We start from the raw sequence: 57671 nt of genomic DNA on the forward strand, positions 1-57671 counted from the left end.
TTGAGATCACGAAAAGCTGTTAAACAAGTGACCGAAGTATAACAGATTTCCCGCAAAACGGGGTCTTTTCTTTACTTTACGTCACCTAAGCGATCTGACGACACGGATTGTTTCGCTTTTGACCCATCAGGTCGCAAACAGAACAGATTGCGACGTTTCGGATTGAAAGACTGAACGTCACGAAGCGAGGATCCGCATGCAAAGCGACGTTTGGAAAATCCGGTTGATCAGCCGTACAATCGGGGCGGATCGCGGTCGCGCGGCGCGGGGGCGTCCATTCGGGCGCTAATTGACGCCACCCTGTACGCTTTTCATCTATCGGATCCTGAAATGAACGACCAATCCCGTACATCCTCGCGCAGCGGCGGACGCGCCGCGCGCCGTGCTGCCCGCGCCACGGCCCTACCCGATCACCTGCGCCCAGTGCGCCCCGGCCTTGAGGGCGGTACGTATAAACCTCTGACCGCTCAACAGGTTGAGCAAATACACCAAGCCGCGCTGACAGCGCTGGAAACCATCGGACTTGCCGATGCACCGCAAAGCGGAATCGACTATCTGGTGGGCGCTGGCTGTACCTTGGGCGAGGACGGACGCATCCGGTTTCCGCGCGCACTGGTCGAGGATACGATCGCCAAGGCGAACCGCTCGGTAACCCTGCACAGCCGCGATGGGCAAACTGATCTGGAGCTGTCTGGTACCCGCGTCCACTATGGCACCGCAGGCGCCGCTGTCAGCATGGTCGATGTGGAGGGGCGAGAGTACCGCGATTCGACCGTGCAAGACCTGCACGACGCCGCACGCATCTGCCAGCAACTGGACAATATCCATTTTGTTCAACGCCCTATGGTGTGTCGTGACATCACCGACAATCTGGAAATGGATCTGAACACGGTCTATGCCGCTTGCTCCGGCACCTTCAAACATATCGGCACCTCGTTCACCGAACCTAGCCATGTAGCCCCCGCAGTGGAAATGCTGCACATGATTGCTGGCGGCGAGGACAAATGGCGTGAGCGGCCTTTCGTGTCGAATTCGAACTGTTTCGTAGTGCCTCCGATGAAATTCGCCACCGAAAGCTGCGAAGTGATGGAGGAATGTATCAAAGCTGGAATGCCGGTTCTGCTGCTCTCGGCCGGAATGGCGGGGGCGACCGCTCCGTCGTCCATCGCGGGTGCAATCACGCAGGCGACGGCGGAATGTCTTGCAGGGTTGGTTTACGTAAATGCCGTAAGCCCCGGGGCCCCTGCGATTTTTGGAACATGGCCATTTGGCTTGGACTTGCGCACAGGCGCGATGTCCATCGGGTCGGGCGAACAAGCGCTGCTGACCGCAGGCTGCGCCCAGATGCATCATTTCTACGATCTGCCGGGCGGTGCCGCCGCTGGTGCGTCAGATTCAAAATTGCCCGACATGCAGGCCGGATGGGAGCAGATGTGCTCGAACGTTATGGCCGGTCTGTCCGGGGTGAACATGGTCTATGAGGCCGCTGGCATGCACGCCTCTCTTCTTGGATTTTGCTTTGAAAGCCTGATCTTGGGGGACGATCTTATCGGTCAAGCGCAGCGCTGCGTGCGGGGGATCGAGGTTACGGACGAGACCCTTGCCCTTGATCAGATGGCCGAGGTCTGCATGGGCGGCCCCGGTCACTATCTGGGCACCGAAGCAACGCTCAGCCGGATGCAAGCCGATTACGTGTATCCGACCTATGGCGACCGAACGTCACCCAAAGAATGGGCCGAATTGGACAAGCCTGACCTGATCGCCAAGGCCACGGCCCGGAAAGAGGAAATCCTGTCCGCACCGTCACCCGCACGGTTCGATCCCATGCTGGAAGCGGCGCTTCGCGAGAAATTTAACATTCATTTGCCAACGTAAGTGCCTGAAAAAAAGGGGGCCGAGGCCCCCTTTAAGTTTCGCCATCCAGGCTCATCTCGTTGACCGCCCGGTGTTTTTTTGCCTGCGGCCTGGACTGCGCATGGGACGAGCGCACCCGTCCCGTGAGAGAGTGGGAAAGAGCAATATTCCGCCCCACCCTGTTCCCGGCCGACACGGGCATGTCGGCCGAGTGGAAAAAGGCATCGTAGGTAAGTCTCGGCGCCTTCTTCCGTTTTCGTCGGGACCGGGCATTCGGGGGAAAGCCCAGGTCCCTACACCCCGCCTGACGGGGCGTTTGCCTTAGCTACACCCGCTGGTCGCACCGCAGGTGTTGCATTTCATGCAGGTGCCGTTGCGCACCAGCGTGTAATTTCCACATTCACCACAGGGATCGCCCTCGTACCCTTGCATCTTGGCTTTTGTGCGGGCGTCCATACCGGTCGCCACTGCGGTTTCAGCAGGGGCTTCGAACACGGCGGCAGGTTCCGCCATTCCGGTTGCATCCGCTTGCGGCGTGAACATGGCCAAATCCTGCGGCAACCGCTTGCGCAGATACCCGGTCGAGCTGATTTGCTTCAATACTTCCAATGACTTGGAGGCCGCGGTTTCACTGATTTCCGAGACGTTCGAGACACCTTCTTCCTCGCCCCGACCGATATCGTCGAAGGTCGCGCCTTCGGGCTTCACATGGGCCAGATCGGTGCGGTCCAGATAGCTGACAGCAAGCTCGCGGAAGATGTAGTCCAAGATCGACGTCGCGTTCTTGATCGAGTCGTTGCCCTGCACCATCCCCGCCGGTTCGAACTTGGTGAAGGTGAAGGCGTCCACGAACTCTTCCAGCGGCACGCCGTATTGCAGGCCGACCGAGACCGCGATGGCAAAGTTGTTCATCATCGCGCGGAAGCCAGCGCCTTCCTTGTGCATGTCGATGAAGATCTCACCCAACGAGCCATCCGAATACTCACCCGTCCGCAGATAGACCTTATGGCCGCCAACGATGGCTTTCTGAGTATAACCCTTCCGACGCTCGGGCATCTTTTCGCGGTGAGACCGGACGATTTCCTTGACGACGACCTTCTCGATGACCTTCTCGGCCAGCACGGCAGCTTTTTCGGCCGGTGTGCCGCTTTCCAGAACCTCGGCGGCCTCATCATCATCCTCAACCAATGCAGCGGCCAGAGGCTGAGACAGTTTCGAGCCGTCGCGGTACAGCGCGTTCGCCTTCACACCCAGCGACCACGACAACTCATATGCCTTCTGGCAGTCTTCGATGGTCGCGTCGTTCGGCATGTTGATCGTCTTGGAAATCGCGCCCGAGATGAAGCTCTGCGCCGCCGCCATCATGGTGATGTGGCTGTCAACCCCAAGGAAACGCTTACCTTTCTTGCCGCACGGGTTGGCGCAATCGAAGATGGAATAGTGTTCCTCTTTCAGGTGCGGCGCGCCTTCCAGTGTCATGGTTCCGCAGACGTGATCATTCGCCGCTTCGATATCCGCGCGGGTGAAACCCAAGTGACGCAGAAGGTCGAAAGTCGGGTCATTCAGCTTGGTGGCCGGGATGCCCAGAACGCCGGTGCAGAAATCCTCGCCCAATGTCCACTGGTTGAAGACGAACCGGATGTCGAACGCGCTTTCCAGTGCCGCATCCACCTTGGCCAGTTCATTCGGGCCGAACCCATGACCGGTAAGCGAGGTGTGGTTGATCCCCGGCGCGTTCCCGATGGTGCCGTGGCCGACCGCGTAGCCCACGATCTCTTCGATCTGAGACGAGGAATAGCCCAGCTTCTCCAGCGCCGAAGGCACCGAACGGTTGATGATCTTGAAGTAACCACCACCGGCCAGCTTCTTGAACTTGACCAGCGCAAAGTCCGGCTCAATCCCGGTGGTGTCGCAATCCATCACCAGACCGATGGTGCCGGTGGGGGCGATCACAGTGGCCTGCGCGTTGCGATAACCGTTCTTTTCACCCAGACTCAGCGCCTCATCCCAAGCGGACATGGCCAGATCGATCAAACGCTTGTCCGGGCAGTTGCCGTGGTCCAGAGGCACCGGCTTTACCGCCAGCTTCTCATAGCCCTCGGTCACACCTTGCGCAGCACGGCGGTGGTTGCGGATGACACGCAGCATATGATCGGCGTTCCGCTCATAGCCTTTGAACGCACCCAGCTTACCGGCAATTTCGGCAGAGGTCGCATAGGCCACACCTGTCATGATCGCGGTCAACGCGCCACAGATTGCCCGCCCCTCATCCGAGTCGTAGCTGTAGCCCATGTTCATCAGCAGACCGCCGATATTTGCATAGCCCAGACCCAAGGTGCGGAAGTCATAAGACAGTTGCGCGATTTCCTTCGACGGGAACTGCGCCATGGTCACCGAGATTTCCAGCGTCAGCGTCCACAGGCGTGAGGCGTGCATGTAATCCGCCGCCTGGAACTCACCATCCTTGAGGAAGGTCAGCAGGTTCATCGACGCCAGGTTACAGGCCGTGTCATCGAGGAACATGTATTCCGAGCACGGGTTCGAGCCGCGGATCTCACCATCTTCTGGGCATGTGTGCCATTCATTGACCGTGTCGTGGAACTGAATGCCCGGATCGGCGCAGGCCCATGCCGCATGTCCAACCTTTTCCCAAAGATCGCGGGCCTTAACGGTCTTTGCGACCTTACCATCGGTCCGGTTGATCAGCTCCCAATCGGCGTCTTTCTCAACGGCGGTCAGGAACGCGTTGGTCACGCGGATCGAGTTGTTCGAGTTCTGGCCCGAGACGGAGCTGTAGGCTTCTGAATCCCAGTCCGTGTCGTAGGTCGGGAATTCGATGCTGTCATGACCCTGCTTGGCATAATCCAGCACGCGCTTGATGTAAGTCTCGGGGATCGCGACCTTTTTGGCCTCGCGCACAGCCGTTTTCAGGCCGTCATTCTTGTTCGGATCATAAGCATCATCAGCGGCACCGTCCCAGCTGCGGATGGCCTCGAAAATGCCGTTCAGCATCTTCTCGTGCATCTTCGATCCGGCAACGATCGAGGCCACCTTCTGCTCTTCGATCACCTTCCATTCGATGAATTGCTCGATATCGGGATGATCTGCATCGACGATTACCATCTTTGCTGCTCGACGGGTTGTTCCGCCTGATTTGATCGCGCCAGCGGCGCGGTCGCCGATCTTGAGAAAGCCCATCAGGCCCGAAGACTTGCCGCCACCCGACAACGCTTCGCCCTCAGCACGCAGATGGCTGAAGTTTGTCCCGGTGCCCGAGCCATATTTGAACAGGCGCGCCTCGCGCACCCACAGATCCATGATGCCGCCTTCGTTCACCAAATCATCATCGACGGACTGGATGAAGCACGCATGCGGCTGCGGATGCTCATAGGCAGATTTCGACTTGGTCAGCTTGCCGGTTTTATAGTCGACATAGTGATGCCCCTGCGCCGGGCCATCGATTCCGTAGGCCCAATGCAAGCCAGTGTTGAACCACTGCGGCGAGTTCGGCGCGGCGCGCTGAGTTGCCAGCATGTAGCGCATCTCGTCAAAATAGGCGCGCGCGTCTTCCTCGGTCGAGAAATAGCCGCCCTTCCACCCCCAATAGGCCCATGCACCCGCCAGTCGGTCGAACACCTGTTTGGACGAAGTCTCACCTTCGAATTCCGCGCCATCCGCAGGGACCGAACGCCACAGGAATTCAGGTACATCCTTTTCTTTGACCTTCTTCAGCTTGGACGGAACACCAGCCTTGCGGAAATACTTCTGGGCGATGACATCACTTGCCACCTGGCTCCAGCTGGAGGGCACTTCGATATCATCCAGACGGAAAACAATCGTACCATCAGGGTTACGGATTTCTGACGTTGCCGAAACAAAGTCCAGCTCCGCATAAGCGTCTTGTCCTGATTTGGTGAATTTTCTGTCAATCTTCATGTCCGCCGCCCTAGATTCAATCACTTGTCCTTGTCGCCTCAAGTTCGAGAAAGCGAACCTTTGGCCGTGCCAGAAAATTGGGCGCAAGGAACCGGTCGCTGCCAATGGCAACGAAATTCCGTTTCAACGGTTGCACGTCTCTATGTTGTGCTTTCCGACCCTCGCCCCATGCCGCGCTCCGGATTTCCTACCAGATTTAGTGGCATCATATTCGGCCTATACAATCTGGCGTATTCGGCCATAGATCGTCAACGTCATTTTTCCGTCATTTTTGGAATCTTTTATATTGACCCAAGATCTCTCAAATGGCGCTGAACGGGGTGGGCCGATTCCTCCACAGGTTCATCCACGGGTTCAAATGGACCGGCGCAAAATTCTGCAGAACAATTAACCGTGATTTCCGGCACAGTTATCGGCATTTGATAAACCGAAGTTAAGATATCTAAACTCGAATAGAATCATCCCTGCGTTTGTTCGGCGCGAAAACAGCTTCGCCGACCAACGCAGCACGAAGTAAAGGTACGAGCAGAGATGTCGAAGATTGGAATCCTTCCCCTGATGGGACTGATCGTGGCCTGCACACCACAAGATGTGCCCCCTCCATCCCGCAGCGCGCAGTTTGAAACCTATCCCACGCGGCTGTTCGATACGTTCGAAGTCGGCTGTGATGGCCCTGGAGAAGATTTCAGGCGTGTCGGGAATCGCCTGTTCGAATGCACCGAGTTGCTGCCCCCCGAAACGACGGCCTTTCTGATTCTCAACTATGACGGTTACCCGCAGGATCTGCCCAAAAGCGTGATGCGCCTAACCTCGACCAAAAACTCCGGAGGATACCGCGTCGACGCTGAACTCTATTTCAACGTACCGCGCCAGAATGCGCCCGACATTCAGGTGCCCGTCGAAAGCGAACAATTGGACAAGGCCCTTACCGCGCTTTATCGCGCGATGGGCGGTGCTCCAGCTTGAAAGGAAGTGGTCGGGGCGGCAGGATTCGAACCTACGACCCCCTGTACCCAAAACAGGTGCGCTACCAGACTGCGCCACGCCCCGGACCGTGCGCCTTCCTAACGGGGCCGTTCTGATTTGAAAAGCCCTAACAGGGCCAAATTGCAGGACCTTGCGAAAAAACTTCGTGCTGCATCTGCGTGCCCGGTTCAATCAGGTAACGCCGCGCCAGCCCTGCGTTGATCTCCAGCACGGCATAGACCGAATCACCGCCCTCAATCAGCGATAAATCACCGGGGATGGCATCACTATGCACATTCACGACCTCACCTGCGCGATTCACAAAAATCATATCCAGGGGAATCAGTGTGTTCTTCATCCAGAACGCGACCCGCTGCGGCGGATCGAAGATAAACAGCATCCCTGCCCGTTGCGGCATGGATTCCCGAAACATCAGACCGCGCGCACGTTCCTGCGGTGTCACGGCAAGTTCGATATCGAAGCTGATCTGAGACTTTTCATTTTTCAGGTTCACGCGATCCGCGCTACAGGCCGCAAAGGCCGTTCCCGTCCATACCGATAGTATCGTCGCAGCAACCGAAAGAACCCTGATCATCATGCTCTAGCTATCAAGCGCGGATTCCCAGGCCAGAACCTGCGCGGCCATACGTCCACGTTTGCCATCGATCACCCGCATCGCCAAAGCCTCGCCCGGCTGCAAATCGGCCAAACCAGACCGGCGCAAAACCTCAATATGAAGAAACACGTCTTCGTCCCGACCGAACACATTGGCGAATCCAAATCCCTTGCCCTTGTCGAACCATTTTACGCGCGCAGCTTCCAATGGGGCTTCGGCTATGGCCACAGGGTCCAGCTCGGCGAAATCGGCAAGCATCATTGAGTCGGCGCGCGCCGGAGGATCTACGCTGATCACCTCGACCGCTTGAACACCGCGATCGGTGCGGTGCGTCATGATCTCAATGCCGGCACCATCCGCGACCGAGCTTTGGCCAAAATTCCGCAAGACATTTACATGCAACAGAATATCCGGGCCACCCTCATCGGACACAACAAAGCCATACCCCTTGGCAGGGTCGAACCATTTCACGTGTCCACGTACGCGGTACATGTTGTTCAGGTCGTCTGGCACAGTGTTCCTATCGCGCGTTTTAATAATTCGTTAAGGTTTTGATGTGTATGGGATTGCCCCACGATTTCAAGCTGAAAAAACCCTTTAAACTCCGAGTGTTGCATTTCGCGGCACGTGAATGTCATGGATTCAGCCTCTGTATCTGCCACTCAGTCTCTGCGTTTTCACGCCGCCACTGGAACCGATCATGCAAACGGAAGGCTCCGTCAGCCCAGAATTCGATCTCTGTCGGCTCCAACCGGTATCCACCCCAAAACGGTGGACGCGGTGGATTCGGCCCCAGCTTTGCGGTCACCTTTGCAACCTCAGCCATCAGAGCCGTCCGGCTGCTGAGCGGCTGTGACTGTTTCGACGCCCATGCACCCAACCGGCTTTTTAGGGATCGGGACGCATAATATTCATCCGCTTGTGGTCCGTTTTCCCGAGTTATTGTACCACGAACTCGGATTTGACGCCGCAAAGATTTCCAATGCATCACAAAAGCAGCTTTCCCGGCACTGTCCAACTCGGCCGCCTTGGTACTTTCGTAATTTGTGTAGAACACAAAGGCCTGAGCCTCGATCTCTTTCAGCAAGACCATCCGCACGTTTGGCATACCTGTCGAATCCACGGTTGCCAGGGCAATCGCGTTCGGATCGTTCGGTTCACTGTCCCTGGCGTCGTCCAGCCACCGCGCCGCTATTTCAAACGGATCGGTACCGGCGAAAATGCCGTCTCGTTCGCTCATTTCCATCCCCTGGAAACTCTTAATGTTCACCCTAGGGCGAGAACCCGCCACGGGCAAGAGCACACGGCCTTGATGCAGGCCATCCAATGGCATAAACCATCCCAACATAATGCGAAGGACAGGCGGAGAACCGAACATGTCAAATCAGTTGATGGCCGGCAAGCGCGGCCTCATCATGGGACTGGCGAATGACAAATCAATCGCATGGGGGATTGCCCGCGCATTGTCTGACGCAGGGGCCGAACTTGCGTTCTCGTATCAAGGCGATGCGCTGAAAAAGCGGGTGGACCCGCTGGCCGCTCAATTGGGCAGTGAAATCGTCCTGCCCTGCGACGTCAGCGACGAAGAGTCGATTGACGAACTATTCAACTCGCTTTCGCAGAAATGGGGACATTTGGATTTTGTCGTCCACGCCATCGGCTTTTCCGACAAAAACGAGTTGCGCGGCCGCTACGTTGATACTTCGCGCGCCAATTTCAAACTGACCATGGATGTCTCGGTCTATTCCTTCACCGCAGTAATGCAGCGGGCCGAGAAGATGATGACCAATGGCGGCAGCGCGGTCACGCTGACCTACTACGGCGCAGAACAAGTCATGCCCCACTACAACGTCATGGGTGTGGCCAAGGCGGCGCTTGAGGCCTCGGTCAAATACCTGGCCGAAGATCTTGGCAAAGACGGCATTCGCGTGAACGCGATCTCGGCCGGCCCGATCAAGACGCTGGCAGCCAGCGGGATCGGTGATTTCCGCTATATCATGAAATGGAACGAATATAACTCGCCCCTGCGCCGCAACGTGACCATTGATGACGTCGGCAACTCAGCCCTCTATCTGCTGTCTGACCTCAGCGGAGGCGTAACCGGTGAGAATCTGCACGTGGATTCAGGTTATCACATCGTCGGCATGAAGGCCGTTGACGCACCAGACGTTGAAAAAGGTTAATATCCATGAGCGCCAAGGACCGCCTGCCCCACGAAAAAGGCTTTCACATCAGTTGGGATCAGATTCACCGCGACTCGCGCGCGCTGGCTTGGCGGCTGGACGGGCAAGGCCCCGAAGATGGCGCCTGGCGTGCCGTTGTCGCCATCACGCGCGGCGGCATGGCCCCGGCGATGATTGTCAGCCGTGAGTTGGACATCCGCACCGTCGACACGATCAGCGTCCGCTCTTACCACCATCAGGAACAAGGCGAAGCCGAAGTTCTGAAGGCCCCGGACGCCGGCCTGATGGGCGACGGCACCGGCGTACTGATCATCGATGACCTAGTCGACAGTGGCAAAACCCTGGAACTGGTCCGCGACATGTACCCCAAGGCGCATTTCGCCACTGTCTATGCCAAACCCAAAGGCCGCCCGATGGTTGATACTTTCATCACCGAAGTCAGCCAGGACACATGGATATTCTTCCCATGGGATATGGCCCTGCAATATGTCGAACCCTACCGGGGCACCGACTGATCTTTCTTCTGTTCAAAAATACCTCGGAGCGCGAGGCAGAGCCTCGCAAAAAATGATCCGCCATGTCCCAAACCCGTACCCGCGCCACCTTCCCCCCTCCGGTGATGGAGGCGCGCCGCTGGCTTGAAGGCGTGGACTTCACCCAAGACCGCCCTCTGATCAATGTCAGCCAAGCAGCTCCGGTCGATCCGCCGCCGCTTGCCTTGCGTCAGGCCATGGCCGAGTTTGCCGTCAGTGAAGACAGCGCGCATCTCTACGGCCCCGTGCTGGGAAACCCTGAACTCCGGGCCGAACTTGCCCAACAAATCGGCACCCATTACGGCGCGGACCTTTCGCAAGTTCAGGTCGCCATCACTTCGGGTTGCAATCAGGCTTTCGCCGCCACTATCTCGGCCGTCACCGATGAGGGGGATGAGGTCATTCTGCCAACCCCATGGTACTTCAACCATAAAATGTGGCTAGACATGGCAGGGGTACGCAGCATCGCGTTGCAAACCGGGGACGATTTGCTCCCCGACCCCGAGGCTGCGCGCGCGCTGATTACTGATAAAACACGTGCGATTGCTCTGGTGACGCCGAACAATCCGGGTGGCGTCGAATACCCGGCGGAACTGGTCCGCGCCTTTTACGATCTGGCGCAAGAGGCCGGAATTCGCCTGCTGGTCGATGAAACCTACCGTGATTTCGACAGCCGCAGCGGCCCGCCCCACGACTTGTTCCAACAACCCGGTTGGGACGAGACGCTGGTGCATCTCTATTCCTTTTCGAAATCCTACCGTCTGACCGGCCACAGGGTCGGCGCAATCGCGACCAGCCCAAACCTTCTGGCCGAGATCGAAAAATTCCTCGACACCGTCGCCATCTGCCCCGGTCAGATGGGTCAATTCGCGGCCCTTTGGGGAATGCAGAACCTGTCGCAATGGGTCGCCGGAGAACGGGATGAGATTCTCGACAGACGCGCCGCCATTCAGGACATGTTGCCCGATCTTGCGGAAAAGGGGTGGAAACTTCTGGGGCTAGGCGCTTATTTCGCCTATTTCGAACACCCGTTCGACTTGCCCTCGGACGAGTTGGCCAAACGCATGGTGGCCGAAACCGGCATCCTGCTTTTGCCCGGCACCATGTTCATGCCGCAGGACGATCCAGCCGGCAAGCGGCAGGTCCGCATCGCCTTTGCCAATCTAGACCGCAAAGGCTTGCGCCAATTGTTCGATCGGCTGACCGACGCTACCTTCTGAGCTTGCCCCCCGCCGGTCCGCGTCGTATTCAAGGCCGCAACCGACAGGGCAGCAATCTGCCACAAAACCACAAATGAGGGCACCATGGCCGCAGGCATGAAAAACCTTTCAAAGACCTTTGTCTGGATCCTGATGGGTCTTTTGATGCTGGGCCTTGCCGGGTTCGGGGCCACAAGCCTGACCGGAACCGCGCGCAGTGTCGCGCAGGTAGGCAACGAAGATATCTCGATCAACGATTATGTGCGTGAGCTTCAACGCGAAATCCGCGCCGTCGAAAGTCAGACCGGGCAACCGATGCAAATCTCGCAGGCGCATGAGTTCGGGCTGGACCAGCTTGCCCTCTCGCGCCTGACCGCGCTTGCCGCGCTGGATAATGAGGTCGGTCTGCTGGGCCTTTCGATCGGGGATGAGAACCTGCAGAAGGAAATTCTGGCCATCCCGGCCTTTCAGGGGGTGGATGGAAGTTTCGACCGCGACTCGTATGAGTTTCAGCTTGATCAGGTTGGCCTGACCGACAGCGAATTCGAATCCGATCTGCGCAAGGAATCTGCACGCACCATCGTGCAGGGCGCGATCATGGGCGGCGTCGAGATGCCCCAGACCCTGACAGATGTGATGACCAATTTCGTCGGCGCGCGACGCAGCTTTACTGTTGCGACCGTCAGCCCGGACGCCCTGTCTGAGCCAATCGGACAGCCCACCGATGCGCAGGTTCAAACTTTTTACGACGACAATGCCGACCTTTTCACCCTGCCCCGCACCAAGCGGCTGACCTATGCAATACTGTCACCCGACATGCTGCTGGACAGCGTTGAGGTGGATGAGGACGCGGTGCGCCGCCTCTATGATCAGCGCTCGGAGGAATTCCAACAGCCCGCGCGACGTTTGGTCGAACGTCTGCCATTTTCGGACGAGGCCGCTGCCGAGACCGCCATGGCGCAAATCGCTGTCGGCGGCACAACGTTCGAAACACTGGTGCGCGACCGCGATCTTGAACTCAGCGATGTCGATCTGGGTGACGTGACCCGGGACGATCTTGGCGACGCGGCCGACGGCGTATTTGCCGCCGAACTGGACGATGTTGTTGGCCCCCTTCCGTCGCCTCTGGGCCCGGCACTGTTCCGCATCAACGGCACGCTGGCGGAAAACATCATTGCGTTCGAAGACGCCGCTCCAATTTTGCGTGAAGAACTGGCCGCTGACCGTGCCCGCCGCCAGATCGAGGCGCAAGCCGAAGACATCAACGACCTGCTGGCGGGTGGTGCCACCTTGGAAGAGCTGGTGGGCGAGACTGAGATGGAACTGGGCCAGATCGACTGGACTCGGCAAAGCGAAGATGGCGTGGCCGCTTATGACGGGTTCCGCGTTGCCGCACAGGACGTGAACGAAGGCGATTTCCCCGAAGTTGCGTTCCTTGAGGACGGCTCAATCTTTGCCCTGCGACTGGACGAAGTTCTGCCCCGCCGCCCGGAACCCCTGGACAGCGCCCGGGAGCGCGTGATTGCCGCATGGGTGCAGGCAGAGACGGACAAGGCGCTGGAAGAGCAGGCCAAAACCGTTCTTGCACAGCTTGAGAGCAATGGCGATTTCACTGAAACCGGCCTGCCCTTCCGCGTGGAAAACGCCCTGACCCGGACCGCTTTTCTGGATGACGTTCCCGCAACCTTCATGTCGGACGTGTTTGACATGGAACTGGATGAGCTGCGCGTGATCCCTGGCACTGGTACTGCCTTTGTTGTGCGGCTCGAAGAGCTTTTGCCGCCTGATGAGACAGACGAGTTGCGTCAGGCACGCGAAGCCCTTGCGGCGCAGTTGAACCAAGCTCTGGCTCAGAATATTTTCGACGCCTATGTCCGTGACGCACAGGTTCGCGCCCGTCCCGTCGTGGATCAACAGGCCCTGAACGCTGTCCAAGCGAGCTACTAAGAGACCCCTATGGCCCTGACACCTGAATACGACAGCTTCGCCCGCGCCTATGAGGCAGGCGAGAACCAGGTCGTTTACACCCGATTGGCCGCTGATCTGGATACGCCGGTGTCGCTGATGCTCAAGCTGACGGGCGCGCAGAAAGACGCGTTCATGCTGGAATCAGTGACAGGAGGCGAGGTGCGCGGCCGGTACTCGATCATCGGAATGAAGCCCGATCTGATCTGGCGTTGCCGGGGGGAAGCGTCTGAACTGAACCGTTCCGCCCGCTTCGACCCCGAAGCTTTCGATCCGCAAACCGGCAATCCCATGGACAACCTGCGGGCATTGCTGGCCGAAAGCCGGATCGACCTGCCCGATGATCTGCCGCAGGCCGCTGCCGGGCTGTTTGGATATCTGGGCTATGACATGGTGCGGCTGGTGGAATACCTGCCCAATGTGAACCCTGATCCGCTTGGGCTGCCTGATGCGGTGATGCTGCGCCCGTCCGTCGTAGCTGTGCTGGACGGCGTCAAGGGTGAGGTTACGGTTGTTTCGCCCGCCTGGGTCAGCGAAGGGCAATCGGCCAAAGCGGCCTATGCACAGGCCGCCGAGCGTGTCATGGACGCCGTGCGGGATCTGGAACGCGCCATGCCTGCTGAATCGCGCGATCTTGGCGATGCATCGGAAGTCGCGACTCCGCAGTCGAACTTCACCAAGTCCGGCTACATGGAAGCGGTTGAAAAAGCCAAGGAATACATCCGCGCGGGCGATATCTTTCAGGTCGTCCCGGCGCAGCGCTGGACGCAGGATTTCCCCCAGCCGCCCTTTGCGCTCTACCGTTCGTTGCGTCGGACCAACCCGTCGCCCTTCATGTTTTATTTCAACTTCGGCGGATTTCAGGTCGTCGGCGCCAGCCCAGAAATTCTGGTGCGTGTCTTCGGCAATGAGGTCACGATCCGTCCCATTGCAGGCACCCGCCCTCGGGGTGCGACGCCCGAAGAGGACAAGGCGAATGAGGTCGACCTGCTGGCCGACAAGAAAGAACTGGCCGAGCATCTGATGCTGCTGGATCTGGGCCGCAACGATACGGGGCGCGTGTCCAAGATTGGCACTGTCCGCCCGACCGAAGAGTTCATCATCGAACGCTACAGCCACGTGATGCACATCGTCTCGAACGTGGTCGGAGAGCTGGCCGACGACAAAGACGCGCTGGACGCTTTCTTCGCCGGCATGCCCGCCGGGACCGTCTCAGGCGCACCGAAAGTGCGGGCGATGGAGATCATTGATGAGCTGGAACCCGAAAAGCGCGGTATCTATGGCGGCGGTGTCGGCTATTTCAGCGCGGGAGGCGACATGGATATGTGTATCGCCCTGCGCACAGCCATCGTGAAGGATCAAAAGCTTTACATCCAAGCCGGGGGCGGTGTGGTCTATGACAGCGACCCTGAGGCCGAGTTCATGGAAACAGTCCATAAATCCAACGCCATCCGCCGCGCTGCTGAGGATGCGGCGCGCTTCACCGGTTCGGGCAATAGCTGAAAATAGGCGCAGTTACCGCGCCTATTGAACCTGTCGCTTCATCACGGCCGAGATCGGTGCCATCGTCACGCGGCCGCCACGATCCTCCAATCCCCAAACCAACAATGCCGAGATCGTGTCGGGGCGCAAACGACCCAACATCACGACCGAACCTTCTTGCCCGGCGCGGAAGGCCGCCTGATCCAGAAAGCGACGCATCACTTTCGGTTCCTGCCGCGCACCGTCGATATCACGGAAGATTACGCTGGACGGAATGCCATTCCGCGCGGCCAGTTTCTGCACCGTGTTCAACCCATTGTCTTGAGTGATCAACCCGCGACCAGTGCCGCCTGCGATAGCCGCAACTTGATCAGCCAGCTTGCGGTTGCCCTGAATCCCCGTATCGACCCCTTCAAGGATGCCAACCGTTTCAGGTAGCATATCCAGCCATACAGACAGCGAGACCTCGGCATCCTGCGCGCTGGCTTCTTTGGGCAGGTCCGCCATCGCCAGAACCTCAAATCCTGCCGCGCGGTAACGGGCCATCTTTTCCGCAGCTTCGGGGTCGGACGGGCTGATGGCAAAGCTGATCGGATAAGGGAAGTCCTGCAACGCTTCGGCCCCATACGCGCCTTCGTCGTCGATCAGAATGATCGACATCAGTGGCACCGAGCCGGGTTGGTCGAATTCGGCGGCATAAGCCTCGATCGGCTTGTCAGAAACTGGGGCCGCGTCGGCGGTTTCATCAACGGGTTCACCGCCGTCCCGCTCGGTCAGGGGAACAACGCGCCGGCCGACGCCCTGAGTACCCTCGGTGGCCTGATCGGCACCGATCTGGGGCACAGCGGCAATACGCGGCAGGGTACGGGTCGGTTCTTCATCCTTCGGCTCAACCGCAACGGGGTCTTGCGTTTCCGGTTCCGGCTCAACGGCGGCCACCTCGGGCAACGGCTCGGAAACCGGAGTGTCTTCCGCTGGCGCAACCTCTTCCACAACCACCTCTTCGACAGGGGCCGGAGGTGTCGGAGCCTCCTCAATAACAGCAGGCACGTCTTCGGCCAGCGGAGCCTCGGCCAGTGCTTCAGGAACTTGAGGAGAGGTCGGAGCCTGTGGGGCAACAGGAGCTTCAGTTGCAATGGCCACGTCGGTGGTTTCAACCTGCTCGGCGCTGTCCACCTGAGCGGCGGTCTCATTCACTTCGGGGACAGTGTTCGGCGCGTTTTCAACTTCGGACAGCCCCGCCACAGTGTCGGGCGCATCCGCCGGGGCCGGATCAGGGGCAGGCAGCGTTAAAACATCGGCATCGGCGATCGTACCAACCTCGGCCTCGGTCACTTGCGGGGCTTCGATTTCGGCCGGTTCAGGGGCTTTTTCAACCACCTCCGGTTTTCGCGTCAGGGGGGTATTCAGCGACAACGCCGCGCCCAGCAGCAATACAACGACCGCACCTGCGATCATTCCACCCACAAATCCGCCCATAATAATTGCCTCTCGTCCAATTCCTGCGTCGACTGTCAATGTGCCGTCTTCTGCGACACTCACCTTGCAGGCGCGTCAGGTCGGATGTCCTCTTGACGCTGCCCCGCAAGCCTGAGCATGTATGTCCCGACATTATATCGCGGCTCGGGGCTGCATCGCCAGTCCGAAATGCCCAATCTAAGACAAGTGCTCACATGCTGCTGCTGATCGACAACTACGACTCGTTTACCTACAACCTCGTCCACTATTTAGGCGAACTTGGGGCCGAAACGGTGATCCGGCGCAACGACGCTTTGGATGTGCAAGAAGCGATGGCCATGAACCCCGCGGGCATCCTGCTCAGCCCTGGCCCCTGTGACCCTGATCAGGCCGGCATCTGCCTGGCCCTGACCCAAGCTGCGGCAGAAACCCAGACACCGCTGATGGGTGTGTGCCTTGGACATCAGACAATCGGTCAGGCTTTTGGTGGCGACGTCATCCGCTGTCACGAGATCGTCCACGGCAAGATGGGCACCATGCACCATACAAGCAAAGGTCTGTTCGCAGGGCTGCCATCGCCGTTTGAGGCGACGCGCTATCACTCGCTGGTTGTGGACCGTAACACCCTGCCCGACTGCCTTGAAATCACGGCAGAATTGGAGGACGGCACCATCATGGGTCTGCAACATAAAGAATTGCCCATTCATGGCGTTCAGTTCCACCCAGAATCCATCGCATCCGAGCACGGCCACGCCCTGCTCAAAAATTTCTTGTCCGAGATGAAAGTTCCCGCATGAGCGACGCTCTGAAACCGCTGATCGGGGCCGCCGCCGACCGGCCCCTGACCCGCGCCGAGGCTGAACAGGCCTTTGGCATTCTGTTTGACGGTGCTGCCACGCCCAGCCAGATCGGTGGGCTGCTGATGGCCATGCGCACCCGGGGCGAAACAGTCGAGGAATACGCCGCCGCCGCCGCTGTCATGCGCGCCAAATGCAACGCAGTCCAAGCGCCCGAGGGCGCGATGGACATCGTCGGCACTGGCGGAGACGGCAAAGGCACTCTGAACATCTCGACCGCAACCGCTTTTGTGGTTGCCGGCGCCGGGGTGACAGTAGCTAAGCACGGAAACCGCAACCTCAGCTCGAAATCCGGGGCCGCTGACGCGCTGGGGCAGCTGGGGATCAACGTTATGGTCGGCCCGGAAACCGTTGAAAAGGCGCTGCAAGAGGCCGGGATCGGGTTCATGATGGCCCCGATGCACCACCCGGCGATCGCCCATGTCATGCCGACACGGCAAGAGCTTGGGACTCGCACGATCTTCAATATTCTTGGCCCGCTGACCAACCCCGCAGGCGTCAAACGGCAACTGACCGGCGCGTTTAGCCGCGATCTGATCCGCCCGATGGCTGAGACTTTGGGTCTGCTGGGCGCCGACCGCGCCTGGTTGGTACATGGATCCGACGGAACGGATGAGTTGACCATCACCGGCGTAAGCTGGGTTGCCGCGCTAGAGGATGGACGCGTCAAAGAGGTCGAATTGCACCCCGAGGACGCTGGCCTGCCGGTTCACCCTTTCGAGGACATCTTGGGTGGCACCCCCGAAGAAAACGCGGTTGCGTTCCGGGCGTTGCTGGACGGCCAGCCCTCGGCCTATCGGGATGCGGTTTTGCTGAATGCCGCAGCCGCGCTGGTGGTTGCGGATGCAGCCTCGGACCTCAAGGAAGGGGTTGCCAAGGCAGCCGAGAGCATCGATAGCGGAAACGCGAAAGACAAAATTGCCATTGTGGCCCGTATTACTCAGGAGGCCGCATGACCGGGACGGTACTGGATAAAATCAAAGCCTACAAGCTTGAGGAAGTTGCATCAGATAAGACGTATAAATCGCTGGAAACGCTCGAAGAAGAAGCGCGAGAAGCCGGTGAGACACGCGGGTTTACTGCAGCCATTCAAACCGCTGCCCGCACAGGGTATGGCCTGATTGCAGAGATCAAGAAAGCCAGCCCATCCAAGGGCCTGATCCGTCCCGATTTTGACCCACCCGCCTTGGCCAAAGCCTATGCGGAGGGTGGGGCCACTTGTCTGTCCGTATTGACCGACACACCCAGCTTTCAGGGCAACAAACCGTTCCTAACAGCTGCGCGTGCCGCCTGTTCGCTGCCTGCACTGCGCAAGGATTTCATGTATGACCCCTATCAGGTGGTCGAAGCGCGTGCACTGGGGGCAGATTGTATCCTTATCATCATGGCCTCAGTCGAGGACGCTCAGGCCGCAGAGTTGGAACAGACCGCTTTCGACTGGGGCATGGACGTTCTGATCGAGGTGCATGACGAGGAAGAGCTTGAGCGTGCGACCGGCCTTAAAAGCCCTCTGATCGGGATAAACAACCGCAATCTCAAGACGTTCGAGACAACTCTTGATACCACCCGTCGCTTGTCAAAACTGGTGCCTGGCGATCGCACTATTGTCTGCGAAAGCGGTCTAAGCACCCCCGACGACCTTTCAGATATGGCCCGCTATGGAGCGCGCAGTTTCCTGATCGGCGAAAGCCTGATGCGTCAAGACGACGTCGCCTCGGCTACGCGCCACCTGCTGGCCAATCCTCTCATCCCCGGAGTGATGTGATGCCCCTAACTCATTTCGATGCACAGGGTCAGGCGCATATGGTCGACGTGTCCGAAAAGGCGGTTACAGACCGGGTCGCCGTTGCTGCCGGACACATTAAAATGGCGCAGGAAACCTTTGATTTGATATCAGAAGGCCGGGCAAAGAAGGGCGATGTTCTGGGCGTGGCCCGACTGGCCGGAATCATGGGCGCCAAGAAAACGCCGGACCTTATCCCACTATGTCACCCGCTGCCTGTCACCAAGGTCGCGGTTGAACTGACGTTGGACCCGGACTTGCCCGGTGTGCAGATTGAGGCGACCGTCAAGACCTCGGGCCAGACGGGCGTCGAGATGGAAGCGTTGACGGCCGCCTCGACCGCCGCCTTGACCGTCTATGACATGACCAAGGCTGTGGACAAAGCGATGGAGATCGGCGGCATTCGCGTATTGCTGAAAGATGGTGGTAAATCAGGGCGATACGAGGCGTCATGATCTCAGTCGAAGACGCCCGCGCGCTGCTGTTCAAGCTGGTTTCGCCCCTGCCCTCCAAAACCGTTTCCTTGGCCGACTCTGCAGGCCGGTGCCTCGCCGCTGACGTCGTTGCCACACGGGATCAACCACCCTTTGCGGCCTCGTCGATGGATGGTTACGCGGTCAAAGCCGCAGAGGTCGAACTGCACGCCATGTTCAAGGTCGTCGGCGAAGCAGCAGCTGGGCGGCGGTTTCAAGGCACAGTGGGTCCGGGACAAGCCGTGCGCATCTTTACCGGCGCACCCGTTCCTGACGGAGCCGATTTCGTCGTGATCCAAGAGGACACAGACCGACGCGACGATCTGTTAACCATCACCGACGAGCCGGGGGAAAAGACCAACATCCGCCCCGCCGGGGTCGACTTCAAAAGCGGCACAAAAATAAGCGCACCCAGACAGTTGCGACCCGAAGATGTTGCGCTGATGGCCGCAATGAACATCGCGGAAGTACCCGTTACGCGAAAACCAGTCGTCGCGCTGATCTCGACCGGAGACGAATTGGTCTTGCCGGGCGAGATCCCCGGACCAGATCAAATCATCGCGTCCAATACATTCGGCCTGAAGGCACTGCTAGAGAAGACCGGAGCACATGTGCGAGTCCTGCCGATAGCGTGCGACACGCAATCGTCTCTGGAAACCGCGTTTGGTTTGGCTGAAGGGGCCGATCTGGTCGTGACGATCGGTGGCGCATCGGTCGGTGATTACGACTTGGTCTCTGATGTCTCAAGCAATTTGGGGATGGACCGCGCCTTCTACAAAATCCGGATGCGTCCCGGGAAGCCTCTGATGGCCGGACGATTAGGGCAAAGCGCGATGATTGGGCTGCCGGGAAATCCTGTGAGTGCAATGGTTTGCGGCTATCTCTTCCTTGTTCCGATGATCCGCCGGATGTTGGGAATTGAAGAGGTTCTTCAACCCTTCCGCACTGCAAAACTGGCGGCCGACATCAGCCAGAACGGGCCACGTGAACACTACATGCGCGCCGTTTTGGACCATGAAGGCATCCGCGCCTGCGATGATCAGGACAGTTCGCTGCTAAGCGTTCTAGCACAAGCCAACGCCCTGTTAGTGCGCCCGCCCGATGACCCTGCGCGCTCGGCTGGGGACGAGGTTCAGTACCTGCCGATCTGATGCGCCAAAACCATTGACACAAAACGTGAACATGCGTAGAACAAAAGAAAACGCATGACCGACGAGGTGTGAGCAATGCTGACCAAGAAGCAGTTGGATTTGTTGGAATTCATCCACAAACGCGTTCAAGCGGATGGTGTTCCCCCCAGTTTTGACGAGATGAAGGCGGCGCTGGACCTGCGGTCCAAGTCCGGCATCCACAGATTGATCACCGCGCTCGAGGAACGCGGCTTTATTCGTCGCCTCGCCCACCGCGCCCGTGCGATTGAGATTGTGAAACTGCCCGAAAGCCTTGGGGGTGAGCCTACGGCCGCATTCAAGCCGCGTGTGATCGAAGGCGACAGGCCCGATGGCCCGCGCCCAGCCAATTTTGACCCCGTGACCGTTGACGCAATGGAATTGCCCGTCATGGGTCGCATCGCCGCCGGTGTCCCGATTGAGGCGATCAGCCATGTCTCGCACCGTGTTGCAGTGCCGGGCACAATGGTCTCTGGCAAGGGTGAGCATTACGCGCTTGAGGTGCGGGGTGATTCCATGATCGACGCCGGAATCAATGACGGGGACGTCGTGGTGATCCGAGAAACCTCGGTCGCGGATAATGGCGATATCGTCGTGGCGCTGGTCGAAGATCAGGAAGCCACGCTAAAGCGGTTTTTCCGGCGTGGGCATGCGATTGCGCTTGAGGCCGCGAACCCCGCCTACGAAACCCGAGTGCTGTCCGAGGACAAGGTCAAGGTACAAGGCCGGTTGGTCGGCCTGATCCGAAGCTACTGAGCCCGTTTGTCGCCGCGTGTTTTCGGAGACCACAGCCGGTCTCCGACAATCTTTCGGCTGGTCATGACCTTACTTCCAGACAGGGCAAGACTGCCGGTTTGTAACAGCCGCGCAGGATCATAGAGATCACAGTCCCCCTTCAGATCAACCTCCACGGCAGCAATCACGATCTGGTTCGACGTGCAGTCCCCAAAACCCGAGGCTGCTCGTTTTCCCGTCAGGTGAATCAGCTCTTTCCCGCGCCATGAATACCGCTGGATCGCACTCGGTTCAGGCCAACGCGCCGCGGCATTGGGCTGCCCCACCCCGTCCCCATCGTTTTCCAGCCAGACCGTCGCAATAAATCCGCTGCCTTTTTCCTTGCTCAGCGCGCGGCCTTGATCGGTCATGACGCCCACCAGCCCGCCTGAATCAGCAATCAGAACCTCGGGGCGTTGGCCTTGCCCCCACAGCAAAAAGGCAGCCGCCACGGCGCTGACCCCCAGCCATCTTGAACGCCCTTGCCAAAGGGCGATCCACAACGCTCCACATGCACAGAGAGGCAGCACGTAACCGGGCGGGCTTGCGACATGACCAACGGCGCCCTCCAACCCCGAGACCCGTTCGGACACCAGCAATATCCACTCCAGCCCCAGCCCCATCACCCCCAGCGCCAGTGAGTCCAGCCCGAAGGGGGCCAGCAAGGCCGCAACCACCGCGGCTGGCACCACAACCATGCCCATAACCGGCACGGACAGCATGTTTGCCACCAGCCCATAGTGCGACATCGTGTTGAAATGCGCAGCACCGATCGGCGCCGTCGCCAGCCCGGCAATGGCAGAGGACAGGAACAGCCCAGCTACTGGTTTCAACCATTTGGGTCCGGGTAGCTGGCCGACATCGCGCAATTGGCCGAAGACGGCCACCAAAGCGGTGGTGGCAGCAAAGGACATCTGAAAACCGGGGATCAACAGCGATTCCGGCCTCAGAATCAATACGATCAGCGCGGCAACGGCCACAGCGCGCAACGAGATGGCCCGACGGTCGATCAGTACCGCCCCCAGCATGACGCTGGCCATGACAAAGGCACGCTCGGTCGCAACGCTACCGCCTGACAGCATCAGATAGACCGTCGCCGCTATCAGCGCCCCGATCGCGGCCAGTTTGCGCACAGGCCATCTGAGCGCCAAGACGGGCACTGCTGACAGGCCGATACGGAGCGCAAGATACACAAAGCCCGTCAACAGCCCCATATGCAGGCCCGAAATGGCCAGAAGATGCGCCAGGTTGGATGCACGCAGGGACTCCAACGTGCTCTGACCCATACCGCTGCGATCTCCGGTGGTGACGGCTGCGGCGAAACCTCCGACCTCACCAGGCAGGATGGATCGGACATGCCCGGATATCGCCATACGCCACGCTGTGATCTGCACCCCTTCGGGATTTGCTGCGGCAATCGTCAGGACCGGTACGCGTGTATATCCCACCGCGCCGAGGCTTTGAAACCATGCATGGCGGCGAAAGTCGAAACCACCGGGCTCCACCGGACCTTGCGGTGGCGACAGATGCCCTGTGGTCATGATGCGCTGCCCCGGTTCGATCTGCGCCACTGGGCCATGTAGCGAGAGCCGGACGCGCTGCGGCCGACGATCCTTGGGCACATCCCCTATCCGCACCCGATCCAATGTCACCCGCAGCGCATCCGACGCAGAGCGGTCAATGGCGACGACCCGCCCCTCGACCGGGCCATAGTATCGCCACGACAAAACCGGCTCTGCCACCGTATGGGCGCGGATACCGGCCAGTATGAACCCGACCGCGATCAGCGCCCCCCCGATTGCCAACGAGGCCCAGCCGGATCGTGCCTTGCGGGCTAACCCCCAAGCCGCAAGAACGACCGCGCCGAGACAGACGTAGACTTGCCAAGCCGGTTCGAACCGGAGCGAGAAATACAGACCGATCCCCATCGCCAGACACACAGGAGACCATGGAAACAGGTACCCGGTCTGGTTCAGCAATGCGGCTTCGACCCGGGCCAGAACACGCATGGTTGCCCCCGTCCCTCAGCCTCGTTAGACAGGCGCCAAACTATGCCCGACACGGTTACCAAAAGGTTAATCCACACAATGTCCGATCAGGTCGTCACCCGTTTCGCCCCCTCGCCCACCGGTTTTCTACATATCGGCGGCGCGCGCACCGCGCTGTTTAATTGGCTTTATGCCCGTGGCCGCGGTGGCAAGTTCCTGCTGCGGATCGAGGACACCGACCGCGAGCGCTCGACCCCCGAGGCGACGGCAGCCATCCTGCAAGGTATGGCGTGGCTGGGTCTGGACCATGATGGCAATGTAATCAGCCAGTTCGAGGGCGCGGCGCGTCATGCCGAAGTGGCCAACCAGCTGCTGGCCGAGGGCAAGGCGTATAAATGCTTTGCCACCCAAGATGAAATCGCCGCCTTCCGCGAACAAGCGAAGGCCGAGGGCAAATCGACCCTGTACCGCAGCCCCTGGCGCGACGCCGACGCCGCGACCCATCCAGACGCACCTTTTGTGGTCCGCATCAAGGCCCCGCAGGACGGCGCGACCGTGATCCGCGATCAGGTTCAGGGGGACGTGACCATCCGCAATGATCAGTTGGATGACATGATCCTGCTGCGCTCGGACGGGACACCGGTTTATATGCTGGCCGTGGTGGTGGACGATCACGATATGGGTGTGACCCACGTGATCCGGGGCGACGACCACCTGAACAACGCAGCGCGTCAGATGATGATCTATCAGGCCATGGGCTGGGACGTTCCGGTCTGGGCCCATATCCCGCTTATCCATGGGCCCGACGGCAAGAAACTGTCGAAACGCCACGGCGCGTTGGGCGCTCAGGAGTATCAGGCCATGGGCTATCCTGCGGCCGGCATGCGCAACTATCTGGCGCGTCTGGGCTGGAGTCACGGCGATGACGAGTTTTTCACCGACGCACAGGCGAAGGAATGGTTCGATCTGGACGGGATCGGCAAAAGCCCGGCCCGGTTCGATCTGAAAAAGCTAGAAAATCTGTGCGGGCAACATATCGCTATCTCGGACGATGCTGCACTGCGGCAGGAAATCGAAACTTACCTTGATGCGGCCCAATTGCCAGCGCTAACCGATACACAATCGAGTGATCTAGAACGTGCGATGTATTGCCTCAAGGATCGGGCCCGCACCTTCCCGGAACTGCTTGAAAAGGCCCATTTTGCCCTGACTTCCCGCCCCATCCAACCAGATGAGAAAGCGGCCAAGGCGCTGGCATCAGTATCCGATGGTATACTGAATGAATTGACGCCGCAGTTGCAAAATGTTAGCTGGTCGCGGAGCGAACTGGAGGAAGCCTTGAATTCCTTTGCGGAAGCCAAGGGCGTCAAGTTCGGCAAGCTGGCGGGGCCGTTGCGCGCCGTCCTGGCGGGTCGGGCCGTAACTCCTTCGGTTTTTGACATGATGCTTGTGCTGGGCCAGGAGGAAACTCTGGCGCGGCTATCTGATGCAGCGAACTAAACCCGATCTTCACATTTGGGTAACGCTGCTCCGCTAACACCCGGACTGCGCGCGTGCGCGCATCCGTTGCCCGCAGGATCGGACAGCGTTCCGTTTTGCGCAAGATTGAGGAAGGGAAAATATGACCGACAGCAACAAATCAGCCACTCTTACCGTGCATGGCGAAACATATGAGCTGCCGATTCATTCGCCGACTGCCGGGCCTGATGTAATCGATATCCGCAAGCTGTACGGCACTGCGGGTGTGTTCACCTATGACCCCGGCTTCACCTCGACCGCCAGCTGTGACAGCACAATCACTTATATTGATGGCGAAAAAGGTGAACTGCTGCACCGTGGCTATCCGATTGACCAGCTGGCAGGCAAATCCCACTTCCTCGAGGTTTGCTACCTGCTGCTGTACGGAGAGCTGCCGACCGCGCCCGTTCTGGAAAAATTCGAATCCACCATCACGCGTCACACCATGCTGCACGAGCAGATGCAGTATTTCTACCGTGGATTCCGTCGCGATGCGCACCCGATGGCGATCATGGTTGGTGTCGTCGGCGCAATGTCGGCCTTCTATCACGATTCAACCGATATCTCGGACCCTCATCAGCGCGAGGTTGCCTCGCATCGCCTGATCGCCAAGATGCCGACCATCGCGGCCTGGGCATACAAATATCACACCGGTCAGCCTTTCGTATATCCGCGAAACGATCTGGACTATGCGTCGAACTTTCTGCGCATGTGCTTTAGCGTCCCGGCCGAGGAATATGAGGTGAACCCGATCCTCAGCCGCGCGATGGACCGCATCTTTACTCTCCACGCCGATCACGAGCAGAACGCCTCGACCTCGACCGTGCGTCTGGCCTCAAGCTCGGGTGCCAACCCGTTTGCCTGTATTGCGGCTGGCATCGCCTGCCTGTGGGGCCCTGCCCATGGTGGTGCGAACCAGGCATGTCTGGAGATGCTGGAAGAAATTGGCTCGGTCGAAAACATCCCCGAATACATCGCCCGCGCCAAGGACAAAAACGATCCGTTCCGTCTGATGGGCTTTGGCCACCGCGTCTACAAGAACTTTGACCCGCGCGCCAAGGTGATGAAACAGTCCGCCGACGAAGTGCTGGATCTGCTGGGTATCGAAGACAACCCGAAGCTGCAGGTTGCCAAGGCGTTGGAAAAGCAGGCTCTGGAAGATCCGTATTTTGCCGAGAAAAAGCTGTTCCCGAACGTGGACTTCTATTCGGGCATCATCCTCGAGGCGATGGGCTTCCCGACCTCGATGTTCACGCCGATCTTTGCCCTGTCGCGCACCGTGGGCTGGGTCAGCCAGTGGAAAGAGATGATCGCCGATCCGCAGAACAAGATCGGTCGTCCGCGTCAGCTGTATCTGGGCGAGACCACCCGCGACTACGTCGATATCGAAAACCGCTGATATACCCTATCGACAAAGTAAAACCCCGCTACCTGGCGGGGTTTTTCAATTTGACAGCACCCGCTCAGTGGGCGAAATCGGGACGTTTCCACCTATTTCGGCATGACCTTTCTCAGCGCTTTGATCGCGTCGTCCATTTTCTTTTTCGCATCACCGACCTTTTTGTGCAGCGCGCCGATTTTGGCCGCAACTTTGGACAGCTCTATCGTCGCCGGGCCCATCGCCGAGACATTGCCGCCCTTGATGATGTCATTGTATTTCGACAGGTCCTTGTTGGCCTTATCCAATTCTTGTTGTGATTTATGATAGACCGCCGTTGCGGCTTGCATCTTCTTCGCGGCTGCTTCGATTTCCTTGGGGGTACCCATATTTTCCTCCTCAATAGTAACCTCAGCCTCTGGAGATATAGGGGCAGCCACGAGATATCTAGGCGTGTTTCACCGTATGGCCAAAACTTAATATTCCCGTAAAAACAGGCGTCTAAAGGCCTATGTTTCGCCTCAGAAAAACCACGACCTTTTGGGTTCAAAACAGAGCGAGCTGATCGCCCGGCTGCGCTGGCCTGGCGAACAGGTCGCTCCGCAGAGGCGGCATGTATGTCGCAAGGCCAAGCCGTTTTACAGCCAAAGCAAATCGCTTTGCGATCAACCCGGCATACTCGCCCTCACCGCGCATCCGGTGGCCCCAGCGCGGGTCGTAGTCCCGACCGCCATGCATCTCGCGCAGTTTGGACATGACCTTTTCCGCGCGTGCGGGTTCGTGGTCGTGCAACCACTCTTGCCACAAGGTGGTCACCTCCCGCGGAAGACGCAGCATGATCCAGCTTGCCGCATCCGCACCTGCGTCCCGGCCAGCCTCCAGCAGCGCCTCCAATTCATGATCGGTCAGGCCCGGAACCAGGGGTGAGGTCATGACCCGCACTGGCACCCCTGCCCCGGTCAACCGGTGAATGGCCGCCAGACGGCGGTTCGGTGACGGCGCGCGTGGCTCCATCCGGCGGGACAGATCGGCGTCCAGAGTGGTCAGCGAAATTCCAACCCGCACCAATCCGTCCTGCGCCATCTCTGCCAGGATATCCAGATCGCGTTCGATCAGGGCCCCTTTGGTAACGATCCCAATAGGATGCCGGAAGTCCCGCAATACGGACAGACATTCCCGCGTGATCCTCAAATCCCGCTCAATCGGTTGATACGGGTCCGTATTTGTCCCCAGCGCAATGGTTGCCACCTTGTAACGCGGCGATGAAAGCTCTTTACGCAAGACAGCAGCCGCATTAGGCCGCGCGATCAGGCGGGTTTCAAAATCCAACCCCGGAGACAGCCCGAGATAGGCATGAGACGGGCGGGCAAAGCAGTAGACGCAGCCGTGCTCACACCCCCGATACGGGTTGATCGAGCGGTCAAACGGCAGATCGGGCGACCGGTTATAGGTGATAAGACTGCGCGCGACTTCTGTTCGCACTTCGGTGCGCAGGGGCAGCAGATCTTCCTCAAGCTCCCACCCATCCGTGCAGGTCACGGTCTCGAATTGTTCGAACCGGCCTGCTGCGTTGGTTGCGACACCGCGGGCTCGGACATGCGGTCGCGACATATTTTGTTTCCCTTTTGTTCTCACTCTCAAATTAGGCTCGAACCGCCGAAATCGCAAGGCCTGGTTACCATCCCGCAAGAGTTTTCAAACCTTTGCACCGCCCCTCGATTTGACTGAAACCTGAAACCAATTCAGGATGATCTTGCGGGAAATGACGTCGAGTTGATTGAGATTTTGCCGTATAGGTCGGTCTCGGAACCGCCAAGGTCGCAATCGTAACAGTCTGGATGCGACGTTTTGGCCAAAACGGAAAAAATGCCACCAACGGGCGCTATGCCCGCACAGCCCTAGGGAAACGCCCCATGTCCGATGAAGAAGACATCGTCCTGTCCGAACTGAACGACGACGAACTTGTCGAACAGATGTTCGACGACCTGTACGACGGTCTGAAAGAAGAGATTGAAGAAGGTGTGAACATCCTGCTGGAACGCGGATGGACCCCTTACGACATCCTGACCAAGGCGCTGGTTGGCGGTATGACCATCGTGGGCCACGACTTCCGCGACGGCATCCTGTTTGTTCCCGAAGTTCTGCTGGCCGCAAATGCGATGAAGGGCGGCATGGCCATCCTGAAGCCGCTGCTGGCCGAAACCGGCGCACCCCGCGTCGGCAAAATGGTGATCGGAACCGTGAAGGGCGACATCCACGACATCGGCAAGAACCTGGTGTCCATGATGATGGAAGGCGCCGGCTTCGAGGTGGTCGATATCGGCATCAACAACCCGGTCGAGAACTATCTGGAAGCGCTGGAAACCGAAAAGCCCGATATTCTGGGCATGTCGGCCCTGCTGACCACGACCATGCCCTACATGAAGGTTGTGATCGACACGATGGTTGAGCAAGGCCTGCGCGAAGAATACATCGTTCTGGTCGGCGGCGCGCCCCTCAACGAAGAGTTCGGCAAAGCGATCGGCGCCGACGGCTATTGCCGTGACGCAGCCGTCGCCGTGGAAATGGCAAAGGACTTCGTCTCGCGCAAGCATAACCAGCTGGCGGGTTGATCGGACCTACACTCCGAATTCAAGGCCGTCCGGCAACCGGGCGGCTTTTTTTATTCAACACCCAAGGCCCATGGGGGTGACATGACACAGGAACGGGTTCCCGATGACAGCAGCCTGACCACGGATGGCTATCAAAGCCACTCGGAACAAGGGCGTATCCTTTTGCTGGCTTGCGGCGCACTGGCCCGCGAGATTCTGGACCTCAAGAAGCGCAACGGCTGGGATCACATGGCCCTGACCTGCCTGCCCGCCATCCTGCACGTCCACCCCGAACGGATCACACAGGCCGTGCAAGAAGCGGTGGCCAAGCACCGCGACCAATATGACGCGGTCTATGTGGTCTATGCCGATTGCGGCACCGGTGGCCTGCTGCAAAAAGCATGCGCCGAGTTAGACGTCGAAATGATCAAAGGCCCGCATTGCTATTCCTTTTTCGAAGGCAATGACATCTTTGATGCACGGGGCGAGGATGAAACGACCGCCTTTTACCTGACCGATTTCCTGGCTCGGCAATTCGATGCCTTCGTCTGGAAACCTCTGGGCCTCGACCGCCACCCCGAGCTGCGGGATATGTATTTCGGCAATTACACCAAACTGGTCTATCAAGCCCAGACCGACGACCCTGCTTTGACCGCGCGCGCCAAGGACTGCGCCGACCGCATGGGGCTGACGTTCGAGCGGCGCTTTACCGGCTATGGAGATCTGGAGACGACACTGGCGGATTGGGCCAAGCGCGGCTAAGGCCCGTCAGGCGTTTTCCTGCGCCACCTCGCGGATGCGCTCGATCATAGCACGCAAACCGTTGGACCGTTGTGCTGACAGGTGATCGTTCAAGCCCAGTCGCGCCAGCTCTCCGCCTGCGTCTACCTTGGGCACATCAGCGACGGGCAGACCGTTGTACAAAGACCGCAACACCGCAATCAGGCCCCGCACGATCAGCGCATCGCTATCCCCATCGAAGTGAAAAACGCCACCTTCGATCACTGGGTGCAGCCAGACTTGGCTGGCGCAGCCATGCACCTTTGTGGCAGGCACTTTCAGGGCATCTTCCAGCGGCTCCATTGCCTTGCCCTGCTCAATCACATGGCGGTACCGGTCTTCCCAGTCCTCCAGAAACTCGAAATCCTCGACGATTTCTTCAAAGGCAGGCGTTGCCATAGTGCGACGGTCCTTTCATTGCATTCACATTCGTGACCTATGCCGCCGACCCCGGCCTGTCCAGACCCGGTTTGGGTTTTCAAAGCAAGGAATTTGCGCTAGGCCAGTGCGGGAAATACCGCTCAGAGCTTTGGATCCATGCAAAAAACACTGTCTGTTCTTCTGGTCGCTACACTTACCTTGTCGGCTTGCAGCGGGTGGCGCGACTCGCGCGCGAATCCAAGCAACTGGTTTGGGTCCAGCACATCGACGCCTGCACCGACCGAAACAGCGGCCTACGACCCAAATGCGCTGGTGCCCCAACAGCGCGAGCGCGTAAGGCTGTTTGGACGCCCGGAACCCGAGGACAACAGCGTACCCATCGCGCGCATTGACCAGTTGCGCATTGATCCCACACCCGGCGGCGCGATCATCTTCGTATCCGGAACGGCCGCGCGGCAAGGCGCGTTTGGAGCCCAGCTTGTCCCTGTTGAGAGCGAAGAAAACGCGAAGAACGGCGTTTTGGAGTACACGTTCCGCGTCAGCTACCCAAGCTATGCGACCAATCAGGGGACAGATCGTTCGCGCAAAGTGACGGACGCCACCAACGTGACACAGGATGATCTGGCTAATATCCGGCTAGTGCGGGTCATAGGTCAGCAAAACGCGCTGGAATCGCGGCGTCGATAAGCCTCTTACAAAGCCACGACTTTGACGGTCTGGCCTTGTGCAGCCAGGGCAATCTTACCCTCGCACAGCTTCAGGGCATCTTCACCGAACACTTCGAAACGCCAACCCGACATCGCTGGCAAATCTCGCTCGCCCGAGGCTATCTGATCCAGTTCTGAGCTGGTTGCGATCAGCTTGGCCGCCACGCCCGAGCTTTCGGTCTTGGATTTTAGCAACACGCGCAGCAGATCGGCGAGGGCTGGATTAACCTTTAGTTTGTCGCGGCTGTTATCCACACGCGGCATCTGTTCGGGAGGGCAGTTCACACCCTTTTTGACAGCCGCCAGAATACCTTCGGCAATCGCGCCCTTGCGCGCTTCGCGCAGCAGAAGGCGCGATCCGCCCAGATCAGAAGGCGACTTGGGCTTGGTCGAGGCCAGCTCGATCAGCGCGTCATCCTTGAACACCCGGCTGCGCGGGACATTGTTTTGCTGCGCATAGGCCTCGCGGAAATGCGCCAGTTCCCGGACGACTGCCAGAAACTTGGCCGAGTTCGTGCGGGTCTTGACCCGCTTCCACGCGTCTTCCGGGCGAATGTCATAGGTATCTGAATGGGTGAGCGTCCGCAGTTCTTCAGCCACCCAATGGCTGCGCTGGGTCTTTTTCAATTCTTTCGCGAGATGCTCATAGATCTGCCGCAGATGAGTCACATCAGCCAAAGCATAGGTCTTTTGCGCATCAGACAGCGGACGGCGCGACCAGTCGGTAAAGCGCGAGGTCTTGTCCACCCCCTGTTTGCAGATCTTGCGCACCAAGGTTTCATACCCGACCTGCTCACCAAACCCGCAGACCATCGCAGCAACCTGCGTGTCAAACAGAGGCGTGGGAAAGACATTTGCTTCGACCCAGAAAATCTCAAGGTCCTGACGAGCGGCGTGAAACACCTTGACCACGCCCTCGTTTCTGAACAGGTCGTATAGTGGTTCCAGCGACAGACCCTCGGCCAGAGGATCGACCAGCACCGCGCTGTCTTCACCCGAGGATGGGACGGCAAGCTGAACCAGACAGAGTTTCGAATAGTACGTGCGCTCGCGCAGGAATTCGGTGTCTATTGTCACATAGTCATGGCTTGCGGCGGCCTCGCAGAAATCGGCCAGCTCTTGCGTCGTTGTCAGGGTCTTCATGCGCGGTCGTGTTCTTGCTCTTGTTCTTCTTGGTGACTGCCCGTCGCTTTCATACCGATCCGAGCGCTTGTGCAGACCATAGGCCGAATAACACGGGCGTGTAAATCACCCTGCACAGATCATGGCAGCAACACTGGTGTCCGATCACCGCTCGCATAACGTCGAAGCACAGCGGGATAGAGCTTGTGTTCGCAAACCAGCACACGCGCGGCCAAAGCTTCGGGCGTATCGTTAGCGTCAATCTGCACACGGGCCTGACCCAGGATCGGGCCGTCATCCAGTGCCGCCGTCACCTCATGCACCGAGCATCCGTGTTCGGCATCGCCTGCCTCGATCGCGCGGGCATGGGTGTTCAGACCCTTGTATTTCGGCAACAGTGAAGGGTGGATGTTCAGCATCCGGCCCTGAAACCGCGATACGAAATCACCGGTCAGAACACGCATGAATCCCGCCAAACAGACAATATCGGGCCCCGCGGCCTCGAGCGGTTTCAGCAGCTCCGCCTCGAACGCAGCGCGGTCACCTTTGAACGGGCGATGATCTATTGCCGCAGTTGGAATGCCCCGCTCGGCGGCCTTTTTCAAACCGCCCGCTTCCGGATCGTTGGCCAGAACCAGGCAGGGTCGCGCGGGATGATCTCCGGCCATGGAATCAACCAGCGACACCATGTTGGACCCCCCGCCCGAGATCAGGATGGCGACGCGCTTGTGACTCACAGCAGTTTGCCAGAGTAAGCCACGCCGGGCGCGTCAGTGACAGTGCCAATACGCGAGACAGTTTCGCCGGCTTCGACCAGCAGAGCAGCCAGATCATCGGCGCGGTCTTCGGCACAGACGACGATCATGCCAATGCCACAGTTAAAGGTTTTGAGCATCTCGGCTTCGGCAATCCCGCCGGTCTCGGCCATCCAACGGAAGACGGGCGGCAAATCCCAAGCGTTCAAGTCGATCTGAGCGCCCAACCCCTCGGGCAGGACACGCGGCAAGTTTTCGGTCAGGCCTCCGCCGGTAATATGGGCCAGCGCGTGAACGCCCCCTGCCCGGATCGCTTGCAGCGCCTGTTTGACATAAAGACGCGTGGGCGTCAGCAGTGCCTCGCCCAGCGTACCGTCGCTAAACGGCGACTCGGCGTCCCATCCCAGCCCAGAAATCTCGACCAGTTTGCGCACCAGAGAGTAGCCGTTGGAATGCACCCCGTTCGAGGCCAGCCCCAGCAGCACATCCCCCTGCTGCACACCTGCGGGCAGATGCGCGCCACGCTCCATCGCGCCGACCGAGAACCCTGCCAGATCGAAATCACCATCAGGGTACATGCCGGGCATTTCTGCCGTCTCACCACCGATCAGGGCGCAGCCAGACTGCACGCAACCTTCAGCAATGCCTTCAATGATCCGAGCGGCCGTGTCGGTGTCCAGCTTGCCGGTGGCGAAATAGTCGAGGAAAAACAGCGGTTCAGCGCCTTGACAAATCAGGTCGTTGACGCACATGGCCACCAGATCAATGCCCACACCGTCAACCACGCCGGTATCAATGGCGATGCGAAGCTTGGTGCCCACGCCATCGGTCGCGCCGACTAGAATCGGGTCGGTGTAGCCTGCGTCCCTGAGATCGAACAGAGCACCAAATCCGCCCAACCCGCTCATCACACCGGAACGGTTGGTCCGCTTGGCCGCAGGCTTGATCCGGTCAACTAGAGCGTTGCCTGCATCAATATCAACACCCGCGTCCGCATAGGTGATTCCGTTCTTGCCCGCTGTCATGGCCAACCCCTCATGAATGGTTCCCGCGCGGGTTAGTCGATTGTGGAAGATGTTGCAACGGTCAGGCTTGACGCGGGCGTTCACCGTGATACTCAAAGCGCTCAGGCGGGCCTGTAGCTCAATTGGTTAGAGCAGAGCGCTCATAACGCTTTGGTTGCGGGTTCAAGTCCTGCCGGGCCTACCAAAATCTGCCATAACTGGATACGAAGCCGAGCGGTCATAGATACTTCCTGACCGCAAACACCAGGCCTTGCCTCTGGGTTTCAATAGTTCAGAGCGCGATAGTGTAAAAACTCACAGACTTCATAAAACGAGTCGCAGGGTTCAAACCAGCCCATGGCCACAGCGCCAATACCAACAACAAAAAACCAATTCACAGCAACCACCTCGCCTTGAAAAGCGACACCCGACACCCACAACCTCAAATATTAACTGAACTTTAATACACTCAGAGTCCCACCGTCTCTAACGGAATTCCCCATAGCGCGTTCATTTTGCGTTAATATATACACAATTTGACAGGTTTTGGCTACTTTGTTCTTGAATTCGAATAAGATGGCTTGATCTCTTAGTCTCTAGACAGGGCCATATGACCCGATTCCGTCGCGCCAAACGCTATTGGAACTTCTAGCGCGCGATGATGATATCCGCGCTCAGCCCGCCAAGCCTTTCACTCTTTCCCAGCCGCAATACACCACCATGCGCGCGGGCGATATCAGCGACGATCGCCAGCCCTAGACCCACGCCGCTGCCCTTGTTCTGGTTGCGTGCCGGATCAAGCCGCGAAAACGGCTTCACCGCTTCGGTCCGATCTTCAGGCGCGATGCCGGGGCCATCATCCTCGACCCGGATTCGCAAAGTTTTGGCGGTCAACGAGAGGCTCAATTCGGCCTTGTTGCCATAGCGCACAGCATTGCCAATCAGGTTTTCGACTGCCCGCCGGATCGCGGTCGGACGCAGCATGGCCTGCCCTTCCCCATCGGTTGCAACCAAACGCGCGTCGTAACCCGCGCGCTGTGCGTCATCAACAATCACTTGCAGCAAATGGCGCGGATCAACCTGTTCCGGAGCACCCTCGGCTGCTCCGCGCGAGAATTCGAGGAACGCATCCAGCAGCAACTGCATCTCGTCTACATCCTTTTGCAGAGGTGCGGCTTCATCTTCGGGCAGCATCGACAATCCCAGCTTGAGCCGGGTCAGAGGTGTACGCAGATCGTGGCTTACACCGGACAACATCAGGGTGCGCTGTTCGATTTGCCGCTCGATCCGGGCGCGCATGTCCAAAAACGCGCTTCCCGCGGCGCGTACCTCAATCGCGCCACCTGGCGAATACGGTACCACCCGCCCGCGCCCAAATGCTTGGGCCGCATCCGCCAGGCGGGTGATGGGCCGAAGTTGGTTGCGCATGTATAGAAACGAGATCGTCGTCATGACGACTGCGAAAAATACCATCGTCACGATCAACTGATGTGGTGCGGCCGGGGACAGGCGGCGGCGATCTAGCACCAGTTCGAACGGGCCCAGATCGGTTTGAAGATACAGGCGCGCCTCGTCACCGCTGGGCAAAGCCACCGCCGTCAGTTGTGGCAGCTTGGCGTGTAATTCCGCTGCAACTTGCGGCGCGATAAAATCATACCAGCGCCGCATTCCGACCGCAGGACGTTCATCAATACCCAGAAACCGCGCTTTCATATCCAGGGCAACAAGGTCCTGCCGCATGGCGGCAAGCGCCTGCAACTGCGTCTCAGCCCCCTCCATCGTTTCCAGAATCAGCGTGACTTCGCGCGCCGAGGAGGTGGTCATCTGTGCCGTCACATCCTCAAGGTGTTTTTGCAGAAAGGCGATACCGACCACCAGCAACAAAACTACAACCGGCAACACCAGGATGATGGCCGCCCGCGCGTACAGGCTGCGCGGCATATAGGATTTGAGCCAGGCACTCGACATGCGCTAAACCTAACGGGCTGATCGGACAAGAGAAAGAGCACAGAATGCAGGCCCCCGACGATTTCAATCCACCCGCTGGTCAGGCTTTCGAATTGCAGCCCGGCCTCAGGCGCATTCTGGCCCCGAATCCGTCGCCTATGACCTATCGAGGCACGAACACCTATCTGCTGGGCACGCGGGACTGTGCCGTTATCGACCCAGGCCCCCTCAGCGATGTGCATCTCGAGGCGATTCTGTCCGCCCTGACCCCCAGCCAGCGCATCAGCCATATCATCGTCACGCATACGCATCTGGATCACTCTCCGCTTGCCGCCCCTCTGGCCCTGCGGACCGGCGCGCCGGTTCTGGCCTTTGGCGGCCCCGAGGCCGGGCGCAGCGCTGTGATGCAAGAGCTCGCCCAAAAAGGGCTGACCGGCGGCGGAGAGGGCATCGACACGGCCTTCCGCCCTGATATCGAACTAACCGATGGGCAGGTCATCACGGGCGATGACTGGCAGCTAGAGGTCATTCACACACCAGGCCACCTTGGCAATCATATTGCGCTGGGTTGGGGGCAGACCTGTTTCACCGCAGATCACGTCATGGGGTGGGCGAGTTCCCTGGTTTCGCCACCGGATGGCGACCTGACGGATTTCATGCAAGCCTGTCACCGTCTGCGCGCCGGCGACTGGTCGGTGTTTCACGCCGGGCACGGCGCGCCGATCACCGACCCTGCCGCCCGGTTGGACTGGCTGATCCAACACCGCACAGCGCGTGAGGCCCAGATTCTGTCCGCATTAGAGGATCGTCCCGGCACAGCCCGCCAGCTGGCAGAGAGGATCTACACCGAAACCCCCGCCGCACTGCTTCCGGCCGCGACGCGCAACGTATTTGCTCATCTGGTCGATTTAACAGTCAGATCAATGGCTTCGCCCAAAGGTGTGCTGTCCGTCGAGGCCGAGTTCACCCGATTACCATAAGGCGTAAACTTTTTCGTCATTTGATGCCGATCCCCTCTGGACGGCAAATTTCGGTGTTGTTATACGGCCCTCAGTTCCGGCGTAGCTCAGCGGTAGAGCAGTTGACTGTTAATCAATTGGTCGTAGGTTCGATCCCTACCGCCGGAGCCAAATCCACCTTCAAAACACACAGATTTGGCGCGAAACATTTGCCTTCACGCGGGCCAAGTTTTTTCGTCGAAAAAACTTCACCATCCCCTCTGGACGACAGAGATTGTGATTGCTATACGGCGCGAACCGTTCCGGCGTAGCTCAGCGGTAGAGCAGTTGACTGTTAATCAATTGGTCGTAGGTTCGATCCCTACCGCCGGAGCCATTCTTCCCAAGCGCAGACCTCAACCCGTCAGGGCGTCTTCGAAATCCACGCGCAGGTTGCGTTTCAGAACCTTGCCCGTTGCGTTCAGTGGCAAAGCATCAACAAAGACAACCTTATCCGGCACTTGCCATTTGGCGATCTTGCCGTCGAAAAAGGCCAGCAGTTCTTCCTCGCTCGGCTCTGCGCCGTCGGCTTTCACCGCCACCAATAGGGGGCGTTCGTCCCATTTCGGATGCGGTACCCCGATGACGGCAGCCGTTGCCAGCTTGGGATGGGCAACGGCGATGTTTTCCAGCTCGACCGAGCTGATCCATTCACCGCCCGATTTGATGATGTCTTTGGACCGGTCCCGGATCGTCATATAACCATCCGCATCCAGCGTCGCCACATCGCCCGTGGCAAACCAACCATCCTGCAACAGATCCTGATCCTGCATCTGGAAATAGCTGTCCAACACCCACGGCCCGCGCACCATCAGATCGCCCTGCGTTTCGCCATCGCGCGGCAACTCATTGCCGTCATCGTCCACGATCTTCAACTCGACACCATAACAAGGGCGACCCTGGCTTTCGCGCAGTTTGTGCTGCGCTTCGATCGGCAGTTTCGCATGTTTCGACAGCGGATGGTTGGCAGTACCAAGTGGGCTCATTTCGCTCATGCCCCAGGCGTGGATGGTGTCCACGCCGTAGACCTCGCGGAAGGTCTCGATCATCGACGGTGGGCACGCGGCCCCGCCAATGACCGTGCGTTCCAGAGTTTCCAGTTTGCTGCCCGATTCCTGCGCGTAAGCCAGCAGCCCCTGCCAAATCGTCGGCACACCCATGGCGAGCGTCACTCCATATGTGTCGATCAGCTTGACCAGAGCTTCGCCGTGCAAGTCTGGCCCCGGCAAAACCATGCGCGACCCGGACATCGCGCAGGCATAGGGCGAACCCCAGGCGTTCACATGGAACATCGGCACCACCGGCAACACGACATCCATAGCCGAAAACCCGATAACATCGCGCGTGTTCGAGCCAAAGCTATGCAGCACTGTCGAACGATGAGAATACAGAACACCCTTAGGGTTCCCGGTCGTGCCCGAGGTATAACACAGGCTGGACGCGGTATTTTCATCAAAGCTGGGCCAATCAAACCCGGCATCCCCGGTCTCGATAAACTCATCATAGAACTGAACACCCGGCACCTGCGCGATCGCATCCTCGTTGCGCGGGCCCATCAGCACGAAATGCTGCACTTCGGTCAGATGCGAATGCAGCGCGGCGACCAGAGGGATAAACGTTGCATCAAAGAACAGCACCCGGTCCTGCGCGTGGTTGATGATATAGGTCAGCTGCTCAGGGAACAGACGGGGGTTGATCGTGTGGCACACGAACCCGGCGCCTGAGGTGCCATAGTAGATCTCAAGATGGCGCCGATTGTTCCAGGCCAGCGTCCCGATCCGTGCTTGGGGTTCAAGCCCCAATGCCGTCAGCGCAGAGGCCAGTTTCCGTGCATTGGTCGAAACTTCGGACCAGTTGGTTTCCGTCACCGTTCCGTCCGTTTCGACGGAAACAATCTCGGTCTGACCATGGTAGCAATCAGCGTGCTTGATCAGCGACGAGATCAGCAACGGCTGCGTCATCATTTGTCCCAGCATGGACATCCTCCCTTGGTGGTGGCCGCTTCTGTTCGGCGGCCCCTTGTTCTGGCCCGACGTTAGCGTCGGGACGGTCAGGACAAATCCTGCCAATCATTTAATTGTCTGACAATAAAAGAATGCAGCCTGCCGCCACGGCAAGCCGATTTTACTCACCCCGATGGCGCAATGCGTAGGCCACCAGCGCCGCGGTCGACCCGTCCTTGCCTGCGGTGCCCTCTTCGCCATCCACGATCGGACCCAGTGAGGTCGCAAGCTCTTTTCCCAGTTCGACCCCCCATTGGTCAAACGAGTTGATGCCCAACAAGACGCCCTCAACAAAGACGCGATGTTCATACAGCGCAATGATCTGGCCCAGAACAAACGGAGTAAGCTGCGGGTAAATCAGCGTGGTGGACGGGCGATTGCCCGGAAAGACGCGGTGCCGGGCCTGACGATCCAGTTCGGCCCCTTCCAGACCTTTGGCCGCCATTCGGGCGCGGGCCTCGTCCAGGGACCGGCCGCGCATCAGTGCCTCGGACTGGGCCAAACAATTTGCCAGCAGCAGACGGTGATGATGGGCCAACTCGGGCTCGTGCCCTTCTGCGGCGACCATGAATTCGCAGGGGATCACATCAGTGCCCTGATGGATCAACTGGTAAAACGCGTGCTGGCCGTTGGTGCCCGGTTCTCCCCAAACCACAGGACCCGAGGGCACGTGCAACGCCGCGCCGTCCATTGCGACGGATTTACCGTTCGATTCCATCTCAAGCTGTTGGAAATAAGCAGGCAGGCGCAGCAATCGCTGGTCATAGGGCAGAACCGCGCGGCTGGCATGGCCCAAAACCTGCCGATGCCAGATACCGACCAGGGCCAGCATCACCGGCAAGTTCTCGGCCCACTCCGCAGCGCGGAAATGCACGTCCATGGACTGGCCACCGCGCAGGAACGCATCAAAGGCATTCGATCCCACGGCGATCATCACTGGCAGACCAACTGGCCCCCAGACCGAATACCGCCCACCGACCCAATCGGCAAACCCGAACACACGCTCTGCTGGAATGCCAAAGGCTTGCGTCTTGTCCAAGGCGCTTGAGACGGCTGCGAATTGACGCGCCGGATCACCACCACCTTCAGACATCCACGCCCGTGCAGTGCGGGCGTTGGTCATCGTCTCGATCGTGGTGAAGGTCTTCGAGGCAACGATCACCAACGTTCGCGTCGGATCCAACTGACGCAGAGTATCCGCGATATGCGCCCCGTCCACATTGGACACATAGTGCAGCCGGGGGCCGTCATGATAGGGCGACAGGGCGTGCGTCGCCATTACGGGCCCCAGATCGGACCCGCCAATGCCAATATTCACAACGTCGGTAAAGCTGCCCCCTACCCCGGTATAGGTTCCCCCGCGCACCTCTTCAGCGAAGATCCGCATCCGGTGCAGCGTGTCCAAAACATCGGGCATGACATCCAGCCCGTCGACCTCAACCGGGCCGCCATCAAGGTTGCGCAGCGCCGTGTGCAACACCGCGCGCCCTTCGGTTTCATTGATCTTGACGCCTGAGAACATCGCCTCGCGCCGATCCGCCAGACCGGCGTCGTCACAGAGTTTGATCAGCGCCGCGCGGATGTCGCCATCAATCTGGGTCTTGGAATAGTCAAACAGCATATCCCCGGTCGAGGCCGAGAACTCCTGCGCCCGGTTCGGGTTCTGTTCGAACAGATCCAGAATGGTTTTTGTGCTGCCCGAAAGGGTCTTGAGGTCGGCCAGTTTCATTGCATCACTCCGCCCAATGGACCATCATGCCGGATAACACAGCGGCAATCGGAGCCTCTTCCGGCGGTAGCGCCATGGCTTTGTTCAGCGCCTCGCGCTTAGCAGAGCCGAAAATGACCAGATGCTTGGACAACGCGCCGTCCAGCACTGGGGCCGTCAGCGAGATACGCGCCTCAGGCTGCGTTTCGGTACGGGCGATGGTCAAGGGCGGCGCGTGGCTGTCCAAGGCAGCCGCCAACCCCGCCATCCCCGGAAACAAAGACGCCGTGTGCATATCCTCACCCATGCCCAGCACCAATACGGACAGGGGCAGAACTGGCGTGATCAGGCTTTCGATCTCGGGCAGCACTGCCTCTGGGTCTTTTCCTTCCACGAACAGCGGCACGTATTGCGCGACCGAGGCGCGGTTGGTCAGCAAACGCTCGCGGATAAGTCGTTCGTTTGAACGGTCGCTGTCACCGGGCACACAGCGTTCATCGGTGGGCAGGACGCGCACACGGTCCCAATCGAGATCGGCCGCGCATAACCCGTCAAAGACCGGCCCGGGCGTGGTGCCGCCGGGCACCGCAAGTGAGACCATATCGTGGTGCAGCAAGGCGGCCTCAAGATCTCCGGCCAACGCATTGGCAACGTCGATGGCCAGCATGTCCCTGTCGGGGTATTCCTGTATATTCATGGGTTTATTCCTTGCCAGCGGCGACCGTCCCGTTTCATCAGCAGCTCGGCGTCGCCCGGTCCTGTGCTGCCACTATCATAAGGTTTCGGCACATCACCACGTGCCTGCCATCCGGCGATGATGGGATCGGTCCAGGCCCATGCGGCCTCGACTTCATCCCCACGCATGAACAAGGTCTGGTTACCCCGGATTACGTCCATAACCAGCCGCTCATAGGCATCGGGCGGGTCCTGATTTTCCGGCCCCAGCGCCTCGGCAAAGCTCATATCTAATGGCACATCGACCAGACGCATACCGCCCGGGCCCGGCTCCTTGATTGTCACTTTCAGCGTGATGCCCTCATTCGGCTGCAACCGGATCGACAGCACATTCGCGTGACGCCCCGCATCAGCACCGAATATCGAGTGCGGCGCGTCCTTGAACATCACGTTGATCACCGAGGAGCGCGCCACCAGCCGCTTCCCCGTGCGCAGATAGAACGGTGTGCCCGCCCACCGCCAATTGCTAACATGCGCCTTCAACGACACATAGCTTTCCGTGGTCGAGCGTTCATTGCCCACGACCTGGCGATAGCCCGCGCCCTCACCCTCGAACTGGCCGCGCACAATGTGATGCGGCTCGACCGGGTCCAGAGCGCGGATGACCTTCAGCTTTTCGTCCCGCACCGCGTCTGGGTCGAACTTCGCCGGAGGCTCCATCGCGATCAGGCACAAAAGCTGCATCAGGTGGTTTTGCATCATGTCTCGCATGGCGCCTGCGCGGTCATAATACTCTTCTCGCCCGTCAATGCCTACGGATTCGGCCACCGTGATCTGGATGTGATCGACGTATTGGCTGTTCCAGAGCGGTTCGAACAGCATATTCCCGAAACGAACGGCCATAAGGTTCTGGACCGTCTCCTTGCCCAGATAATGGTCAATCCGGTAAATCTGGTTCTCGGTGAAATGCGCGGCCAGAGTAGCGTTCAAAGCCTGCGCGCTGTCCAGGTCATGGCCAAAAGGTTTTTCGACCACGATCCGCGTCAGGGGTGTGATCAGCCCATGCGTCTCAATCCGTTCGGCCAGTGGACCAAACAGGCGCGGCCCAACCGAAAAGTAAAAGGCCCGCACCCGACCGGGCTTTAGCCGGCGGGCCAGATGCCCCCACCCTTCATCCGAGACCCCATCCAGCGCCACATAGTCCAGCCGCTGCAAAAACGACTCGAGCGCCGAGACGTCCTGACATTGCTTCGCCGCGTGAGTCTTGAGCGATTCGCGCACCACATCGCGGAACCCGTTGCTGTCATATCCCGTGCGCGCAGCGCCTATGATTTGGGCACCGTCCACCCATTGCCCGGCGCAAAATCTGCGGAACAGCGCCGGCAGGATCTTGCGCTGGGCCAGATCACCGGTTCCGCCAAAAATGACAAGATCAAAGGGATCAACAGGGATGACGCGAGAAACCATGTGTTTTCCTTACCTTGACCGCTGACGCATGTCCAATGTTAGCGCAATCATCTATTCAGAAACTCTCATCTTCAAAATTCTGTCAGGACGTCCGTGTCGCACTTAACGAACCCGCCCCAACCGTCTAAGTCAGTGCAATGACTTCAAAGAACCGGATACCGGAATGAAAGACAACGTCGCAAGCGCTGCCAATATCGGCAAGTTTCAGGACAAATTGGTGACAGCCGATGGACAAACCCGCGCGTCAGTGGCGTTGAAGAACCCAGAAACCCTGTGGTTCAACACCGGCACCCTGTGTAATATCGAGTGTCAGAACTGCTATATCCTCAGCAGTCCCTCCAATGATGCGCTGGTTTATATCAGCGCCGATGACGTGCGCGATTATCTGGACCAGATCGAAGAACGCAACTGGCCGGTGCGCGAGATTGGGTTTACGGGTGGTGAACCCTTCATGAACCCCGAGATGATCGAAATGACCCGTGCCGCGCTTGAGCGTGGGTTTGAGGTTCTGATCCTGACCAACGCGATGGCGCCGATGATGCGCCGCAGGATGCGCGAAGGGCTGCTGGAGCTGCAACGCACCTATGGCGACAAGCTGACCCTACGCATTTCGGTCGATCACTACCGCCCCGACCTGCATGATGAGGAACGCGGCAAGGGCAGTTTCGAAAAGACCGTGGCCGGCATGGAATGGCTGCGCGACAATGGGTTTCGCATGGCGGTTGCCGGTCGGACGGTTTGGGGCGACAGCGATACTGACAGCCGCGCCGGATATGCTGCATTTTTTGACCAGCACGGCTTTGACATCGACGCACAGAACCCGGCACAGACAGTGCTGTTCCCGGAAATGGACGAATCCGTCGAAGTGCCCGAAATCACAACGGCCTGCTGGGGCATTCTGGACAAGTCACCTGACGCAGTGATGTGTTCGAACGCTCGGATGGTGGTCAAGCGCAAAGGCGCAGAAAAACCCGCCGTTCTGGCCTGTACCCTACTGGCCTATGAGCCCGAATTCGAAATGGGCTCGACCCTGGCCGAGGCCGAGGCGGACGTGAATCTCAACCACCCACATTGCGCCAAGTTCTGCGTATTGGGTGGCGCCAGTTGCTCGGGCTGAGACGCCGCTAAGTAAACAAAGTCACTGAGGCGAGCCCCCGTCATCCGCTATGAAGTCAGTGGATGTTGGAAAACCGGGGCTAGAAATGAAGTGGCTGATTTCCTTTTGGTTCATAATTTGGGCTGTTCCGCTGTGGGCGCAGGGCCGGTTGGCGCTGGTCATCGGCAACAATCAATACGAGTCGGTCCCTGTCCTGCAAAAAGCCGTTGCCGATGCCGAAGCGGTGTCGCGGCAGCTTCGGGCATTGGGGTTCGAGACGTTCGAGGGGTTGAACCTGGACCGGCGCGGCATGAACCAACGAATCTCGGAATTCACCGCGCAGCTTGAGGCAGGGGATACAGCTTTTGTTTTCTTCGCCGGGCATGGAGTTGAAATTGACGGCGAGAACTATCTTCTACCCACGGATATCGAAACCCCCTTTGCTGGTGAGACCGATTTCGTCAAATCCGAATCCATCGCCCTGTCGAATCTGCTGAACCGCGTGCGTAGCACCGGGGCGCGGACATCAATCGCCATTATCGACGCCTGCCGAGACAACCCGTTTGACACCACTGCCGGACGCAGTATCGGCGGCACCCGCGGTTTGGGTCGCATCAACGCGCCGCAAGGCATGTTCGTGATATTCTCGGCCGGGGCGGGCCAGATGGCGCTGGACCGGCTGCATGATAACGAGGCCGAACCAAACTCGGTCTTCACCCGCGCCTTGCTGCCTCGCCTGGCGCAACCGGGGCTAGAGCTGCGCAGCATGGTCGCCGATCTCAGGCGCGAAGTCCGAGATCTGTCTCGCACCGTGCAGCACAATCAAGTCCCAGCTTACTATGATGAGCTGTTGGGCGAGTTCTATTTCACCCCGGCCGCTGTCGCCGCGCCTTCCGTCGATACGGTCACGTCGCCGATTGAAAAGATGCGCGCCGATCTGGAATTAGCCCGGTCCGTCGGTACGGTTTCGGCGCTGGACACGTTTCTTGAGACATACGCGGACCGGTCCACTGACTATACCTATGAAATCGCGTTGCAATTGCGTGCCGGGTTGCAGAATCCCGAGACCCCTGCACCCGCTGTCATTCAGGACTCAAAGCAGGTGATGCAGGCGACTCAAGCGGCCTTGAACGCGCTGGGATGCAATGCGGGCGGGGCCGATGGAGTCGCAGGTCCCCGTACCAAACGCGCCTTTGCGGATTACCGACGCGCCAGCAAATCCAATCTGGGTGCGGACGATCTGGGCACGCGGCACGCGCTGGACGAACTGGAAGGCAAAAGCGGCACTATCTGCGTCGCAGCACCTGCACCTACAGCCCCCCGCACCACAGCATCTTCGGCCGTGTCCCTAAGCGGAAGTTGGAGCTTCAAAGCAACCTGCGCGCTGGTCGTCAAAGTGACCGGTTCAGTTAGGTACACCAGTGCGGGTAGCAACAAATTCACGGGCAGCCTGACGGATTCGTTGGGGCAAAAAGCCAACACGGTCGTCTACCTGAACGAGCAAGAGCTTAACGGAACGGATTATTTCCCCGGCATCACCGTGACATGGCGCGGCCGCCTGTCCGAGGATGGCAACAGCTTTACCGGATCGGGATCGACCGGCTGCTCGGTCTATGCTTGGCGAGTCGGCTAGTTTACCCGAAACTCACCCACCATGTTGCGCCATTCACCGGGCGCGATCATCTTGCGGTGCGTGTAGCGCACCGAATGCAGTGGACCTTCAATCTCACGCTGCCAGAATTCGATGAAATCGAACAGTTTCGGATGGTCCGGGGCAAGATCGTAATCCTGCCAGATGAACGTGTTTAGGACGTGGATATAGTCGGGCATATGGTAGAAGAATTCTGCCGTCGTCAGCCCGTACCCTTTCAGCATCAATTCGGTTTCGCTTTGCGTCATATAGACCCCCAATTTCTTGCAAGGTCTCTTCAGGGTAGCACGCAAACCCCCTAACAGGCTGATAACAATATGTTACCCAGCTGTTACCGTGGCTTTTTTGCCGGAAAGGATCAGCTTGCTTGCACCTTATGTGCCGGGTCTGATAGAGTGCATCCACAAGATATAGACCCAAGCTAAAGATCGGGCAGTTTACGTGAGCGATACGCCAGAAACCCCAGAAAACATGGATGAAACCCCGCCCGAGCGTCCCGTCTATGACGGTCCGACGGTGTCAATCGAATCCGAGATGCGCACCTCGTATCTGGACTATGCCATGTCGGTCATCGTCAGCCGCGCGATCCCCGATCTGCGCGACGGGCTGAAACCGGTGCATCGGCGGATTCTGTATGCCATGCACGAAACCGGGAACACCCACGACAAGGCCTATCGTAAATCGGCCCGTCCGGTCGGCGATGTGATGGGTAAATACCACCCGCACGGTGACAGCGCGATCTATGACGCGCTGGTGCGGATGGCGCAGGATTTCTCGATGTCGCTGCCGCTGCTGGATGGTCAGGGCAACTTTGGCTCGATGGACGGCGATAACCCGGCGGCCATGCGCTATACCGAAGTACGGATGGACAAGCCTGCCGCTGCCCTGCTGGCCGATATCGAAAAAGAGACTGTTGATTTTCAGGACAACTACGACGGCAAGGACAAAGAGCCGACCGTCCTGCCTGCCCGGTTTCCGAACATGCTGGTCAATGGTGCTGGCGGTATCGCTGTTGGTATGGCGACGAATATTCCGCCGCATAACCTTGGCGAAGTGGTCGATGCCACACTGGCGCTTATCGACGATCCCGACCTGACGTCGGAGCAACTGATCGAATACGTCCCCGGCCCTGATTTCCCGACCGGCGGCGTCATGCTGGGTCGGTCCGGCGCGCGCAAAGCTTATCTGGAAGGACGCGGCAGCGTCATCATCCGCGCCAAGACCCGCGTGGAAGAGTTACGCAAGGACCGTTACGCCATCGTCGTGGATGAGATTCCCTATCAGGTGAACAAAGCCTCGATGATTGAAAAGATCGCCGAGGCGGTGCGAGAAAAGCGCATCGAAGGCGTCGCTCATGTGCAGGACGAATCCGACCGCAACGGCGTGCGTGTTGTCGTTGAACTGAAGCGCGACGCAACGCCCGAGGTAGTGCTCAACCAGCTGTACCGCTTCTCACCGATGCAGACGTCCTTTGGTTGTAACATGCTGGCCCTGAACGGGGGTCGGCCCGAGCAGCTGACCCTGCGCCGGTTCCTGACGTCGTTCATCGACTTCCGCGAAGACGTGGTCGCCCGCCGTACCGCCTATGACCTGCGCAAAGCGCGCGAACGCAGCCATATCCTGTGTGGCCTGGCTGTGGCCGTTTCGAACGTAGACGAAGTGGTTGCCACCATCCGTTCGTCGGCTGACGCGGCTGAGGCGCGCGAGAAACTGATGACGCGCCGCTGGCCTGCGGCCGAGATCGAGGGCTACCTGCGCCTGATCGACGATCCTCTGTCCAAGATGAACGACGACGGCACCTATAACCTGACCGAGGTTCAGGCCCGCGCCATTCTAGAACTGCGCCTGCAGCGACTGACCCAACTGGGCGTCAAAGAGGTCACGGACGAGCTGGAGCAACTGGCCGCCAAGATCAAGGAATACCTTGATATCCTGTCCTCGCGCGAACGCATCATGTCAATCATCGGCGATGAGCTGCGCGAAGTGCGCGATCAGTTCGCCGTTCCCCGTCGCACCGAGATCGTCGACTGGTCCGGCGACATGGAAGACGAAGACCTGATCGAGCGCGAAGACATGGTCGTGACCGTCACCTCGGGCGGCTATATTAAGCGTACCCCGCTGGCCGATTTTCGGGCGCAAAAGCGTGGCGGCAAGGGCTTGTCGGGGATGCAGACCAAGGAGGAGGACGTGGTCACCACCCTCTTCGTGGCCAACACCCATACGCAGCTTTTGTTCTTCACTACGGACGGGATGGTTTACAAGCTGAAGACCTGGCGCCTGCCGCAATCGGGCCGCACCGGCAAGGGCAAGGCGATCGTCAACATCCTGCCGATCCCGACCGGGGTCTCCATTGCGGCGATCATGCCGGTGGATGTTCCAGACGAGGAATGGGAGAACCTTCAGATCATGTTCGCCACCAGCGCGGGCACCGTGCGGCGCAATCGCCTGTCGGATTTCACCAACGTCAAACGCAACGGCAAGATCGCCATGAAGTTCGAGGACGAGCACGCCGAGACCAAGCTGATCAACGCGCGCATTTGTTCCGAAGATGACGACGTGATGCTGGTCACCAAATCCGGCCGCGCGATCCGCTTCCCATCCACGGATGTGCGGGTCTTCAACAGCCGCTCGTCGGTTGGTGTGCGTGGTGTGCGCCTGAACGGCGACGATGAGGTCGTGTCGATGTCGATCATCCGCCACTTCGACGCCAGCTCGGACGAGCGTGCAGCCTACCTCAAGATGCGCCGCCTGATGGCCGGTGTCACCGATGAAGCCGATAGCGATGAGGATGAAGGCAACGCCGACAGCGTGCTGCCGCAGGAACGTTACGCCGAAATGTCGGCGGCTGAAAACCTGATCCTGACGATCACCAAGGGCGGTGCAGGCAAGCTAAGCTCAAGCCACGATTACCCCGTGCGCGGGCGTGGTGGCATGGGTGTCGCAGCGATGGACAAGGCCATGCGCGGCGGCGATCTTGTGGCCTCGTTCCCGGTTGAGATCGACGATCAGATCATGCTGGCCACCTCCAAGGGGCAGTCGATCCGGGTGCCGGTTGACGGGATTTCCTTCCGGTCGCGCAGCGCAGGCGGCGTGCGGGTGTTCAACACCGGCAAGGGCGAAGAAGTCGTCAGCGTCGCTTGGATCGCCGATCAGGGCGATGAAGAGGCCGAATAGTCCAAAACCATCTGGTGACCTCGCCGCGCAACCCATGTTGAGCGGCGAGGTCATACTTTGACACACACGTAGCGGGATGGCTTGTTAAGCTTGTGCTCGCATAAGATCCTGAAGCACCCAAAGCCTGTCCTGACCCCAAACGCTTTGGCCGTTCAGATGAAAGCTGGGAACCCCCCAAAGCCCGATTTGGAGAAGACGTTCCTGGTTGGCCTCGACCCGGGCCCGCCAGTCAGAAGTGCCAATCAATGTCTTGGCCGTTTGCCATTCCAAACCCGCTTGGCGCACGACCTCCGCAAGCCCGGTATCGGTGCTGGCATCCAATCCTTGGGCCCAAGCGCCTGTCATGAAAGCCGCGCAATATTCCGGTAAGCGGCCTTCGGCTTCGGCATAATCCAAAAGGGCGTACCCCCGTTCAATGCCCGCGCCCAAAGGGTCGCTAATACGACCAAAGGGGATGGCCAGACGTCGCGCCTCGCGTGCGCAATCCCCCAAGATATATGATGATTTCGCTTTGGGAACGGGCAGTCCACGCATCAACATCGGAAGCACCGGACGCAAAATCAAACGCGCATTGGTCCGCGTGGCTAGATCGCGTACACGGTCGAAAGCCAGATAGGAATACGGGCTTCGAAACGAGAAAAAGAACTCCAGTTCCTGCCCTGTTGCATCTGGGAAGGGCTCGGAATAGTCCGGCACAATGGGCGGGTGCGACGGCCCAAGCCCAAGCGTCGCCAAACGCCCGTCCAGGTATCCAAGCCGGTCCGGCCCCCAATAGCATTCGCCCCCATACGCAAAGCTGCCGCCAAGGTAATGCCCGGCGGCGGCAAGAGCCTGATCCCCTGCCCGCCGCGCCACATTCGGATCAGAGTGCGCCCCTTCGGGGATATCCAGACCGGACCACAGCGCAGTGCTGATTTGCCATGCTTTTGAGGCGAAGTCCTGATCACCCAACAGGGCCGCAAGACGCCGCTCGGCTTGCGCAAAACCCGCGTCAGACGGGGCCGGCTGCTGTGGCGCTGCCAACCCTAAACGTCGCGCCCATCGCACAGTGTCGGCCCATGAATTCTGCCAGTATTCGGTGGGCAACGGCTGGATATCCGAAGCCGGGCGCGAGATCAGATGCGGCTCGATCTGGACATCAAATTTGTTCTGTAACTCTAACAAAAGCTGCAGGCTGAGGTGGCAATAGGGGTCAGCTACATCGTGAAAATACTGTACGGTGTGAGGGTTGCCGCTGAGCCTCCGCCGCACCTCGGCAATACGCTGTCTTGCGACGTGCAGGCCCTCGCTGGTCAGCACAACCGCAGCTTGGGTTTTCAACTTGTTTTTGATCGACACATGCCCCTCCCAAATCGCCTCTGGGGCACTCTATCGTCTGGCACAAAGATTCCCACGGCCGAACACTGAAACGTGAGGGTCAGAGGCCGTACAGCTTACCGAACTTATCTTCCAGATAGGCCAAAAGTGGCTCTGGCCCCGGTTCAACCCCACTTGCGCGGGTTATGACCTCGCGCGGGGCGTACAGCCCGCCATAGCGCTGCAGGTTCTCGCGCAGCCAGCCGGTTGCGCCCGTCGAGTCACCTTGCGCAAGCTGCGCGTCCAAATCGGGTAGCGCCGCGCGCAGCGCCTCATACAGGCATCCGGCGTAGACATTGCCCAGCGAGTAGGTCGGGAAATAGCCAAACAGCCCCACCGACCAATGCACATCCTGTAAGCACCCGTTTGAAGGCTTGTCGACCGCATAGCCGAAATCGGCCTTGAAACGGTCATTCCACGCGGCCTCCAGATCGCTGACCTGCAGGTCTTCGGCCATCAGGGCGCGCTCCAGATCAAAGCGCAGCATGATGTGCAGGTTATATTGCACCTCATCCGCCTCGGTTCGGATATAGCCGTTATGAACACCGTTGACGGTGGCATAGAATGCGTCGGCGTCACTGATCCCGAAATCGCCAAAGGCCGCTGTCATCTGATCGAACAGCCAGCCGGTGAACGCACGCGAGCGGCCCAGCTGGTTTTCATAAATCCGGCTTTGGCTTTCATGCACGCCCATCGACACCCCACTGCCCAGCGGGGTCAGCGCATAAGCTTGGTCGATGCCTTGCTCATATGCGGCGTGGCCGACTTCGTGAATGGTCGAGTAGAAACAGTTGAACGGATCGGTCTCGCTGGTACGGGTGGTGATCCGCACGTCCAGCCCGCTGCCCGAGCTGAACGGATGCACCGCCTTGTCCACGCGACCCGTGTTCAGGTCATAGCCGAAGGTGGTCGCCAGTTTCTGTGACAGGCGCATCTGGGTTAGTTCGTCAAAAGTGCCGGTCAGGGCTTGCGGCGCGGGGCGATCCAGAACAGCGGCGCGCAGGGCCACCAGGCGCGGGCGCATCTGGTCGAATATCTCGGCAATTTGAGTGCCCGTGGTGTAGGGCTCATAATCTTCGACCATGGCGTCATAAACATCACCGCCTTGGGCCAGCGCCGCACCCTCTTCACGTTTCAAGGCAACGACCTGTTGCAGCACGGGCAGGAACGCGGCCACGTCTTCGTCCGCACGGGCCTGCGCCCATGTGCCCTGCGCAGCGGATGTGACACGCGCAATCGCCTTGGCCAAATCAGCGGGAACTTTGACCGTGCGCTCATAGGACCTCCGGATTTCTCGGATCTGCGCCTTGCCAGCTTCATCCTGCGGATCGGCCTGATCCAGCCACTCGGCCACGCGCGGGTCGGATCGGCGCGCGTGCAGAACAGCTTCGATCGCAGCCATTTCCTCGGCCCGTTGCGGCGCAGCTCCGCGCGGCATCACCGTTTCCTGGTCCCAGCCCAGCCGCCCGGCAATCTGCCCCAGCGCCGAGGTTTCCCGTTGAAAGGCCATCAGGTCGTCAAAGGCGGTCATGTCACGCTCCGCGGATCGAGGTTGCGATTGGGTAAGCGGTCAGGAAACGCGCGCGCAGGATCAGGGTCCAGACGACCACGGCCATGAACTGATGGACAATCGCGATCTGCCACGGCGCGGCATAGACCACAGTCACGATACCGATCACCACTTGCAGTGCCAGCGCTGCAAAAGCCGCGCTAAAGGCAAACCGTGTTTGCGGATGCGCGCTGGTACCGCCGCGCCGCCAGACGATGACGCCGAAGATCAGCAGCAGATAGCCCGCGCAACGGTGAATAAACTGCACCAGACCAGGACTTTCGAAGAAGTTGCGCCACATCGGCTCCAGCATCGTGGCATCGGGCGGCAAAAGCTGTCCGCCGATCAAAGGCCAGTCGGTGAAAGACCGCCCCGCATCAATCCCGGCGACCAGTGCGCCAATCAGAATTTGCAGGAATGCGAAATGCATCAAACCGGTCGAGAGCGAGAATAGCTTCGCCTCTTTCGCGCGGCGGGCCTGCATCAGGTCACGCTCCTCGCGGCCCAGCTCAAAGATGTACCACGCAAGGAACCCGAGGATCACAAAGGCCAGCCCCAGATGGGTGGCCAGGCGGTAGCTGGCAACGGCAGTCATCCCCTCGCCCTGTGTCACGCCCGAGGCGACCATCCACCAACCGACAGCCCCCTGCACCCCGCCCAGAACGCCGGGGATCAAAAGCTTACTAGTCCAACCCGTAGGGATTTTCCGCGCGGCCAAGAAACCAAAGAACCCGATGGCCCAGACCAGACCGATCACGCGGCCCAGCTGACGATGACCCCATTCCCACCAGTAGATGAATTTGAAATCGTCCAGCTCCATCCACTGGTTCTGGATGCGCCATTGGTCGATTTCCTTGTACTTGTCGAACTCGGATTGCCAATCCGTCTCGGACATCGGCGGGATAGCCCCGGTGATCGGTCGCCACTCAGTAATCGACAACCCGCTATCGGTCAGGCGCGTCAGGCCACCCACAGCGATCATCACCACGACCAGCGCGAACAGCATCATCAGCCACGCCCGGATTGCCTTGCGCGCGCCGCCCCGGCCACGGTCGATCATACCGGGCTGAACCGCCTCTTGTTTCTGGTCGCCCGAGACCTCTTCGAAGATGCTGCGCTTGCCGCTCATGCTGTCCTCATGTCCTTGTTTCGTCGCACGCTAGGGTGAAGCGGAAGATAGGTCCAGCCTTAGCCCTTGTCCTTCCAGCGGACCATCTGCCGCATGATCCCGTGCAGCATCTGCACATCGGCCCGCGTCATCCGCATACGCGACCACAGGTTGCGCAGGTTGGTCTTCATCCCTTCGGCCTTTTCGGGCGGGTAGAAAAACCCCGCCTCCTCCAGCCGGTCCTCGTAATGTTCGACCAGTTTTTCAACCTCGATCCCTGTCGCCCAATCGCCCTTGCCCAAATCAGTGGCCTCATGCACCACATCGGCGCTTTGGCGCATCCACTCATAGGCGGTCAGCAGCACACATTGCCCAAGGTTGAGCGAGGCATATTCGGGGTTCACCGGCACCGAGATGATGGCGTTGGCCTTGGCGATATCCTCATTCTCAAGCCCCGCGCGTTCGGGGCCAAACAGTACGGCAACCTTTTCGCCCGCCGCGACTTTTTCAGCGGCAATCTGCATGGCGCGTTCGGGGCTGTAGACCGGCTTGGTCAACCCGCGCTGACGTGCCGTGGTGGCGAAGACAAAGGTGCTGTCAGCCAACGACCCGGCCAGATCGTCAAAAAGCTGCGCCTCATCCAGCAACCGCCCCGCCCCGCTGGACATGGCCACAGCCTTGGGGTTCGGCCAACCATCACGTGGCGCAACAATCCGCATCCGGTCCAACCCGAAGTTCCACATCGCCCGCGCGGCAGCACCGATGTTTTCGCCCATCTGAGGGCGCACGAGCACAAAGGAAGGCTGGGATTTGTCGCTGGGCATGGCTGTCTCCGAAAGATCCGCTTGCTGTAATCGGCGCTTTGGCGCAGGGCAAGCCGTCCGGGAGGCCAAATGCGCCAATATCCGGCATAAAAGTTTGCTTCCCAGGCCCAATCCGCTAAACCGCGCCAAAGACTGAAAGCGAAGGACGCGCCAATGGACACCCCCGAGCAGCCGCAGATTTACCTGATCACCCCGCCCACGATCACCCTGAGCACCTTCCCCGAGCAGTTGGGCCGCGTGCTGGACAGCACCGAGATCGCCTGCATCCGCCTCGCCTTGGCGGGTAGCGACGAAGACACCATCGCCCGCGCCGCCGATGCCTGCCGCGAAGTCGCGCACGCACGGGATGTGGCGATCGTGATCTCGAACCATGTCCTGCTGGCGCAGCGGCTAGGGCTGGACGGGGTGCATCTGGATGACGGTGCGCGCTCGGTCCGGGCGGCGCGCAAAGAACTGGGCGCGGATGCCATCGTCGGCAGCTTTTGCGCGGCCTCCAGCCATGACGGCATGACCGCAGGTGAGCATGGCGCGGACTACGTGGCCTTTGGCCCGGTGGTTACATCGGCCTTAGGCGACGGCACCATTGCAGAAAAAGACCTGTTCCAGTGGTGGTCGGAAATGATCGAGGTTCCGGTTGTGGCCGAAGGCGGTTTGACCCCCGACCTGATCCGCGAGCTGTCGCCGCACACCGATTTCTTTGGCATTGGCGACGAGATCTGGTCCCAGGACGATCCTGTTGCCGCGTTGAAAGCCCTGACCGACGCGATGTGAGCGTTATCCCTTGCACCTGCCGTGACGCTGCGGCATGACACGGGCATGACTCAGACTAACGAAATCCTGTGTATCGGATCGGTCTTGTGGGACGTGATCGGGCGGTCTGCCAGCGCCATGCGGCAGGGGTCAGACGTGCCGGGGCGGATCACCCGCCTGCCCGGCGGCGTGGCCATGAACATCGCCATGACACTGGTGCGGTTCGGTATGACGCCTACACTGCTGACCGCAATTGGCCGCGACCCTGAAGGCGACGAACTGGTCAATGCCTGCGCACGGCTGGGCATGGTCACGGATCACGTCTACCGCTCGCAGGATTTGCCGACCGACCGCTATATGGCTGTCGAAGGTGCCAATGGTCTGATCGCCGCCATCGCCGACGCGCATTCGCTTGAGGCTGCTGGGGCCAAAATCCTACGCCCGCTGATGCACGGACCGTTGGGCTACGAGAACACACCGTTCGAAGGCCCCATCGCATTGGATGGCAACCTGACGCTAACTTTGCTGGAAGAAATCGCCCAAAGCCCGGCCTTCGCAAAAGCCGATTTGCGCGTGGCCCCGGCCTCACCCGGGAAGGCCGAGCGCCTGCTGCCCTTCCTCAAACACGCCCGCGCGACGCTCTATGTGAACCTCGAAGAGGCCGGCATCCTGTGCCAGCGCGAATTCACCGATTCCGAATCCGCCGCCAAAGGTCTGCTGGATCGCGGCGCCTTGCGAGTGCTGGTCACAGATGGCGGCAACTCGGCCACCGTAGGCACCGCAGATGAGATTCTGACCCAAACACCCCCGTCCGTTCTGGTGACACGCGTAACCGGCGCGGGCGACACTTTCATGGCGGCGCATATCGCGTCCGAGGCCGCCGGGGCCGCCCCCGACGCTGCCCTGACCCGTGCCTTGCACGCCGCCGCTACTTACGTTTCCGGAGAAACCCCACTGTGATCGACATCCAATACTCGGCCGAGGTCCGCGCCGCCAAAGACGCAGGCCAGCCCATCGTTGCGCTGGAAAGCACCATCATCACCCACGGGATGCCCTACCCTCAGAACATCGAGGTCGCGGCGCAGGTGGAACAGGATATCCGCGATGCAGGGGCCGTTCCAGCAACGATTGCGGTTATCGACGGTGTGCTGAACGTGGGGCTGGAAGCGGATCAGCTCAAAGCGCTTGGTCAGGCGCAAGGTGTCGCCAAAATCTCGCGCGCGGACATGGCGGCCTGTATCTCGACCGGCGGGACCGGAGCTACAACTGTCGCCGCCACAATGATCGCAGCGCACTACGCTGGAATTCCGGTCTTCGCCACCGGCGGGATAGGCGGCGTGCATCAAGGCGCCGAAACTTCTTTCGATATTTCAGCGGACCTGCATGAGTTGGCTCAAACCCCTGTGACTGTTGTGGCCGCCGGTGCAAAAGCCATCCTCGATCTGGCCAAAACGCTCGAGGTTCTTGAAACGCTGGGCGTCCCCGTCATAGCTCACGGGCAGGACGAATTCCCCGCCTTCTGGTCCGCCAAATCCCCTTATGCCGCGCCATTGCGTATGGACACCGCCGAAGCCATCGCCAAGGCCCACGCCACTCGCCGCGCCCTTGGGCTGCCTGGCGGGCAACTCGTAGCCAACCCAATCCCCGACGCAGATCAGATCCCGGCCGAGGAATTGGCCCCGATCATCGCCTCTGCCCAAGCGGACGCCGACGCGCACCGGATCACCGGCAAAGGTGTCACCCCTTACCTGCTGCAGCGCATCTATGAACAGACCGAGGGGCGTTCGCTGACCGCAAACATCGCATTGGTCAGAAATAACGCAAAATTGGCCGCCGGAATCGCCCGCGCCCTGTCCGAATGAGCAAAGCTATTGTACCAAGGCCCCGGACTGCTTAACTAAATCGGCAAATCACTCAGGACCGCAATGAACACGCCCTTTGACGAAGAACCTCACCGCGGACCGGGCCTGTTTTCCCGGCTGCGCGCGTCATTTCTGACGGGCATCGTTGTTATTGCACCAGTCTGGCTAACGGTCTGGCTGATCTGGTCTGTGGTTGGCTGGATCGACAGCGCCGTCCTGCCGCTTGTGCCACAGCAATTTCACCCCGAACAGTATGTAGGAATCAATCTGCGCGGCGTCGGCGTGGTGATATTCCTGATCTTCACGGTGATCGTCGGCTGGATCGCCAAAGGCATTCTGGGCCGGTCGCTGATCCATTTCGGCGAAAGCGTCGTGAATCGGATGCCAGTGGTGCGGTCGGTTTATTCCGGGATCAAACAGATCTCGGAAACGGTTTTCGCGCAAACCGAACGGTCGTTTGAAAAAGCCTGTCTCATCCAATATCCCCGCCGTGGCATCTGGGCCATCGGCTTCGTCTCGACCACCGCGCGGGGCGAGGTCAGCGACCGTGCCGAAACCGGCGGTGCACTGCTCAGCGTCTTCGTGCCCACAACACCGAACCCGACCTCCGGTTTCTTGCTGTTTTTCCCTGAAGAGGACGTGATCCTTCTGGACATGTCCATTGAGGACGCCGCCAAACTGGTCATTTCAGCCGGCCTGGTCTACCCAAACGAAAAAGACCCGACCCAGCCGCCCGAGTAATCAGCCGAACATCTCCGGCAGGTTGACAGTGCTTTGCTGGCCCAAATCCGCCTTGTGATCGGTCAGAAACCGACTAGCAGCCCGACGCCCAGCCTCTTTCAGCTTATGTAGGATGACCGGGTTCGGCACCGTCTTGGTCGCCACGGAAAGATCATTCATCAGCTCATCATCCGCGATCATATGCACCAACACGCGGCTCATCTCACCCGCCTGCAACTTGCCCTCGGCCAACAGACGCTGTACGAAACTGATCGCCCGCAACTCCCGAAACAGGGACGAGTTGAAACTGATCTCATTCACCCGATTCTGGATTTGCTGCGGGGTCTTCGGCACCTCGTCACGCTCCAGCGGGTTGATATTCACGATCACAACATCATCGGGCAAACCTTTGTCAAACAAAGGGTAAAGCGCCGGATTGCCGGTATACCCACCGTCCCAATAGGCCTCAGTCCGCCCCGTTTTTGGATCGAAAATCTCCACCGCCTGAAACAAGGTCGGCAAACAGGCCGAAGCCAAAATCGCATCGGTCGAAATCTCGTCCCCCGTAAACACTCGGATCTTGCCACTGCGCACACAGGTCGCACACACAAACAGGGCTGGTCCCAGATCCGCACAGACCTCATCAAAGTTGAAGCGATCAATCACCGACTCCAACGGGTTCTTGTAGAACGGCCCGTATGCATAAGGCGACACCAACCGCGACCACGTATCCCCCACAGAAAACGGCAGGGAATACTCCATCGCCTGCGCGACCTGAGCAGGCTCAACGGCCTGCATCCAATTGGCCAACCGCATGTCGCCCACGGCCCCCATACGCGCCCAAAGCCCGTTCAGGTTGGCCCGCGCACCATCGCGCCCATCCCGAACCATACCTGACTTGTACGCGGCACCATTCAAAGCCCCGGCCGAAGTCCCAGTGATCGCAGCGACCTCGATATCCTCTTCGTCCAAAATCCGATCCAGCACACCCCAGGTAAACGCCCCATGTGCACCACCGCCCTGCAGGGCCAGATTGATCCTCTTCACAACGCTCACCCCTTCTTCTGTTCAAAAATACCTCGGGGGTGTGGGGGCCGAGCCCCCACGCAGTCTCACAACGCCGTCCAACCGCCATCCACGGAAATCGTCGTGCCGGTGATTTGCGCTGCAGCGTCCGAGCACAAAAACACCGTTGTGCCTCCCAACTGCTCAACCGTGGCAAACTCTTTCGACGGTTGCCGCTCCAGCATGACGTTCTTGATCACGTCATCGCGACTCATGTCATATTCCTTCATAGTATTGGGAATCTGC

The 57671-nt window shown here is 59.4% G+C and carries 50 protein-coding genes and 4 tRNA genes (1 of these 54 running past the window's edge); 29 read left to right on the forward strand and 25 right to left on the reverse strand.

The genetic code is table 11. The features are described 5' to 3' along the window. Positions 1 to 330 precede the first annotated feature (330 nt). Positions 331 to 1875, forward strand: coding sequence for a trimethylamine methyltransferase family protein (locus tag AC2FJ6_RS01430; protein ID WP_170774199.1), 1545 nt, complete (start codon positions 331 to 333; stop codon positions 1873 to 1875). Between the two features lie 300 nt (positions 1876 to 2175). Here AC2FJ6_RS01430 and AC2FJ6_RS01435 read toward each other — a convergent pair whose 3' ends face one another. Beyond that, positions 2176 to 5790, reverse strand: coding sequence for a vitamin B12-dependent ribonucleotide reductase (locus AC2FJ6_RS01435; RefSeq protein WP_496668267.1), 3615 nt, complete (start codon positions 5788 to 5790; stop codon positions 2176 to 2178). A 531-nt stretch (positions 5791 to 6321) separates the two neighbouring features. On the opposite strand from AC2FJ6_RS01435, the gene AC2FJ6_RS01440 reads away from it, so the two are divergent. Continuing rightward, positions 6322 to 6756, forward strand: a complete 435-nt coding sequence (locus tag AC2FJ6_RS01440; RefSeq protein WP_170774202.1) for a hypothetical protein — start codon at positions 6322 to 6324, stop codon at positions 6754 to 6756. 7 nt (positions 6757 to 6763) lie between these two features. Here AC2FJ6_RS01440 and AC2FJ6_RS01445 read toward each other — a convergent pair. The 4 genes from AC2FJ6_RS01445 to pdxH all read right to left on the reverse strand — a co-directional run bounded on the left by AC2FJ6_RS01445 (position 6764) and on the right by pdxH (position 8612). After that, positions 6764 to 6840: transfer RNA gene (locus tag AC2FJ6_RS01445), tRNA-Pro, on the reverse strand. Between the two features lie 43 nt (positions 6841 to 6883). After that, on the reverse strand, positions 6884 to 7351 hold the full coding sequence (locus tag AC2FJ6_RS01450; protein ID WP_170774612.1) for a DUF192 domain-containing protein: 468 nt from the start codon (positions 7349 to 7351) through the stop codon (positions 6884 to 6886). Positions 7352 to 7357: 6 nt separating this feature from the next. After that, positions 7358 to 7864 (reverse strand): cold-shock protein, encoded by a 507-nt coding sequence (locus AC2FJ6_RS01455; RefSeq protein WP_174819482.1) that lies wholly within the window; start codon positions 7862 to 7864, stop codon positions 7358 to 7360. A gap of 142 nt (positions 7865 to 8006) precedes the next feature. After that, a complete protein-coding gene (gene pdxH / locus AC2FJ6_RS01460; protein ID WP_170788637.1) occupies positions 8007 to 8612 on the reverse strand; it encodes a pyridoxamine 5'-phosphate oxidase in 606 nt (201 codons plus the stop codon). 136 nt (positions 8613 to 8748) lie between these two features. Here pdxH and fabI point away from each other — a divergent pair, with 136 nt between their 5' ends. The 5 genes from fabI (at position 8749) to trpE (ending at position 14755) form a co-directional block, all read left to right on the forward strand. Next, entirely contained in the window at positions 8749 to 9555 is an 807-nt protein-coding gene (fabI, locus tag AC2FJ6_RS01465; RefSeq protein WP_170774209.1) for an enoyl-ACP reductase FabI, read from the forward strand. A gap of 5 nt (positions 9556 to 9560) precedes the next feature. After that, positions 9561 to 10070, forward strand: coding sequence for a xanthine phosphoribosyltransferase (gpt, locus tag AC2FJ6_RS01470; protein ID WP_170774211.1), 510 nt, complete (start codon positions 9561 to 9563; stop codon positions 10068 to 10070). A 62-nt stretch (positions 10071 to 10132) separates the two neighbouring features. After that, complete coding sequence (locus AC2FJ6_RS01475) at positions 10133 to 11308, forward strand: aminotransferase (RefSeq protein ID WP_170774212.1); 1176 nt, start codon at positions 10133 to 10135, stop codon at positions 11306 to 11308. A gap of 84 nt (positions 11309 to 11392) precedes the next feature. Beyond that, on the forward strand, positions 11393 to 13234 hold the full coding sequence (locus AC2FJ6_RS01480; RefSeq protein WP_170774213.1) for a peptidyl-prolyl cis-trans isomerase: 1842 nt from the start codon (positions 11393 to 11395) through the stop codon (positions 13232 to 13234). Between the two features lie 9 nt (positions 13235 to 13243). Continuing rightward, on the forward strand, positions 13244 to 14755 hold the full coding sequence (gene trpE / locus AC2FJ6_RS01485) for an anthranilate synthase component I (protein WP_170782456.1): 1512 nt from the start codon (positions 13244 to 13246) through the stop codon (positions 14753 to 14755). Between the two features lie 21 nt (positions 14756 to 14776). On the opposite strand, the gene AC2FJ6_RS01490 is transcribed toward trpE, so the two are convergent. Next, on the reverse strand, positions 14777 to 16213 hold the full coding sequence (locus AC2FJ6_RS01490) for a divergent polysaccharide deacetylase family protein (protein ID WP_170774217.1): 1437 nt from the start codon (positions 16211 to 16213) through the stop codon (positions 14777 to 14779). Between the two features lie 194 nt (positions 16214 to 16407). Here AC2FJ6_RS01490 and AC2FJ6_RS01495 point away from each other — a divergent pair, with 194 nt between their 5' ends. From AC2FJ6_RS01495 to lexA, 6 genes are all read left to right on the forward strand, one after another. Beyond that, entirely contained in the window at positions 16408 to 16989 is a 582-nt protein-coding gene (locus AC2FJ6_RS01495; RefSeq protein ID WP_170774219.1) for an anthranilate synthase component II, read from the forward strand. Then, a complete protein-coding gene (trpD, locus tag AC2FJ6_RS01500; protein ID WP_170774220.1) occupies positions 16986 to 18005 on the forward strand; it encodes an anthranilate phosphoribosyltransferase in 1020 nt (339 codons plus the stop codon). The genes AC2FJ6_RS01495 and trpD overlap by 4 nt, the downstream gene beginning before the upstream one ends. Continuing rightward, positions 18002 to 18814, forward strand: coding sequence for an indole-3-glycerol phosphate synthase TrpC (trpC, locus tag AC2FJ6_RS01505; RefSeq protein ID WP_170774222.1), 813 nt, complete (start codon positions 18002 to 18004; stop codon positions 18812 to 18814). Before trpD ends, trpC begins: the two co-directional genes overlap by 4 nt. Further along, a complete protein-coding gene (moaC, locus tag AC2FJ6_RS01510) occupies positions 18814 to 19287 on the forward strand; it encodes a cyclic pyranopterin monophosphate synthase MoaC (RefSeq protein ID WP_170774224.1) in 474 nt (157 codons plus the stop codon). The genes trpC and moaC overlap by 1 nt, the downstream gene beginning before the upstream one ends. Then, entirely contained in the window at positions 19284 to 20456 is a 1173-nt protein-coding gene (locus tag AC2FJ6_RS01515) for a molybdopterin molybdotransferase MoeA (protein ID WP_170774226.1), read from the forward strand. Before moaC ends, AC2FJ6_RS01515 begins: the two co-directional genes overlap by 4 nt. Before the next feature lie 75 nt (positions 20457 to 20531). Beyond that, positions 20532 to 21230: a transcriptional repressor LexA gene (gene lexA, locus AC2FJ6_RS01520; RefSeq protein WP_170774228.1), complete on the forward strand. Its 699-nt coding sequence runs from the start codon at positions 20532 to 20534 to the stop codon at positions 21228 to 21230. Here lexA and AC2FJ6_RS01525 read toward each other — a convergent pair. Beyond that, on the reverse strand, positions 21224 to 23257 hold the full coding sequence (locus AC2FJ6_RS01525; protein ID WP_170774230.1) for a ComEC/Rec2 family competence protein: 2034 nt from the start codon (positions 23255 to 23257) through the stop codon (positions 21224 to 21226). The two genes, lexA and AC2FJ6_RS01525, sit on opposite strands and share 7 nt — an antisense overlap. A gap of 78 nt (positions 23258 to 23335) precedes the next feature. Between AC2FJ6_RS01525 and gltX the strand changes: the two genes are divergently transcribed. Both gltX and gltA read left to right on the forward strand, forming a co-directional pair. Further along, positions 23336 to 24736 (forward strand): glutamate--tRNA ligase, encoded by a 1401-nt coding sequence (gene gltX / locus AC2FJ6_RS01530; protein ID WP_170774614.1) that lies wholly within the window; start codon positions 23336 to 23338, stop codon positions 24734 to 24736. Between the two features lie 121 nt (positions 24737 to 24857). Beyond that, the gene (gene gltA / locus AC2FJ6_RS01535) at positions 24858 to 26153 is read left to right on the forward strand and encodes a citrate synthase (RefSeq protein ID WP_170774233.1); all 1296 of its coding nucleotides are present in this window, start codon (positions 24858 to 24860) and stop codon (positions 26151 to 26153) included. A 92-nt stretch (positions 26154 to 26245) separates the two neighbouring features. On the opposite strand, the gene AC2FJ6_RS01540 is transcribed toward gltA, so the two are convergent. Next, positions 26246 to 26521 (reverse strand): hypothetical protein, encoded by a 276-nt coding sequence (locus AC2FJ6_RS01540; protein ID WP_170774235.1) that lies wholly within the window; start codon positions 26519 to 26521, stop codon positions 26246 to 26248. A gap of 157 nt (positions 26522 to 26678) precedes the next feature. After that, positions 26679 to 27743, reverse strand: a complete 1065-nt coding sequence (locus AC2FJ6_RS01545) for a PA0069 family radical SAM protein (protein WP_170774237.1) — start codon at positions 27741 to 27743, stop codon at positions 26679 to 26681. A gap of 302 nt (positions 27744 to 28045) precedes the next feature. Between AC2FJ6_RS01545 and AC2FJ6_RS01550 the strand changes: the two genes are divergently transcribed. Beyond that, the gene (locus AC2FJ6_RS01550; RefSeq protein WP_170774239.1) at positions 28046 to 28744 is read left to right on the forward strand and encodes a corrinoid protein; all 699 of its coding nucleotides are present in this window, start codon (positions 28046 to 28048) and stop codon (positions 28742 to 28744) included. 81 nt (positions 28745 to 28825) lie between these two features. Next, complete coding sequence (locus tag AC2FJ6_RS01555) at positions 28826 to 29485, forward strand: DUF1638 domain-containing protein (protein ID WP_170774241.1); 660 nt, start codon at positions 28826 to 28828, stop codon at positions 29483 to 29485. Positions 29486 to 29491: 6 nt separating this feature from the next. On the opposite strand, the gene AC2FJ6_RS01560 is transcribed toward AC2FJ6_RS01555, so the two are convergent. Next, the gene (locus AC2FJ6_RS01560) at positions 29492 to 29902 is read right to left on the reverse strand and encodes a SufE family protein (protein WP_170788651.1); all 411 of its coding nucleotides are present in this window, start codon (positions 29900 to 29902) and stop codon (positions 29492 to 29494) included. A 138-nt stretch (positions 29903 to 30040) separates the two neighbouring features. Here AC2FJ6_RS01560 and AC2FJ6_RS01565 point away from each other — a divergent pair, with 138 nt between their 5' ends. Then, positions 30041 to 30571, forward strand: coding sequence for a hypothetical protein (locus tag AC2FJ6_RS01565; RefSeq protein ID WP_170774245.1), 531 nt, complete (start codon positions 30041 to 30043; stop codon positions 30569 to 30571). Positions 30572 to 30576: 5 nt separating this feature from the next. Here the strand turns inward: AC2FJ6_RS01565 and rnd are convergent, their stop codons facing one another. From rnd to purM, 3 genes are all read right to left on the reverse strand, one after another. After that, positions 30577 to 31734: a ribonuclease D gene (gene rnd / locus AC2FJ6_RS01570; RefSeq protein ID WP_170774247.1), complete on the reverse strand. Its 1158-nt coding sequence runs from the start codon at positions 31732 to 31734 to the stop codon at positions 30577 to 30579. A 119-nt stretch (positions 31735 to 31853) separates the two neighbouring features. Further along, entirely contained in the window at positions 31854 to 32450 is a 597-nt protein-coding gene (gene purN / locus AC2FJ6_RS01575) for a phosphoribosylglycinamide formyltransferase (protein ID WP_170774249.1), read from the reverse strand. Further along, on the reverse strand, positions 32447 to 33493 hold the full coding sequence (gene purM / locus AC2FJ6_RS01580) for a phosphoribosylformylglycinamidine cyclo-ligase (RefSeq protein WP_170774251.1): 1047 nt from the start codon (positions 33491 to 33493) through the stop codon (positions 32447 to 32449). Before purM ends, purN begins: the two co-directional genes overlap by 4 nt. Positions 33494 to 33600: 107 nt before the next feature. On the opposite strand from purM, the gene AC2FJ6_RS01585 reads away from it, so the two are divergent. After that, a tRNA-Ile gene (locus tag AC2FJ6_RS01585) sits at positions 33601 to 33677 on the forward strand. A 443-nt stretch (positions 33678 to 34120) separates the two neighbouring features. Here AC2FJ6_RS01585 and AC2FJ6_RS01590 read toward each other — a convergent pair. Then, complete coding sequence (locus tag AC2FJ6_RS01590; protein WP_170774253.1) at positions 34121 to 35440, reverse strand: ATP-binding protein; 1320 nt, start codon at positions 35438 to 35440, stop codon at positions 34121 to 34123. A gap of 44 nt (positions 35441 to 35484) precedes the next feature. Here AC2FJ6_RS01590 and AC2FJ6_RS01595 point away from each other — a divergent pair, with 44 nt between their 5' ends. The 3 genes from AC2FJ6_RS01595 (at position 35485) to AC2FJ6_RS01605 (ending at position 36754) form a co-directional block, all read left to right on the forward strand. Next, complete coding sequence (locus AC2FJ6_RS01595; protein WP_170774255.1) at positions 35485 to 36399, forward strand: MBL fold metallo-hydrolase; 915 nt, start codon at positions 35485 to 35487, stop codon at positions 36397 to 36399. A 75-nt stretch (positions 36400 to 36474) separates the two neighbouring features. Next, a tRNA-Asn gene (locus AC2FJ6_RS01600) sits at positions 36475 to 36549 on the forward strand. A 130-nt stretch (positions 36550 to 36679) separates the two neighbouring features. Beyond that, positions 36680 to 36754, forward strand: a tRNA-Asn gene (locus tag AC2FJ6_RS01605). A gap of 19 nt (positions 36755 to 36773) precedes the next feature. Here AC2FJ6_RS01605 and AC2FJ6_RS01610 read toward each other — a convergent pair. From AC2FJ6_RS01610 to zwf, 4 genes are all read right to left on the reverse strand, one after another. Beyond that, positions 36774 to 38393 (reverse strand): long-chain-fatty-acid--CoA ligase, encoded by a 1620-nt coding sequence (locus AC2FJ6_RS01610; protein ID WP_170774257.1) that lies wholly within the window; start codon positions 38391 to 38393, stop codon positions 36774 to 36776. 148 nt (positions 38394 to 38541) lie between these two features. Next, positions 38542 to 40149 (reverse strand): glucose-6-phosphate isomerase, encoded by a 1608-nt coding sequence (pgi, locus tag AC2FJ6_RS01615; protein ID WP_496668269.1) that lies wholly within the window; start codon positions 40147 to 40149, stop codon positions 38542 to 38544. Positions 40150 to 40153: 4 nt separating this feature from the next. Beyond that, positions 40154 to 40825: a 6-phosphogluconolactonase gene (gene pgl / locus AC2FJ6_RS01620; protein WP_170774261.1), complete on the reverse strand. Its 672-nt coding sequence runs from the start codon at positions 40823 to 40825 to the stop codon at positions 40154 to 40156. Beyond that, on the reverse strand, positions 40822 to 42270 hold the full coding sequence (gene zwf, locus AC2FJ6_RS01625) for a glucose-6-phosphate dehydrogenase (RefSeq protein WP_496668271.1): 1449 nt from the start codon (positions 42268 to 42270) through the stop codon (positions 40822 to 40824). Before zwf ends, pgl begins: the two co-directional genes overlap by 4 nt. 163 nt (positions 42271 to 42433) lie before the next feature. On the opposite strand from zwf, the gene AC2FJ6_RS01630 reads away from it, so the two are divergent. Together AC2FJ6_RS01630 and AC2FJ6_RS01635 are read left to right on the forward strand one after the other, a co-directional pair. Further along, positions 42434 to 43387 carry a radical SAM protein gene (locus tag AC2FJ6_RS01630; RefSeq protein ID WP_496668273.1) on the forward strand — a complete coding sequence of 318 codons (954 nt, stop codon included), beginning with the start codon at positions 42434 to 42436 and terminating at the stop codon, positions 43385 to 43387. Between the two features lie 85 nt (positions 43388 to 43472). Continuing rightward, entirely contained in the window at positions 43473 to 44999 is a 1527-nt protein-coding gene (locus AC2FJ6_RS01635; RefSeq protein WP_496668275.1) for a caspase family protein, read from the forward strand. Here the strand turns inward: AC2FJ6_RS01635 and AC2FJ6_RS01640 are convergent. Next, on the reverse strand, positions 44996 to 45265 hold the full coding sequence (locus AC2FJ6_RS01640; protein WP_170774269.1) for an usg protein: 270 nt from the start codon (positions 45263 to 45265) through the stop codon (positions 44996 to 44998). The genes AC2FJ6_RS01635 and AC2FJ6_RS01640 overlap by 4 nt on opposite strands. Positions 45266 to 45458: 193 nt before the next feature. Between AC2FJ6_RS01640 and gyrA the strand changes: the two genes are divergently transcribed. Then, entirely contained in the window at positions 45459 to 48191 is a 2733-nt protein-coding gene (gene gyrA / locus AC2FJ6_RS01645) for a DNA gyrase subunit A (protein ID WP_170774271.1), read from the forward strand. Positions 48192 to 48275: 84 nt separating this feature from the next. Here the strand turns inward: gyrA and AC2FJ6_RS01650 are convergent, their stop codons facing one another. The 4 genes from AC2FJ6_RS01650 to AC2FJ6_RS01665 form a co-directional block, all read right to left on the reverse strand. Further along, a complete protein-coding gene (locus AC2FJ6_RS01650) occupies positions 48276 to 49529 on the reverse strand; it encodes a DsbA family protein (RefSeq protein ID WP_170774273.1) in 1254 nt (417 codons plus the stop codon). A gap of 79 nt (positions 49530 to 49608) precedes the next feature. Next, positions 49609 to 51078, reverse strand: a complete 1470-nt coding sequence (locus tag AC2FJ6_RS01655; RefSeq protein ID WP_170774275.1) for a carboxypeptidase M32 — start codon at positions 51076 to 51078, stop codon at positions 49609 to 49611. A gap of 1 nt (position 51079) precedes the next feature. Beyond that, positions 51080 to 52225 (reverse strand): heme A synthase, encoded by a 1146-nt coding sequence (ctaA, locus tag AC2FJ6_RS01660; protein WP_496668277.1) that lies wholly within the window; start codon positions 52223 to 52225, stop codon positions 51080 to 51082. A 59-nt stretch (positions 52226 to 52284) separates the two neighbouring features. Beyond that, positions 52285 to 53028 carry an RNA methyltransferase gene (locus AC2FJ6_RS01665; protein WP_170752876.1) on the reverse strand — a complete coding sequence of 248 codons (744 nt, stop codon included), beginning with the start codon at positions 53026 to 53028 and terminating at the stop codon, positions 52285 to 52287. Positions 53029 to 53181: 153 nt separating this feature from the next. On the opposite strand from AC2FJ6_RS01665, the gene AC2FJ6_RS01670 reads away from it, so the two are divergent. The 4 genes from AC2FJ6_RS01670 (at position 53182) to AC2FJ6_RS01685 (ending at position 56381) form a co-directional block, all read left to right on the forward strand. Beyond that, entirely contained in the window at positions 53182 to 53799 is a 618-nt protein-coding gene (locus AC2FJ6_RS01670; protein ID WP_170774279.1) for a thiamine phosphate synthase, read from the forward strand. Positions 53800 to 53844: 45 nt separating this feature from the next. Beyond that, positions 53845 to 54738, forward strand: a complete 894-nt coding sequence (locus AC2FJ6_RS01675; protein ID WP_496668279.1) for a PfkB family carbohydrate kinase — start codon at positions 53845 to 53847, stop codon at positions 54736 to 54738. Next, entirely contained in the window at positions 54735 to 55640 is a 906-nt protein-coding gene (locus tag AC2FJ6_RS01680) for a pseudouridine-5'-phosphate glycosidase (protein WP_170774283.1), read from the forward strand. Before AC2FJ6_RS01675 ends, AC2FJ6_RS01680 begins: the two co-directional genes overlap by 4 nt. A gap of 63 nt (positions 55641 to 55703) precedes the next feature. Next, complete coding sequence (locus AC2FJ6_RS01685; RefSeq protein ID WP_170774285.1) at positions 55704 to 56381, forward strand: DUF502 domain-containing protein; 678 nt, start codon at positions 55704 to 55706, stop codon at positions 56379 to 56381. On the opposite strand, the gene AC2FJ6_RS01690 is transcribed toward AC2FJ6_RS01685, so the two are convergent. After that, entirely contained in the window at positions 56382 to 57407 is a 1026-nt protein-coding gene (locus tag AC2FJ6_RS01690; RefSeq protein WP_170774616.1) for a patatin-like phospholipase family protein, read from the reverse strand. Positions 57408 to 57472: 65 nt separating this feature from the next. After that, on the reverse strand, positions 57473 to 57671 hold the final stretch of the coding sequence (locus AC2FJ6_RS01695) for a 3-hydroxybutyrate dehydrogenase (RefSeq protein ID WP_170774287.1). Its footprint extends 575 nt past the window's final position; the window shows 199 of its 774 coding nt (coding positions 576-774); the start codon falls outside the window, past its right edge — the gene reads right to left on this strand; its stop codon occupies positions 57473 to 57475.

This window comes from Ruegeria sp. CDSA089 (assembly GCF_059612205.1).

Excerpts from the sequence above, each read along its gene's own strand:
- AC2FJ6_RS01525 (WP_170774230.1), bottom strand. The coding sequence starts at position 23,257 with ATGCGTGTTCTGGCCCGGGTCGAAGCCGCATTGCTGAACCAGACCGGG.
- pgl (WP_170774261.1), bottom strand. The coding sequence starts at position 40,825 with ATGAATATACAGGAATACCCCGACAGGGACATGCTGGCCATCGACGTT.
- trpC (WP_170774222.1), top strand. The coding sequence starts at position 18,002 with ATGACCGGGACGGTACTGGATAAAATCAAAGCCTACAAGCTTGAGGAA.
- AC2FJ6_RS01595 (WP_170774255.1), top strand. The coding sequence starts at position 35,485 with ATGCAGGCCCCCGACGATTTCAATCCACCCGCTGGTCAGGCTTTCGAA.
- AC2FJ6_RS01495 (WP_170774219.1), top strand. The coding sequence starts at position 16,408 with ATGCTGCTGCTGATCGACAACTACGACTCGTTTACCTACAACCTCGTC.
- AC2FJ6_RS01545 (WP_170774237.1), bottom strand. The coding sequence starts at position 27,743 with ATGTCGCGACCGCATGTCCGAGCCCGCGGTGTCGCAACCAACGCAGCA.
- trpD (WP_170774220.1), top strand. The coding sequence starts at position 16,986 with ATGAGCGACGCTCTGAAACCGCTGATCGGGGCCGCCGCCGACCGGCCC.
- AC2FJ6_RS01515 (WP_170774226.1), top strand. The coding sequence starts at position 19,284 with ATGATCTCAGTCGAAGACGCCCGCGCGCTGCTGTTCAAGCTGGTTTCG.
- AC2FJ6_RS01435 (WP_496668267.1), bottom strand. The coding sequence starts at position 5,790 with ATGAAGATTGACAGAAAATTCACCAAATCAGGACAAGACGCTTATGCG.
- fabI (WP_170774209.1), top strand. The coding sequence starts at position 8,749 with ATGTCAAATCAGTTGATGGCCGGCAAGCGCGGCCTCATCATGGGACTG.
- AC2FJ6_RS01675 (WP_496668279.1), top strand. The coding sequence starts at position 53,845 with ATGACTCAGACTAACGAAATCCTGTGTATCGGATCGGTCTTGTGGGAC.
- lexA (WP_170774228.1), top strand. The coding sequence starts at position 20,532 with ATGCTGACCAAGAAGCAGTTGGATTTGTTGGAATTCATCCACAAACGC.
- AC2FJ6_RS01490 (WP_170774217.1), bottom strand. The coding sequence starts at position 16,213 with ATGGGCGGATTTGTGGGTGGAATGATCGCAGGTGCGGTCGTTGTATTG.
- purM (WP_170774251.1), bottom strand. The coding sequence starts at position 33,493 with ATGACAGCGGGCAAGAACGGAATCACCTATGCGGACGCGGGTGTTGAT.
- AC2FJ6_RS01565 (WP_170774245.1), top strand. The coding sequence starts at position 30,041 with ATGCAAAAAACACTGTCTGTTCTTCTGGTCGCTACACTTACCTTGTCG.
- AC2FJ6_RS01640 (WP_170774269.1), bottom strand. The coding sequence starts at position 45,265 with ATGACGCAAAGCGAAACCGAATTGATGCTGAAAGGGTACGGGCTGACG.
- AC2FJ6_RS01655 (WP_170774275.1), bottom strand. The coding sequence starts at position 51,078 with ATGACCGCCTTTGACGACCTGATGGCCTTTCAACGGGAAACCTCGGCG.
- gltX (WP_170774614.1), top strand. The coding sequence starts at position 23,336 with ATGTCCGATCAGGTCGTCACCCGTTTCGCCCCCTCGCCCACCGGTTTT.
- AC2FJ6_RS01610 (WP_170774257.1), bottom strand. The coding sequence starts at position 38,393 with ATGCTGGGACAAATGATGACGCAGCCGTTGCTGATCTCGTCGCTGATC.
- gpt (WP_170774211.1), top strand. The coding sequence starts at position 9,561 with ATGAGCGCCAAGGACCGCCTGCCCCACGAAAAAGGCTTTCACATCAGT.
- AC2FJ6_RS01540 (WP_170774235.1), bottom strand. The coding sequence starts at position 26,521 with ATGGGTACCCCCAAGGAAATCGAAGCAGCCGCGAAGAAGATGCAAGCC.
- AC2FJ6_RS01590 (WP_170774253.1), bottom strand. The coding sequence starts at position 35,440 with ATGTCGAGTGCCTGGCTCAAATCCTATATGCCGCGCAGCCTGTACGCG.
- AC2FJ6_RS01560 (WP_170788651.1), bottom strand. The coding sequence starts at position 29,902 with ATGGCAACGCCTGCCTTTGAAGAAATCGTCGAGGATTTCGAGTTTCTG.
- AC2FJ6_RS01455 (WP_174819482.1), bottom strand. The coding sequence starts at position 7,864 with ATGTACCGCGTACGTGGACACGTGAAATGGTTCGACCCTGCCAAGGGG.
- AC2FJ6_RS01635 (WP_496668275.1), top strand. The coding sequence starts at position 43,473 with ATGAAGTGGCTGATTTCCTTTTGGTTCATAATTTGGGCTGTTCCGCTG.
- pgi (WP_496668269.1), bottom strand. The coding sequence starts at position 40,149 with ATGAAACTGGCCGACCTCAAGACCCTTTCGGGCAGCACAAAAACCATT.
- AC2FJ6_RS01550 (WP_170774239.1), top strand. The coding sequence starts at position 28,046 with ATGTCCGATGAAGAAGACATCGTCCTGTCCGAACTGAACGACGACGAA.
- rnd (WP_170774247.1), bottom strand. The coding sequence starts at position 31,734 with ATGAAGACCCTGACAACGACGCAAGAGCTGGCCGATTTCTGCGAGGCC.
- AC2FJ6_RS01665 (WP_170752876.1), bottom strand. The coding sequence starts at position 53,028 with ATGCCCAGCGACAAATCCCAGCCTTCCTTTGTGCTCGTGCGCCCTCAG.
- pdxH (WP_170788637.1), bottom strand. The coding sequence starts at position 8,612 with ATGAGCGAACGAGACGGCATTTTCGCCGGTACCGATCCGTTTGAAATA.
- AC2FJ6_RS01440 (WP_170774202.1), top strand. The coding sequence starts at position 6,322 with ATGTCGAAGATTGGAATCCTTCCCCTGATGGGACTGATCGTGGCCTGC.
- AC2FJ6_RS01630 (WP_496668273.1), top strand. The coding sequence starts at position 42,434 with ATGAAAGACAACGTCGCAAGCGCTGCCAATATCGGCAAGTTTCAGGAC.
- AC2FJ6_RS01480 (WP_170774213.1), top strand. The coding sequence starts at position 11,393 with ATGGCCGCAGGCATGAAAAACCTTTCAAAGACCTTTGTCTGGATCCTG.
- AC2FJ6_RS01475 (WP_170774212.1), top strand. The coding sequence starts at position 10,133 with ATGTCCCAAACCCGTACCCGCGCCACCTTCCCCCCTCCGGTGATGGAG.
- AC2FJ6_RS01450 (WP_170774612.1), bottom strand. The coding sequence starts at position 7,351 with ATGATCAGGGTTCTTTCGGTTGCTGCGACGATACTATCGGTATGGACG.
- AC2FJ6_RS01685 (WP_170774285.1), top strand. The coding sequence starts at position 55,704 with ATGAACACGCCCTTTGACGAAGAACCTCACCGCGGACCGGGCCTGTTT.
- zwf (WP_496668271.1), bottom strand. The coding sequence starts at position 42,270 with ATGGTTTCTCGCGTCATCCCTGTTGATCCCTTTGATCTTGTCATTTTT.
- AC2FJ6_RS01670 (WP_170774279.1), top strand. The coding sequence starts at position 53,182 with ATGGACACCCCCGAGCAGCCGCAGATTTACCTGATCACCCCGCCCACG.
- AC2FJ6_RS01555 (WP_170774241.1), top strand. The coding sequence starts at position 28,826 with ATGACACAGGAACGGGTTCCCGATGACAGCAGCCTGACCACGGATGGC.
- trpE (WP_170782456.1), top strand. The coding sequence starts at position 13,244 with ATGGCCCTGACACCTGAATACGACAGCTTCGCCCGCGCCTATGAGGCA.
- gltA (WP_170774233.1), top strand. The coding sequence starts at position 24,858 with ATGACCGACAGCAACAAATCAGCCACTCTTACCGTGCATGGCGAAACA.
- AC2FJ6_RS01430 (WP_170774199.1), top strand. The coding sequence starts at position 331 with ATGAACGACCAATCCCGTACATCCTCGCGCAGCGGCGGACGCGCCGCG.
- moaC (WP_170774224.1), top strand. The coding sequence starts at position 18,814 with ATGCCCCTAACTCATTTCGATGCACAGGGTCAGGCGCATATGGTCGAC.
- ctaA (WP_496668277.1), bottom strand. The coding sequence starts at position 52,225 with ATGAGCGGCAAGCGCAGCATCTTCGAAGAGGTCTCGGGCGACCAGAAA.